The organism is Mesorhizobium sp. KR2-14 (assembly GCF_040049255.1).
GTDB lineage: Bacteria > Pseudomonadota > Alphaproteobacteria > Rhizobiales > Rhizobiaceae > Pseudaminobacter.
The window spans coordinates 1-57,433 of sequence record NZ_JBDZDR010000008.1 but is presented as its reverse complement, the minus strand read 5'-3'; the positions used below and the strand labels follow the sequence as shown (position 1 = coordinate 57,433).

At 63.8% G+C, this 57,433-nt stretch carries 50 protein-coding genes (1 of these 50 cut by a window edge); 26 read left to right on the top strand and 24 right to left on the bottom strand.

All coding sequences use genetic code 11. The features are described from left to right. On the top strand, positions 1-561 hold the 3' portion of the coding sequence (locus tag ABLE86_RS18725) for a Gfo/Idh/MocA family oxidoreductase (RefSeq protein ID WP_348780497.1). Its footprint begins 363 nt before the window's first position; 561 of the gene's 924 nt are visible here — the last part of the coding sequence; the start codon falls outside the window, past its left edge; the stop codon is at positions 559-561. Positions 562-586: 25 nt separating this feature from the next. On the opposite strand, the gene ABLE86_RS18720 is transcribed toward ABLE86_RS18725, so the two are convergent. Genes ABLE86_RS18720 through chvE form a run of 7 tightly spaced genes read right to left on the bottom strand, consistent with a single transcriptional unit; the run spans position 587 to position 8,711 of the window. After that, the gene (locus ABLE86_RS18720) at positions 587-1,192 is read right to left on the bottom strand and encodes a 2-dehydro-3-deoxy-6-phosphogalactonate aldolase (protein ID WP_348780496.1); all 606 of its coding nucleotides are present in this window, start codon (positions 1,190-1,192) and stop codon (positions 587-589) included. Next, positions 1,189-2,103, bottom strand: a complete 915-nt coding sequence (locus ABLE86_RS18715; protein ID WP_348780495.1) for a 2-dehydro-3-deoxygalactonokinase — start codon at positions 2,101-2,103, stop codon at positions 1,189-1,191. The genes ABLE86_RS18720 and ABLE86_RS18715 overlap by 4 nt, the downstream gene beginning before the upstream one ends. 8 nt (positions 2,104-2,111) lie before the next feature. Continuing rightward, positions 2,112-3,857, bottom strand: a complete 1,746-nt coding sequence (gene araD / locus ABLE86_RS18710; protein ID WP_348780494.1) for an L-arabinonate dehydratase — start codon at positions 3,855-3,857, stop codon at positions 2,112-2,114. 34 nt (positions 3,858-3,891) lie between these two features. Then, positions 3,892-4,863 carry an AraD1 family protein gene (gene araD1, locus ABLE86_RS18705; RefSeq protein WP_348780493.1) on the bottom strand — a complete coding sequence of 324 codons (972 nt, stop codon included), beginning with the start codon at positions 4,861-4,863 and terminating at the stop codon, positions 3,892-3,894. A 3-nt stretch (positions 4,864-4,866) separates the two neighbouring features. Continuing rightward, positions 4,867-5,994, bottom strand: coding sequence for a multiple monosaccharide ABC transporter permease (gene mmsB / locus ABLE86_RS18700; RefSeq protein WP_348780615.1), 1,128 nt, complete (start codon positions 5,992-5,994; stop codon positions 4,867-4,869). 56 nt (positions 5,995-6,050) lie between these two features. After that, the gene (mmsA, locus tag ABLE86_RS18695) at positions 6,051-7,589 is read right to left on the bottom strand and encodes a multiple monosaccharide ABC transporter ATP-binding protein (RefSeq protein WP_348780492.1); all 1,539 of its coding nucleotides are present in this window, start codon (positions 7,587-7,589) and stop codon (positions 6,051-6,053) included. Positions 7,590-7,646: 57 nt separating this feature from the next. Next, complete coding sequence (chvE, locus tag ABLE86_RS18690) at positions 7,647-8,711, bottom strand: multiple monosaccharide ABC transporter substrate-binding protein (RefSeq protein ID WP_348780491.1); 1,065 nt, start codon at positions 8,709-8,711, stop codon at positions 7,647-7,649. 123 nt (positions 8,712-8,834) lie between these two features. Here chvE and ABLE86_RS18685 point away from each other — a divergent pair, with 123 nt between their 5' ends. The 12 genes from ABLE86_RS18685 to ABLE86_RS18630 all read left to right on the top strand — a co-directional run bounded on the left by ABLE86_RS18685 (position 8,835) and on the right by ABLE86_RS18630 (position 20,675). Further along, positions 8,835-9,791: a LysR family transcriptional regulator gene (locus ABLE86_RS18685; RefSeq protein ID WP_348780490.1), complete on the top strand. Its 957-nt coding sequence runs from the start codon at positions 8,835-8,837 to the stop codon at positions 9,789-9,791. Positions 9,792-10,017: 226 nt separating this feature from the next. Beyond that, a complete protein-coding gene (locus ABLE86_RS18680; RefSeq protein WP_348780489.1) occupies positions 10,018-10,863 on the top strand; it encodes a cytochrome c oxidase subunit II in 846 nt (281 codons plus the stop codon). A 58-nt stretch (positions 10,864-10,921) separates the two neighbouring features. Beyond that, positions 10,922-12,694, top strand: a complete 1,773-nt coding sequence (locus ABLE86_RS18675) for a cbb3-type cytochrome c oxidase subunit I (RefSeq protein ID WP_348780488.1) — start codon at positions 10,922-10,924, stop codon at positions 12,692-12,694. Then, on the top strand, positions 12,691-13,395 hold the full coding sequence (locus tag ABLE86_RS18670; RefSeq protein ID WP_348780487.1) for a cytochrome c oxidase subunit 3: 705 nt from the start codon (positions 12,691-12,693) through the stop codon (positions 13,393-13,395). Before ABLE86_RS18675 ends, ABLE86_RS18670 begins: the two co-directional genes overlap by 4 nt. 13 nt (positions 13,396-13,408) lie before the next feature. Further along, a complete protein-coding gene (locus tag ABLE86_RS18665) occupies positions 13,409-14,131 on the top strand; it encodes a heme-copper oxidase subunit III family protein (RefSeq protein ID WP_348780486.1) in 723 nt (240 codons plus the stop codon). Positions 14,132-14,140: 9 nt separating this feature from the next. Next, positions 14,141-14,521: a cytochrome C oxidase subunit IV family protein gene (locus tag ABLE86_RS18660; protein ID WP_348780485.1), complete on the top strand. Its 381-nt coding sequence runs from the start codon at positions 14,141-14,143 to the stop codon at positions 14,519-14,521. A gap of 290 nt (positions 14,522-14,811) precedes the next feature. Continuing rightward, positions 14,812-16,353, top strand: coding sequence for an ABC transporter substrate-binding protein (locus ABLE86_RS18655; RefSeq protein WP_348780484.1), 1,542 nt, complete (start codon positions 14,812-14,814; stop codon positions 16,351-16,353). A gap of 128 nt (positions 16,354-16,481) precedes the next feature. Continuing rightward, positions 16,482-17,432, top strand: coding sequence for an ABC transporter permease (locus ABLE86_RS18650; RefSeq protein WP_348780614.1), 951 nt, complete (start codon positions 16,482-16,484; stop codon positions 17,430-17,432). Then, positions 17,429-18,295 carry an ABC transporter permease gene (locus ABLE86_RS18645; protein WP_348780483.1) on the top strand — a complete coding sequence of 289 codons (867 nt, stop codon included), beginning with the start codon at positions 17,429-17,431 and terminating at the stop codon, positions 18,293-18,295. Before ABLE86_RS18650 ends, ABLE86_RS18645 begins: the two co-directional genes overlap by 4 nt. After that, positions 18,292-19,101, top strand: a complete 810-nt coding sequence (locus ABLE86_RS18640) for an ABC transporter ATP-binding protein (RefSeq protein WP_348780482.1) — start codon at positions 18,292-18,294, stop codon at positions 19,099-19,101. The genes ABLE86_RS18645 and ABLE86_RS18640 overlap by 4 nt, the downstream gene beginning before the upstream one ends. Then, complete coding sequence (locus ABLE86_RS18635; RefSeq protein WP_348780481.1) at positions 19,098-19,844, top strand: ABC transporter ATP-binding protein; 747 nt, start codon at positions 19,098-19,100, stop codon at positions 19,842-19,844. The genes ABLE86_RS18640 and ABLE86_RS18635 overlap by 4 nt, the downstream gene beginning before the upstream one ends. A 36-nt stretch (positions 19,845-19,880) precedes the next feature. After that, complete coding sequence (locus ABLE86_RS18630; protein WP_348780480.1) at positions 19,881-20,675, top strand: DUF1684 domain-containing protein; 795 nt, start codon at positions 19,881-19,883, stop codon at positions 20,673-20,675. A gap of 108 nt (positions 20,676-20,783) precedes the next feature. Here the strand turns inward: ABLE86_RS18630 and ABLE86_RS18625 are convergent, their stop codons facing one another. The 5 genes from ABLE86_RS18625 to ABLE86_RS18605 form a co-directional block, all read right to left on the bottom strand. Further along, positions 20,784-21,878 carry an ABC transporter ATP-binding protein gene (locus ABLE86_RS18625; protein WP_348780479.1) on the bottom strand — a complete coding sequence of 365 codons (1,095 nt, stop codon included), beginning with the start codon at positions 21,876-21,878 and terminating at the stop codon, positions 20,784-20,786. A gap of 7 nt (positions 21,879-21,885) precedes the next feature. Next, the gene (locus ABLE86_RS18620; RefSeq protein WP_348780478.1) at positions 21,886-22,710 is read right to left on the bottom strand and encodes an ABC transporter permease; all 825 of its coding nucleotides are present in this window, start codon (positions 22,708-22,710) and stop codon (positions 21,886-21,888) included. Beyond that, on the bottom strand, positions 22,707-23,552 hold the full coding sequence (locus ABLE86_RS18615) for an ABC transporter permease (RefSeq protein WP_348780477.1): 846 nt from the start codon (positions 23,550-23,552) through the stop codon (positions 22,707-22,709). Before ABLE86_RS18615 ends, ABLE86_RS18620 begins: the two co-directional genes overlap by 4 nt. A gap of 93 nt (positions 23,553-23,645) precedes the next feature. Continuing rightward, entirely contained in the window at positions 23,646-24,782 is a 1,137-nt protein-coding gene (locus ABLE86_RS18610; protein WP_348780476.1) for a spermidine/putrescine ABC transporter substrate-binding protein, read from the bottom strand. 90 nt (positions 24,783-24,872) lie between these two features. Further along, positions 24,873-25,787 carry a LysR substrate-binding domain-containing protein gene (locus ABLE86_RS18605; RefSeq protein WP_348780475.1) on the bottom strand — a complete coding sequence of 305 codons (915 nt, stop codon included), beginning with the start codon at positions 25,785-25,787 and terminating at the stop codon, positions 24,873-24,875. Positions 25,788-25,890: 103 nt separating this feature from the next. On the opposite strand from ABLE86_RS18605, the gene ABLE86_RS18600 reads away from it, so the two are divergent. Then, entirely contained in the window at positions 25,891-26,667 is a 777-nt protein-coding gene (locus ABLE86_RS18600; RefSeq protein WP_348780474.1) for a creatininase, read from the top strand. A 314-nt stretch (positions 26,668-26,981) separates the two neighbouring features. Here the strand turns inward: ABLE86_RS18600 and ABLE86_RS18595 are convergent, their stop codons facing one another. The 3 genes from ABLE86_RS18595 to ABLE86_RS18585 all read right to left on the bottom strand — a co-directional run bounded on the left by ABLE86_RS18595 (position 26,982) and on the right by ABLE86_RS18585 (position 31,076). Then, a complete protein-coding gene (locus tag ABLE86_RS18595; RefSeq protein WP_348780473.1) occupies positions 26,982-28,196 on the bottom strand; it encodes a M24 family metallopeptidase in 1,215 nt (404 codons plus the stop codon). A 126-nt stretch (positions 28,197-28,322) separates the two neighbouring features. Then, positions 28,323-29,840 carry a peptidase S10 gene (locus ABLE86_RS18590; protein ID WP_348780472.1) on the bottom strand — a complete coding sequence of 506 codons (1,518 nt, stop codon included), beginning with the start codon at positions 29,838-29,840 and terminating at the stop codon, positions 28,323-28,325. A 132-nt stretch (positions 29,841-29,972) separates the two neighbouring features. Next, on the bottom strand, positions 29,973-31,076 hold the full coding sequence (locus tag ABLE86_RS18585) for an aminopeptidase P family protein (protein WP_348780471.1): 1,104 nt from the start codon (positions 31,074-31,076) through the stop codon (positions 29,973-29,975). A 19-nt stretch (positions 31,077-31,095) separates the two neighbouring features. Between ABLE86_RS18585 and ABLE86_RS18580 the strand changes: the two genes are divergently transcribed. Together ABLE86_RS18580 and ABLE86_RS18575 are read left to right on the top strand one after the other, a co-directional pair. Beyond that, positions 31,096-31,266: a hypothetical protein gene (locus ABLE86_RS18580; RefSeq protein ID WP_348780470.1), complete on the top strand. Its 171-nt coding sequence runs from the start codon at positions 31,096-31,098 to the stop codon at positions 31,264-31,266. A gap of 110 nt (positions 31,267-31,376) precedes the next feature. Next, on the top strand, positions 31,377-32,783 hold the full coding sequence (locus tag ABLE86_RS18575) for a mannose-1-phosphate guanylyltransferase/mannose-6-phosphate isomerase (RefSeq protein ID WP_348780469.1): 1,407 nt from the start codon (positions 31,377-31,379) through the stop codon (positions 32,781-32,783). Between the two features lie 27 nt (positions 32,784-32,810). On the opposite strand, the gene ABLE86_RS18570 is transcribed toward ABLE86_RS18575, so the two are convergent. Continuing rightward, on the bottom strand, positions 32,811-34,277 hold the full coding sequence (locus ABLE86_RS18570; RefSeq protein WP_348780468.1) for a phosphomannomutase: 1,467 nt from the start codon (positions 34,275-34,277) through the stop codon (positions 32,811-32,813). Between the two features lie 484 nt (positions 34,278-34,761). Here ABLE86_RS18570 and ABLE86_RS18565 point away from each other — a divergent pair, with 484 nt between their 5' ends. The 3 genes from ABLE86_RS18565 (at position 34,762) to ABLE86_RS18555 (ending at position 38,836) form a co-directional block, all read left to right on the top strand. Next, positions 34,762-36,198 carry a hypothetical protein gene (locus ABLE86_RS18565; RefSeq protein WP_348780467.1) on the top strand — a complete coding sequence of 479 codons (1,437 nt, stop codon included), beginning with the start codon at positions 34,762-34,764 and terminating at the stop codon, positions 36,196-36,198. A 237-nt stretch (positions 36,199-36,435) separates the two neighbouring features. Then, a complete protein-coding gene (locus ABLE86_RS18560; protein WP_348780466.1) occupies positions 36,436-37,494 on the top strand; it encodes an SDR family oxidoreductase in 1,059 nt (352 codons plus the stop codon). 4 nt (positions 37,495-37,498) lie between these two features. Further along, positions 37,499-38,836 carry a DUF4910 domain-containing protein gene (locus ABLE86_RS18555; protein ID WP_348780465.1) on the top strand — a complete coding sequence of 446 codons (1,338 nt, stop codon included), beginning with the start codon at positions 37,499-37,501 and terminating at the stop codon, positions 38,834-38,836. Positions 38,837-38,864: 28 nt separating this feature from the next. On the opposite strand, the gene rfbC is transcribed toward ABLE86_RS18555, so the two are convergent. Further along, positions 38,865-39,413, bottom strand: coding sequence for a dTDP-4-dehydrorhamnose 3,5-epimerase (gene rfbC / locus ABLE86_RS18550; RefSeq protein WP_348780464.1), 549 nt, complete (start codon positions 39,411-39,413; stop codon positions 38,865-38,867). A gap of 235 nt (positions 39,414-39,648) precedes the next feature. Between rfbC and ABLE86_RS18545 the strand changes: the two genes are divergently transcribed. From ABLE86_RS18545 to ABLE86_RS18535, 3 genes are read left to right on the top strand one after another with little or no spacing between them, the layout of a single operon-like run. Beyond that, the gene (locus ABLE86_RS18545; protein WP_348780463.1) at positions 39,649-40,944 is read left to right on the top strand and encodes a class I SAM-dependent methyltransferase; all 1,296 of its coding nucleotides are present in this window, start codon (positions 39,649-39,651) and stop codon (positions 40,942-40,944) included. After that, entirely contained in the window at positions 40,941-41,756 is an 816-nt protein-coding gene (locus tag ABLE86_RS18540; protein ID WP_348780462.1) for a glucose-1-phosphate cytidylyltransferase, read from the top strand. Before ABLE86_RS18545 ends, ABLE86_RS18540 begins: the two co-directional genes overlap by 4 nt. Beyond that, complete coding sequence (locus tag ABLE86_RS18535; protein WP_348780461.1) at positions 41,753-42,409, top strand: PIG-L deacetylase family protein; 657 nt, start codon at positions 41,753-41,755, stop codon at positions 42,407-42,409. Before ABLE86_RS18540 ends, ABLE86_RS18535 begins: the two co-directional genes overlap by 4 nt. An 82-nt stretch (positions 42,410-42,491) precedes the next feature. Here ABLE86_RS18535 and ABLE86_RS18530 read toward each other — a convergent pair whose 3' ends face one another. Then, complete coding sequence (locus ABLE86_RS18530) at positions 42,492-43,400, bottom strand: glycosyltransferase family 25 protein (RefSeq protein WP_348780460.1); 909 nt, start codon at positions 43,398-43,400, stop codon at positions 42,492-42,494. A gap of 218 nt (positions 43,401-43,618) precedes the next feature. Next, positions 43,619-45,037: a DUF4214 domain-containing protein gene (locus tag ABLE86_RS18525; protein WP_348780459.1), complete on the bottom strand. Its 1,419-nt coding sequence runs from the start codon at positions 45,035-45,037 to the stop codon at positions 43,619-43,621. A 236-nt stretch (positions 45,038-45,273) separates the two neighbouring features. Between ABLE86_RS18525 and ABLE86_RS18520 the strand changes: the two genes are divergently transcribed. Both ABLE86_RS18520 and ABLE86_RS18515 read left to right on the top strand, forming a co-directional pair. Beyond that, on the top strand, positions 45,274-47,367 hold the full coding sequence (locus ABLE86_RS18520) for a GNVR domain-containing protein (protein WP_348780458.1): 2,094 nt from the start codon (positions 45,274-45,276) through the stop codon (positions 47,365-47,367). 115 nt (positions 47,368-47,482) lie between these two features. Then, entirely contained in the window at positions 47,483-48,331 is an 849-nt protein-coding gene (locus ABLE86_RS18515; protein WP_348780457.1) for a sugar transferase, read from the top strand. Here ABLE86_RS18515 and ABLE86_RS18510 read toward each other — a convergent pair. From ABLE86_RS18510 to ABLE86_RS18500, 3 genes are all read right to left on the bottom strand, one after another. Then, entirely contained in the window at positions 48,260-48,604 is a 345-nt protein-coding gene (locus ABLE86_RS18510) for a hypothetical protein (protein ID WP_348780456.1), read from the bottom strand. The two genes, ABLE86_RS18515 and ABLE86_RS18510, sit on opposite strands and share 72 nt — an antisense overlap. A 207-nt stretch (positions 48,605-48,811) precedes the next feature. Next, entirely contained in the window at positions 48,812-50,203 is a 1,392-nt protein-coding gene (locus ABLE86_RS18505; RefSeq protein ID WP_348780455.1) for a polysaccharide biosynthesis/export family protein, read from the bottom strand. 5 nt (positions 50,204-50,208) lie between these two features. After that, the gene (locus ABLE86_RS18500) at positions 50,209-51,093 is read right to left on the bottom strand and encodes a glycosyltransferase (protein WP_348780454.1); all 885 of its coding nucleotides are present in this window, start codon (positions 51,091-51,093) and stop codon (positions 50,209-50,211) included. Positions 51,094-51,346: 253 nt separating this feature from the next. On the opposite strand from ABLE86_RS18500, the gene ABLE86_RS18495 reads away from it, so the two are divergent. Further along, on the top strand, positions 51,347-52,570 hold the full coding sequence (locus ABLE86_RS18495; RefSeq protein WP_348780453.1) for a glycosyltransferase: 1,224 nt from the start codon (positions 51,347-51,349) through the stop codon (positions 52,568-52,570). Here the strand turns inward: ABLE86_RS18495 and ABLE86_RS18490 are convergent. Next, a complete protein-coding gene (locus tag ABLE86_RS18490) occupies positions 52,563-53,690 on the bottom strand; it encodes a glycosyltransferase family 1 protein (RefSeq protein ID WP_348780452.1) in 1,128 nt (375 codons plus the stop codon). The two genes, ABLE86_RS18495 and ABLE86_RS18490, sit on opposite strands and share 8 nt — an antisense overlap. A 227-nt stretch (positions 53,691-53,917) precedes the next feature. On the opposite strand from ABLE86_RS18490, the gene ABLE86_RS18485 reads away from it, so the two are divergent. Continuing rightward, a complete protein-coding gene (locus ABLE86_RS18485; RefSeq protein WP_348780451.1) occupies positions 53,918-55,177 on the top strand; it encodes a glycosyltransferase family 1 protein in 1,260 nt (419 codons plus the stop codon). A gap of 32 nt (positions 55,178-55,209) precedes the next feature. Here ABLE86_RS18485 and ABLE86_RS18480 read toward each other — a convergent pair whose 3' ends face one another. Continuing rightward, entirely contained in the window at positions 55,210-56,778 is a 1,569-nt protein-coding gene (locus ABLE86_RS18480) for a methyl-accepting chemotaxis protein (RefSeq protein WP_348780450.1), read from the bottom strand. Positions 56,779-57,433 lie beyond the last annotated feature (655 nt).

The window sequence follows — 57,433 nt, the reverse complement described above, 5'->3', positions numbered from 1 at the left end:
GCGGGCGTCGAGCCCGCCCGCGCGTTCCTGGCCGACAAGACCGTCCGTTCCGTCTGCATCGACTGGAAGGAAAACGTTCGCCACTGGCACCCCGGCCAGCAATGGATCTGGGAGCCGGGCGGCCTCGGCGTGTTCGACCCGGGCATCAACGCGCTTTCGATCGTTACGCGCATCCTGCCGGAGCCGATGCGGCTCGTCTCCTCCACGCTGGATTTCCCGGAAAACCGCGACGCGCCGATTGCCGCCTTGCTGGGCTTCCGCACGGCTTCGGATGCACCGGTGGAGGCGGAATTCGACTGGCGCCAGACCGGCCCGCAGAGCTGGGACATCCGCGTCGAGACCGATGGCGGCGAACTGCACCTTTCGCAGGGCGGCAGCCGGCTTGCCATCGACGGCGTTCAGCGCATGGCCGAGCCCGATACGGAATACCGCAACCTCTATCGGCGCTTCGTCGAACTCGTAGGCTCCGGCCGGTCCGATTTCGACCTGTCGCCGCTGATCCACGTGGCCGATGCCTTCCTACTCGGGCGCAGGCGGGTTACGGCCGCATTTTACGACTGACCGAAGCCGCGTCACACGGCGCGTGTCATTGCAAGGCCGCGTCGTAGGCGGCAACGATTTTCCGCGCCGCGGATGCGGTGTCCTCGGGGCTCTGGCCGGGCCGGTAGAGCGCCGTGCCGATGCCGAAGCCGCTGGCGCCGGCCCTTATCCAGGCGTCGAAATTGTCCGCCCCGGCACCGCCAACCGCATAGAGAGGGGTATCCTTCGGCAGCACGGCCTTCATTGCCGCAAGCCCCGCCGGGCCGATCAGCGAGGCCGGAAAGAGTTTCAGGCCGGTCGCGCCGGCGGCGAGGGCGGAAAAACACTCCGTCGGCGTCATCACCCCAGGCAAGGACTGCATGCTCGCGGCACGCGTTGCCGCAATCACCGCCGGATCGCAATTGGGCGAGACGACGAGCCTGGCACCCAGGCCGGCCAAGCGCTCGACCTCCGCCACCGACAGCACCGTTCCTGCGCCGATCAGCGCCTGCCCTGCGAAACGGGCAAGCAGGCGGGCGATGCTGTCGAAAGGCTGCGGAGAATTGAGCGGCACTTCGATGATGGTGATGCCCGCATCGATCACGGCCTGGGCATGCGCCTCGACTTCCGGCGGCGTGATGCCGCGAAGAATGGCGATGATGTTGCGGCTCATGCTGTCTCCGCGCTGATCCGTTCGAAAGCCTGCACGAGGCCGAGCAGCACCATCTTCTCGCCGGAGATCGCGCGCGCCTGAGCGCCAAGACCGGCAAGCGCGCGCCGGTAGAGTTCCGTCAGCGCGCCGCTGCCGACGACGAGCACCTCGTTCTCCTGCCAGAACGGCCGCGCTGCTGCCAACTCGGCACCGACCAGCAGGCCGGAAAGGCGGCTGCGCGCGGCCGCGGCCGGCAGGTCGGCGAGCAGCCCCGCGGCGCGCAGACGGAACAGCTCGGCCGCAAGCCCTGCTGGCTGCGAAATGGCATCCGCGACACCCGCATCGAATGCGGCCTCGTCGCTCCCCTCGCTTGCCATGCCGTGGCGCAGCACCGATTGCGTGGCGAGCAGCGCGAAAAGCTCGCCGGTCATGAAGGTGGCGAAGCGCTCCACGCGCCCATCCTTCACCAGCGCCCATTTGCTGTGGGTGCCCGGCAGGCAGACGACACCGGCGAAGCCCGGACTGGCGGCGAGCACGCCTGCGATCTGCGTTTCCTCGCCGCGCATCACGTCGGCGGGTTCGGCCTGCGAAAGCCCCGGCACGATGAAGACCTCGATGAGCGGGCTGGCGACTCGTGGCCGGGCGAAAGGCCTGCCGACCGGCGTGCAGGGAACGCAACGGTAAGCCGCTTCCGTCCAGCCCTGGCGGGCGCCGGCCATGCCGCAGACGATGACAGGCGTGACGCGATTCGCGTCGAGCCAATCGCCGATCAGTTCCAGAAGCGCCGGTTCGTAGCCATCGGGGGTGAGCTTGCCCATTCCGGTGTCGCTAGATGCTTCCGCCAGCAGATTACTCGCCTCGCCGAGCGCGAAGACGCGTAGATTGCTGGTTCCCCAATCTGCAACGATGCGCGCTGCGGTAACCCGGCTCATGACGCGCCTCAGTGGCTGTCCCTGCCCACGGGCGCACCTCGGCAACCGCGCAGGAAGTCGAAATCCGCGCCCGTATCAGCGCCCTGCACATGGGCATGGAAAATCTGCGCATAGCCGCCCTGCGGCACGGGCACATTCGGCGTCTGCGCCGAAAGACGCGCCTGCAGCTCCTCGTCCGGAATGTCGAGATGGATGCGCCGCGCGGCCACGTCGATCTCGATCATGTCGCCATTCCTGACCACCGCGAGCGGCCCGCCAACCGCCGCCTCGGGGGCGGTATGCAGCACCACCGTGCCATAGGCGGTGCCGGACATGCGCGCGTCGGAAATACGCACCATGTCGGTGATGCCCTTCTTCAGCACCTTGGGCGGCAGGCCCATATTGCCGACCTCGGCCATGCCCGGATAACCCTTCGGGCCGCAGTTCTTCATGACCATGACGCAGGTCTCGTCAATGTCGAGCGCGTCGTCGTTGATCCTCGCCTTGTAGTCGTCGATGTCCTCGAAGACGACGGCGCGGCCGCGATGTTTCAGCAGATGCGGCGAGGCTGCCGAGGGCTTCAGCACCGCGCCGTTGGGCGCCAGATTGCCCTTGAGCACGGCGATGCCGCCATGCTGCGCCAGGGCTTTCTCGGTCGGCAGGATGACGTCCTCGTTATGGTTGACGACGTTCTTCACCTCGTCCCAGATCGTCTCGCCGGAGACGGTCAGCGCATCTTGGTGCAGCAGCCCGGCCTCGCCGAGCCTCTTGATGACGACGGGCAAGCCACCGGCATAGAAGAACTCTTCCATCAGATATTTACCGGACGGCATCAGGTTGACGATGGTCGGCACCTCGCGGCCGAGCCGGTCCCAATCATCGAGCGTGAGATCGATGCCGACGCGCCCGGCAATCGCCAGAAGGTGGATCACGGCGTTGGTCGAGCCGCCGATGGCGCCGTTGACGCGGATGGCGTTCTCGAACGCCTCGCGCGTCATGATGTCGGAGGGTTTCAGGTCGTCCTTGACCATCTGCACGATGCGGCGGCCGGTAAGTTGCGCCATCACGCGGCGACGTGAATCGACGGCCGGGATGGCGGCGTTGCCGGAAAGCGCCATGCCCAGCGCTTCGGCCATCGAAGCCATGGTGGAGGCCGTGCCCATGGTGTTGCAGGTGCCGGTCGAGCGGCTCATCGAGGCTTCGGCCTCGAGGAACTCGGCCTGGGTCATCTCGCCCGCCTTCACGGCCTCGGAGAATTTCCACAGATGCGTGCCCGAGCCGACGCGCTCGCCGCGGAACCAGCCATTGAGCATCGGCCCGCCGGTGACGACGATTGCAGGCAGGTCGCAGGAGGCAGCCGCCATCAGCAGCGAAGGCGTGGTCTTGTCGCAGCCCACCATCAGCACGCAGCCATCAAGCGGCTGGCCGCGGATCGCTTCCTCAGCCGCCATGGCGGCGAGGTTGCGGAACATCATCGCCGTGGGGCGGAAGGTGTTTTCCGAGGCCGAAAATACGGGCACCTCGACCGGAAAGCCGCCGGCTTCCCAGACGCCGGCCTTCACCTTTTCGGCGAGCTCGCGCAGATGGCCGTTGCAGGGGGTCAGGTCGGACCAGGTGTTGAGGATGCCGATCACCGGGCGACCGTCGAACAGGTCATGCGGATGGCCCTGGTTCTTCAACCAGCCCCGGTGATAGATCACGTCGCGGCTGGTGCCGCCGTACCATTCCTGCGAACGCAGCTTGCGCGGCCATGGCTTGGGCGTGAAACGGCTCATAGTCGGCCTCTCTTTCCTGGTCTGTCAGTCGCCGTCACAGGACCTTGATGGCGACGGCACGCTCGGCCGGCTCCTTCGCGAGCGCCAGCGGGTTGGCGAGCGGCAGGCCGAAATCGGGCGCGGAGATTTCAAAGACATCGCCTTCCTCCGGCTTGACGCCGTCGGCAAAGGAAAGCGTCGCCGTTCCGAACATGTGCACATGCAGGTCGCCCGGCTGGCGGAACAGGCCGTATTTGAAATGGTGATGTTCGAGATTGGCGATCGTATGGGACATGTTCGCCTCGCCCGAGAGGAACGGCTTTTCCCAGACAGCCTTGCCGCCGCGCAGGATGCGCGACGTGCCACGAATATCGTCGGGTAGATCACCGACGAGCAGTTCAGGCCCGAAGGCCGCCGGCCGAAGCTTGGAATGGGCGAGGAACAGATAGTTGATCCGCTCGGTCACGTGGTCGGAGAACTCGTTGGCCAGCGAGAAGCCGATGCGGCAGGGCGTGCCATCTGGCGCGACCAGGTAGAAGGCGGCGATTTCGGGCTCCTCGCCGCCATCGAGCGCGAAGGCTGGCGAGACCAGCGGATCGCCCGGCGCAACCGCACAAGCGCCCGTGCCCTTGTAGAACCATTCCGGCTGCACGCCGACGCTTCCCGCGGCCGGCTTACCGCCTTCGAGCCCCATGCGGAACATCTTCATGCTGTCGGAAAGCCCTTCGGCCGGCGCGTGCATGGCATCGCGCGCGGAGGCGGAGCCGGTATGGGTGAGCCCGGTGCCCGTCAGGAACATGCGCGACGGGTCAGGGTGGCGCAGCGGCACATCGAGCGCGCCCATGGACGCCAGCTGGGCGAGGTCCAGCGTCTCGCCGCCCTGCGGAACAAGGCTCGCAAGCGGCCGCCCCTGCGCAATCGCTTCCTGCGCGAGTTCGAAAATGGTGGCGCCGGGAACGAGCCTCGCCGATGCAGCAGCGCCTTCGCGTACCGCAACGCCACCGTGCCTGATCTGACTGAGAAGCATTGCCTACCCCTGCTTGTTCTTGTTGTAGACGTCGAAGATGACGGCGAGCAGCAACACCAGGCCCTTGATGACCTGCTGGTAGTCGATGCCGATGCCCATGATCGACATGCCGTTGTTCATGATGCCCATGATCAGCGCGCCGACGACCACGCCGACCACCTTGCCCGAACCGCCGGACATGGAAGCACCGCCGATGAACACCGCCGCGATGACGTCTAGTTCGAAGCCGACGCCGGCCTTCGGAGTCGCCGAATTGAGGCGGGCGGTGACGATCATGCCGGCGAGCGAGGCAAGGACGCCCATGTTGACGAAGGTGAGGAAGGCAAGCCGCTCGGTCTTGATGCCGGAGAGCCGCGCCGCCTTCTCGTTGCCGCCGACGGCATAGATGCGGCGGCCAGTGGTCGTCTGGTTGGTGAAGAAGCTGTAGGCGGCGATCAGCACCGACATGATGATGAGCACGTTGGGCAGGCCGCGGAAGCTTGCGAGCTTCCAGCCGACGAAGAGCAGCGCCACGGCAATGAGGCAGTTGCGCAGCCAGAACATTGCGGACGAGCCGACCTCCATGCCGAAGGCGAGATCCTGGTTGCGGCTCTTCAAGCTACGCCAGACGAGCGCCGCAATGGCGAGGACGACAATGAGAAGGGCCGTGACATTGGGCCGGTCGACGCCGAAGAAGTCGGGGATGAACCCGGTCGAGAGCGACTGGAAGGAGCGCGGAAAGGGGCCGATGTTCTGTCCGGCCAGCAGCCACAGGGTGAGGCCGCGGAACACGAGCATGGCGGCCAGCGTCACGATGAAGGACGGGATGCGCCAGAAGGCAATCCAGTAGCCCTGCGCGGCGCCTATCAGCGCGCCGACCACAAGCACCGCCGGGATCACGGCATAGACCGGCCAGCCGGCATAGACGGTCAGCGTGCCCGCCACAGCACCCGTGAAGGCGGCGACCGAACCGACCGACAGGTCGATATGGCCGGCGACGATGACCAGCAGCATGCCGAGCGCCATGATGATGACGTAGGAATTCTGCAGGAACAGGTTGGTGATGTTCTGCGCCGACAGGAAGTCCACGTCCTGCACGGCGCGCACCACCACGAGGAAGAAGACGACGATGGCGAGCAGCGCCAGCATCATCCCGTTTTCGCGGAGGTTGCCCCCAAGCTGCACCCGCAGGGTATCTATGGCGTTGGTCACGCAGCGTGCTCCCTGTTTACGTTTCCGTCCCTGATGATGAGGCCCATGATGCCTTCCTGGCTGGCCACTTCCCTCGGAAGCTCGCCGATGATGCGTCCCTCATTCATGACGTAGATGCGGTCGCACATGCCGAGCAGTTCCGGCATTTCCGACGAGATCATCACGATGCCGCGCCCCTGCGCCGCCAGGTCGTTCATGATGGCGTAGATCTCGTATTTCGCGCCGACATCGATGCCGCGTGTCGGCTCGTCGAGGATCAGCACCTGCGGATCGGTGAAGAGCCATTTCGACAGCACCACCTTCTGCTGGTTGCCGCCCGAGAGGTTGACCACGCGCTGGTGCACGCCCGGCGTGCGGATGCTGAGAGCGCGGCGATATTCCTCGGCGACCTTGTGCTCGCGACCCTTGCCGAGAACCCAGCCGCTGGCGACGCCGGCGAGATTGGCGAGCGAGATGTTGCGGGTCAGCGGCTCTTCAAGAATGAGGCCGAGGGCCTTGCGGTCTTCCGTGACATAGGCGAGGCCAGCGTCGATGGCGCGGCTGACGCTGGAGAGATCGGCCGGCCGGCCCTCTATTGCCGCCTCGCCGGAGAGGTAGCGGCCGTAGCTGCGGCCAAAGAGGCTCATGGCAAGTTCCGTGCGGCCGGAGCCCATCAGTCCGGCGATGCCGACGATTTCGCCGCGGCGGACGGTGAAGCTTGCGTCGCGGATCATCTGCCGCGGCTGGTCGGCGTGGCCGACGTTCCATCCCCTCACCTCCATCAGCACATTGCCGATCTGGGGCGTCCGTTCGGGATAGCGATGCGCCATGTCGCGGCCGACCATGTCGCGGATGATGCGCTCCTCGCTCACCTCGTCGCGCGAAAGCGTCGAGACGGTGGAACCGTCGCGCAGGACGGTGACGCGGTCGGCGATGCGGCGGATCTCATTGAGCTTGTGCGAAATGATGATGGCGGTGACGCCCTGGGCCTTGAGCTCGCGCAGGAGGTCGAGAAGCTTCTGGCTGTCGTTTTCCTGCAGGGCGGCCGTCGGTTCGTCGAGGATCAGCAGCTTCACGTCCTTGGCGAGCGCCTTGGCGATCTCGACCAGCTGCTGCTTGCCGACGCCGAGCTTTTCAACCGGCGTTGTCGGCGCCTCGTTGAGCCCGACCTTTTGCAAGAGCTGCTCGGTGCGGCGGAAGGCAAGCGGCCAGTTGATGACGCCGCGCGTCGCCACCTCGTTGCCGAGAAAGATGTTCTCGGCAATCGAGAGCAGCGGCACCAGCGCCAGTTCCTGGTGGATGATGATGATGCCTTCGGCCTCGCTGTCGCGAATGCCTCGAAAGGCCATGGGGCGGCCGTCATAGAAGATCTCGCCCTCGTAGGAGCCGTGCGGATAGACGCCGGAAAGCACCTTCATCAGGGTCGACTTGCCGGCGCCGTTCTCGCCGCAGATCGCGTGGATCTCGCCTTTCTCGACCCGAAGGTTGACGCGATTGAGCGCCCGCACGCCCGGAAAGGACTTGCCGATGCCCCGCATTTCAAGAAGCGCAGTCATGCCGTTCCTCCGCCGGCGCGAGGGGAGCGGCCAGCGCCCCCTCGCCCCGCCGAGACCTTACTTGAGCTGCTCGGCCTTGTAGTAGCCCGAGCCGACGAGCACGTCCTCGTAATTGGAGGCGTCGACCGAAACCGGCTCCAGAAGATAGGAGGGAACAACCTTCTTGCCGTTGTCGTAGGTTTCGGTGTCGTTGATTTCCGGCTGCGTGCCCTGAAGCACGGCATCGATCATCTTCACCGTGACGCCGGCAAGTGCGCGGGTGTCCTTGAAGATGGTCGAATACTGCTCGCCGGCGACGATCGACTTGACCGAGGGGATCTCGGCGTCCTGGCCGGTCACGATCGGCATCTTCAGGTCGCCCGAGCCGTAGCCCACGCCCTTGACCGAAGACAGGATGCCGATCGACAGGCCGTCATAGGGCGAAAGCACGCCGTGTAGCTGCTTCTGCGAATAGTTGGCGGAGAGAATGTTGTCCATGCGGGCCTGCGCCACCGCGCCGTCCCAGCGCAGGGTGCCGACCTTGTCCATGCCCATCTGCCCCGACGGAATGACGATGTCGCCGGAATCGATCAGCGGCTGCAGCACCGACATGCCGCCATTGTAGAAAAAGAAGGCGTTGTTGTCGTCCGGGGAACCGCCGAACAGCTCGACGTTCCAGGGCTTCTGGTCCGGGAAGCGCTCCTTCAAGCCCTTGACCAGCGAGGACGCCTGCTGCACGCCAACCTTGAAATTGTCGAAGGTGGCATAGTAGCTGACGGCGTCGCTTTCGCGGATCAGGCGGTCATAGGCGATCACCTTGATGCCGGCAGCCTCGGCGTTCTCCAGCGCGTTGGTCAGCGTCGTGCCGTCGATCGAAGCGATCACCAGCACCTTCACGCCCTTGGTGATCATGTTCTCGATCTGCGAGAGCTGGTTGGGAATGTCGTCCTCGGCATATTGCAGATCGGTGTCGTAGCCGGCTTCCGTCAGCTGCTTGACCATGTTGTTGCCGTCGTCGATCCAGCGCGCCGACGATTTGGTCGGCATGGCGATGCCCACCAGTCCCTTGCTGTCGGCCCAGGCCTGGGCAGCAAGCAGGCACGCGCCAAGTGCGGCTGTCGCCGCAAGAAACCTCATCTTCATGTTGTCCTCCCTTTGACGGGGTTCCTCCGACCCCGAAGCCTCCTCTGAAAGAGATAGAACCTATCGACATAACGGGCAAATCGAATTATTACCGGAATCCATATCAAAACTGGTATATCGGAAATGGCCTTCCTGCCGTCGTCTCTGCCCTTCCTGAAGCTGGCCCATCTGAGGCTGGTGGCCGCGATTGCCCAACACGGCCAGATCCAGGCTGCAGCCCAGGCCCTGGCGCTCACCCAGCCCGCCGCTTCGCGCACGCTTGCCGAGATCGAGCGATTGGTCGGGGCACCGTTGTTCGAGCGTCATCCGCGCGGCATGACGCCCACGCCGCTGGGCGACATCCTCGTCCGCCGCGCGCATACGATGCTGATGGGGATGCAGGACCTCGCCCGCGAACTGCAGGAGGAGCGCGAGGGGCGCAGCGGCCTCGTCCAGGCAGGCGCGGTTACCGGCCCTGCCGTCGGCTGCCTCGTGCCGGCCATTCGCAGGCTGAAGGCGCTCACTCCGCTTGTGGAACTGCGCATCGACGTCGGGCCGTCGATCCAGCTCATGCGCGGACTGGAAGAAGGCGACTATGACTTCATCATCGGCCGCCTGCTGCCGGAATCGGACGTGGACGCCTTCGACATCGTTCCCGGCGCGATCGAGACCGTGCGCTGCCTGGTGCGCAGCAGCCACCCGCTGGCAAGCAAGCGCAACGTGCCGCTTGCCGCCCTTGCCGAGCACCCATGGATCATCCAGGAACGGGGCATGCCGATCCGCCAGGCGGTGGAAGCCGCCTTCATCCACGCCGGCCTGCCGGGGCCTGCCGATGTCGTCGCCACGTCGTCGCTCGTGCTGATGATGGCGCTTCTGGTGGAGTCCGACATGATCGCGCCAATGTCGCTGGAGGTGGCCCGCCTGATGCAGGGGACCGGTGCGGGTTCGCTTGCCGTCATCGACCTCGCCGTTCCGATCGAGGTCTCTCCGTATCACATCATCACCTATCGCGGCCGCGGCCTTTCGCCTGCTGCCGGCCGCCTGCACGCACTGGTTCTGGAAGAGGTCGCACGGCTGCGAGGCGCCGCCGCCAGGAGATGACCGGAGCGCCAGCAATGCCGGTATTTCGCGCAGCAAACTCTGCTCCGTTGCGCCTGTTGCGCCTTGAGGGGGGCACCTACGCCGAATGGCTGCAGGAACCACCAATTTGCCTCGTCAGGGCGGCCGGTCCATGCCGTTCATTGCTCTAGTATTTTTCGTTGAGATCAAGCTATAATGCCGCCGGCTTTGACGGGGAGACAATGTCTTCTGGCCGGAGGAACCGAGGATGGCCGTTGCGCTCGTGCTCGTTCTGATCGTAGTTGGCTCAGTTCTTTTCCATGTTCTGAGCCCGTGGTGGTCTACGCCTATAGCTTCCAACTGGAGCTATATCGACGATACTCTTTCGATAACTTTCTGGATCACCGGCACTGTCTTTGCGGCTGTCGTGTTGTTCATGGCTTATTGCGTTTACCGCTTCCGCCACAAGGAGGGAGCAAAGGCTGCCTACGAGCCGGAACGCCGAAAGCTCGAATCCTGGCTGACGATCGCGACCGCCCTTGGCGTGACCGCGATGCTGGCGCCGGGCCTGGTCGTCTGGAGCCATTTCATCAACGTTCCCGACGATGCGTCGGAAGTCGAGGTCTTTGCCCAGCAATGGCAGTGGAGCTATCGCCTGCCGGGCAAGGACGGCAAGCTCGGCACTTCCAACGCGCGCCTGGTCAGTCCGGACAATCCGCTCGGCATCGATCCAAACGATCCGAACAGCAAGGATGACGTCATTGTCAATGCAGCCGACTTGCATCTGCCCATTGGCAAGCCGGTGAAGATGCTGCTGCGCTCGATAGACGTGTTGCACGATTTCTACGTGCCGGAATTCCGCGCCCGAATGGACATGGTGCCCGGCATGGTCACCTATTTCTGGTTCACGCCCACGCGGACCGGAACCTTCGAGGTGCTCTGCGCCGAGCTTTGCGGCGTCGGCCACGCCTTCATGCGTGGCGCGGTCCAGGTCGATACCGAGCAGGACTATGCCGCATGGCTGCAGCAGCAGTCGACTTTCGCCCAGTTGACCGCGCCGGCGAAGACGGGAGCGCTTGCTGAGCCTGCAACCAGAGCAGCGAAGGTGAACTAGCCGGGCGGCCGCAGCAAGGCCGGGCGGCAACAGGATCGCAGGAACGAAGAGGTGTCCGATGACCGATGTCACGCCTCAGGGAACGGAGTTCATTCCGCCCGCAGAAGTGGCCGAGATGGAGCTTTACCATCCGCACAGCTGGTGGACGAAATATGTTTTTTCGCAGGACGCCAAGGTCATCGCGATCCAGTATGCGAGCACGGCCATGGCCATCGGCTTCGTCGCGCTCGTGCTGTCCTGGCTGATGCGGCTCAAGCTCGGCTTTCCCGATACCTTCTCCTTCATCACCCCCGACACCTACTACCAGTTCATGACCATGCACGGCATGATCATGGTCATCTACCTGCTGACCGCGCTGTTCCTCGGCGGCTTCGGAAACTACCTGATCCCGCTGATGGTCGGCGCGCGCGACATGGTGTTTCCATATGCCAACATGCTGAGCTACTGGATCTACCTGCTCGCCGTCCTGGTGCTGGTGGCCAGCTTCTTCGCACCCGGCGGCCCGACGGGCGCGGGCTGGACGCTCTATCCGCCGCAGGTCATCACCTCGGGCACCCCCGGCTCAGAAAGCCTGGGCATCATACTGATGCTCGTGTCGCTGATCCTGTTCATCATCGGCTTCACCATGGGTGGGCTCAACTATGTGGTCACCGTGCTGCAGGCACGCACCCGCGGCATGACCCTGATGCGCCTGCCGCTGACCGTCTGGGGCATCTTCACCGCAACCGTGATGGCGCTGCTGGCGTTCCCCGCATTGTTCGTCGCCTGCGTCATGCTGTTGTTCGACCGTGTCGTCGGCTCGAGCTTCTTCATGCCGGCCATGGTGGACATGGGAACGCCGCTGCCGCATGACGGCGGAAGCCCCATCATGTTCCAGCACCTATTCTGGTTCTTCGGCCATCCGGAGGTCTATATCGTTGCGCTGCCGGCATTCGGCATCGTCTCCGATCTCATAGCCACCCACGCGCGCAAGAACATCTTCGGCTATCGCATGATGGTGTGGGCGATCGTGATCATCGGCGCGCTCAGCTTCGTCGTCTGGGCCCACCACATGTATGTTTCGGGCATGCACCCCTATTTCGGCTTCTTCTTCGCCACAACGACGCTGATCATCGCGGTGCCGACGGCAATCAAGGTCTATAACTGGATCCTGACCTTGTGGCGGGGCGACATTCACCTGACAGTGCCGATGCTGTTTGCGCTCGCCTTCATCGTCACCTTCATCAATGGCGGCTTGAGCGGCCTGTTCCTGGGCAATGTCGTGGTCGATGTGCCACTGTCCGACACGATGTTCGTGGTGGCGCATTTCCACATGGTGATGGGAGTGGCGCCGATCCTCGTCATCTTCGGCGCGATCTACCACTGGTATCCCAAGATCACCGGCCGGATGCTCGACGACACGCTGGGCCGGCTGCACTTCTGGGTCACCTTCCTCGGCACCTACCTGATCTTCTTCCCCATGCACTATATCGGGCTGGTCGGCATACCGCGCCGCTATCCCGAGCTTGGCGACACCGCATTCGTGCCGCCATCGGTGCATGTGCTGAACGAGTTCATCACCATCGCCGCGCTCGTGGTCGGGGCGGCCCAGCTTGTGTTCCTGTTCAACCTTTTCTGGAGCCTGCGCCACGGCAAGGAAGCGGGCGACAACCCGTGGCGGGCGACAACGCTTGAATGGCAGACGGCCGGCACGCCCCCGCCGCACGGCAATTTCGGCAAGGAACTGCCGTTGGTCTATCGCTGGGCCTATGACTACAGCGTGCCGGGCGCGCCCGAAGATTTCATCCCGCAGAACGTGCCTGGCCTGCCGACGGAAGGCAGCACGGCATGAGCGCGATACTGATATTCCTGGCAGGGCTACTGGCCGTCATCGGCTGGTGGCTGTCGCGCCAGAGGCTGATGTCCAAGCCGTGGCTGGAAGTGGGGCCGGCCACTGCCTTCCCCCAGACGGAGGCGCCCGCGACGCATCCGGCAAGGATCGGGCTCGGCGTGTTCATCGCCGTGGTCGGCGCGCTGTTTGCGCTATTCATCGGCGCCTACCTCATGCGCATGGCCTATGCCGACTGGCAGCCGGCACCCATGCCGCAAGTGCTGTGGCTCAACACGGGAATGCTGATTCTGGCCAGCGTGGCCATGCACTGCGCGGTGCTGTCTGCTCATCGCGGGCGCGTCGACAATCTGCGCCTTGCGCTTCTTGCGGCGGGCTTGACCTCGATTGCCTTCCTTGCCGGCCAGTTGCTGGCCTGGCAACAGCTCGCCGACGAAGGCTATTTCGTTACCGTGAACCCCGCCGTCAGCTTCTTCTACCTGCTGACGGCCATGCATGGCCTGCACGTGCTCGGCGGCCTGGTAGCGCTCGGCCGCACCAACATAAGGGCATGGCAGGGCGGCCGAACCGCCCGGATGGCCCTGTCCGCCGAACTGTGCGCAATCTACTGGCACGCCCTGCTCATCGTCTGGCTGGTCCTGTTTGTCGTGCTGATGGGCTGGGCCGCCAATTTCATCGACATCTGCCGCCGGCTGCTGAGCTAGGAGGAGACGCGGAATGGCCGACACAACGCCGGAACATGTCTCTCACACCGCGGCACGGCCGCAAGGCATGCGCGGGATAGCGGCCGATTGGGCCTCGGACCAGCGGGCGTTCAAGAACGTTTCCTGGGGGAAGGCCATGATGTGGATCTTCCTGCTCAGCGACACCTTCGTCTTCGGCTGCTTCCTGCTGGCCTACATGACCGCGCGCATGTCGACGACGGTGCCGTGGCCGAACACGGCCGAGGTTTTCGCGCTGCATATCGGCGGCCACGAGGTGCCGCTGCTCCTGATCGCCATCATGACCTTCGTGCTGATCTCATCGAGTGGCACGATGGCGATGGCGGTCAATTTCGGCTACCGCCGCGACCGCCGGAAAACAGCCGCGCTGATGCTGGCAACCGCAGCCCTTGGCGCTACCTTCGTCGGCATGCAGGCGTTCGAATGGACCAAGCTCATCATGGAAGGCGTGCGACCCTGGGGCAACCCATGGGGGGCGGCGCAGTTCGGCTCGTCCTTCTTCATGATCACCGGCTTTCACGGCACCCACGTGACCTTCGGCGTGATCTTCCTCTTGATCACCGCGCGCAAGGTGCTGCGCGGCGATTTCGACCGCGGTGCGCCCGGGTTCTTCACCAGCCGGCGCGGCCGCTATGAAAACGTCGAGATCATGGGCCTCTACTGGCACTTCGTCGATCTGGTTTGGGTGTTCATCTTCGCGTTCTTCTATCTTTGGTGAGGTGGTGCGATGGTACAGGCAGAAGCACAGGACCGGGGATTGCACGGCGACACCAGCCTGGCGCAGGCGGCACATGCGGAAGGCCAGCAGCACCCTATAAGGCTATACCTCGTCGTCTGGGGCTGGCTGTTCATCCTGAGCGCATGCTCCTACGCGGTCGATTATTTCAACCTGCACGGCTATCTGCGTTGGGGGCTGATCGTAACCCTGATGCTGCTGAAGGCGGGGCTGATCGTGGCGATCTTCATGCACATGGCCTGGGAGCGGCTGGCGCTTACCTATGCCATCCTGGTGCCGCCGCTGCTGATACTGGTGTTCCTGACCATCATGGCGCTGGAATCCGACTACACCTCGCTTACCCGCATGCTGTCGTTCAGCGCCGCGCAGTAGAGAGCTTTCCGTGCGGGCCCGGAATTATTGTCTCCGGGGCGGCGCCATTGCGCCTTTGGATTTTCAAACTTTGCTTGGGAGGAGCATAAAAATCCTCGGCAACGCGCCTGCCCCACGGCATATTCGGCACATCGACAGTTTGTGCGGCTGCGGGGATTCCACTTGGGCGCCGATGCCCTTATCTGAAGCAGCCGGAGCTTGTCCGCTGCCACGGATTGAAGGGATGGTCGACCGGTCGCGGTTCAAGGGCTCTCCGCCGCCCGGCAAAAGCTAATTCAGGAGCAGTTTGAATGATTGGTGCAACCGTCCTGCTGGACAAATATTCAAAGACGGGCAGGCGCAAGATTGCCGCCCTCGCGGTCACCGCGGCATTTGTCGGCCTGTTGTCGACCGGTTCCGCCCTGCAGGCGGCCGAGGGCTACGACGCCGATGCGTCGATCAAGATCGGCTCGCTCTACGAGCCGCAGAACCTCGACAACACCGCCGGCGCGGGCCAGGGCATCAACGAGGCCTTCAACAGCAACGTCTATGAGGCGCTGTTCCGCCTGACCGATGCGGGTGCGGTCGAAAACGTGCTGGTCAGCGACTACAAGGTCAGCGACGACGGCCTGACCTACACGATCACCCTGCTGCCGGGCGTAAAATTCCATTCCGGCGATCCGCTGACCGCCAAGGACGTCAAGTACAGCATCGAGCGCGTCGTCGCCCCCGATTCCAAGAGCTCGCGCAAGAAGAGCCTCGAGCCCATCAGCTCGATCGAAACGCCGGATGACAGCACGGTCGTCATCAAGCTTTCGTCGCGCTCGATCTCGCTGCCCTACAATCTGAGCTATGTGTGGATCGTCAACGACGCCGCCGCCGACATCACCGCCAAAGAAGATGGAACTGGCCCTTACACACTGGAAGACTGGCGCCGCGGCTCGACGATCTCCCTAAAACGCTTCGACGGGTATTGGGGCGAGAAGCCGACCAATGGGGAAGTCGTATTCAACTACTTCACCGACGCGACCGCGCTGAACAACGCGCTGCTCACGGGCGCGGTGGACATCATCACCAGCGTCCAGAGCCCGGATTCGCTTGCCCAGTTCAAGGACAATCCGGAGTTCAAGGTCAGCGAGGGCCAGTCCACCACCAAGGAACTGCTCGCCTTCAACGATCGTGTCGAGCCCTTCAGCAACGTCAAGGTGCGCAAGGCGATTGCCCGCGCCATCGACAAGAAGAAGCTGCTCAACTCGATCTGGGGCGAATATGGTACGCTGATCGGCTCCTTCGTGCCGCCGACGGACCCGTGGTATGTCGATCTCACCGGCGTCGATCCGTATGATGTGGAGAGCGCCAAGGCACTGCTGGCCGAGGCTGGCCACGCCGACGGCTTCACCTTCTCGCTCGACACGCCCAACTACGACCCGCACCCGATCGTCGCCCAGTTCGTCAAGAGCGAACTGGCCAAGGTCGGCATCACGGTCAACATCAACCTGATCACCGCCAATGAGTGGTACACGAAGATCTACAAGGCGCACGACTTCCAGGCGACGCTGCAGGAGCACGTGAACCACCGCGACATCGTGTTCTACGGCAATCCCGACTTCTACTGGGGCTACAACAACCCCGAGGTCGTGGACCTGATCAAGTCGGCCGAGACCAGCACCACGACCGACGAGCAGACCGCCAAGCTGACCGAAGCCAACCGCATCATCGCCGCGGACGCGGCCAGCAGCTGGCTTTATCTCTACCCGCAGATCGTGATATCGAAGGCCAATGTCAGCGGCTATCCGGTCAACGGGTTGAATTCGCAGTTCTTCGCCTACGGCATCAAGAAGAACGCGGACTGAGCCCGGCACAGTAAGGCCGTCGCCCATATCGGAAAGCGGCGGCCACTGGTTTGACTGAACATCGTGCGGAAGCAATTCCGCACGATGTTTCCGTTGGGGACGAAAGGAACCCGCTCATTCTCGCCTACATCCTCCGGCGGCTCGCCATTCTGGTCCTGTCGCTCTTCATCGCATCTCTGGTTCTTTTCGTGCTGCTGAGGCTGCTTCCCGGCGACCCGGCCAATGCGCTGCTGTCGGTGGGCGCCGACCCGCGGCAGATCGAGGCCGCGCGCGAGCAGGTCGGCTCCAACCTGCCGCTCGGACAACAGTTCCTGCGCTTTCTGAGCAGTCTCGCGCGTTTCGACCTCGGCAATTCCTTTATCAGCGGCGCTTCCGTCGCCGGCGAAATCGCCGCGCGCCTGACCGTTACGCTGCCGCTGACACTGATGGCCTTCGTGCTCGCCATACTCATCGCGGTGCCGCTCGGCATCGTCTCGGCGGTGAAGGCGGATCGCTGGTATGGCGCCCTGATCTCGACCATCTCGCAGCTCGGCATCGCCATCCCCGTCTTCTGGGTGGGCATATTGCTGGTCACTGCATTTGCCATCAATCTGCGCCTCTTCCCGTCCGGCGGCTTTCCGTCACGTGGCTGGCATGCGCCGGCCGAGGCGCTGCGGGCGCTTGCCCTGCCGGTGCTGACGATAGCCATCGTGATGTCCGCCTCGCTGCTGCGCTATGTGCGCTCGGCCACGCAGGACGTGCTGGGCAGCGACTATCTGCGCACGGCCCGCGCGCTCGGCGCCAGTTTTACGGAAGCGCTGGTGCGGCACGGCATCCGCAACGGCTCGGTGCCCGTCATCTCCATTCTCGGCATAGAGCTGGCGTCCACGCTGCTGGGCGCGGTCGTGGTCGAGCGCGTCTTCACCCTACCGGGCCTCGGTTCCATGCTGCTGCTCGGCATCGAGCAACGAGACTATCCGAATGTCCAGGGCGTGCTCTTCATTTCCACGCTTCTGGTGCTTCTGGTCGGCTTCACGGCCGACCTGGTGCAGCGGCTGATCGACCCGCGCTTGCGCGACAAGGCAGGAGCCGCGTCATGAGCGCCGCAGACGAATTCACGCCCGCCGCGGAAACGACTGCGCGGCGGCCGCGTTGGTCGCCGGCCCTCACCGTCGGCCTGATCCTGGTCGGCATCCATGTCGTCGTCGCCTTGTTGACGCTGTTCTGGACGCCTTACGACCCTGCCAGCACGACCGGCGGCCGGCTCGAGCCGCCATCCTTCGCGCATTGGGCGGGCACCGACCGGCTGGGCCGGGATTTCTTCACCCAGATCATGATCGGCTCGCGCATCGCCCTCATCGTCGGCGCAGGCGCGGTGGCCATCGGCGCGGCCATCGGCGTCACCATCGGGCTGCTGGCAGCCTTTGCGACACGCTTTCTCGACGATGCGCTGGCCGCCACGCTCGATATCCTCATCGCCTTTCCGACGCTCCTTCTGGCAATGCTGGTGGTGGCGGCAAGCGAAAGCGCAAGCCTCTGGACAGCGATACTGGCGCTCGGCATCGCCATGTCGGCCATTGTGGCGCGGCTGACGCGCATCCTCGCCAAGCGCGTGCTGCAGAACGACTACATCACCGCTTCTCGCACCTCCGGCACCTCGTGGCCGGGCGTAGTGGTCCGGCATGTGCTGCCCAACATCTGGCCGACGCTCAGCGTCAATTTCGCGCTGCAGTTCGGCATCGCGGTCATTGCCGAATCCTCGCTGTCCTATCTCGGGCTTGGCGCGCCGCCGCCCAATGCCTCGTGGGGCCGCCTGCTGCAGGAAGCGCAGGGCACGGTCTACACGGCCCCTATTGGCGCTATCGCGCCCGGCATCGCGCTGGTGATGCTGGTGATCGGCATCAACCTGCTGGCCGACGGCCTGCGCGACATTGGCGACCCGACGCGGAGGGTCTCGCGATGACGTCGCTGCTTTCCGTCGACGGGCTCACGCTGAAGACCGGCGACAAGACGCTGGTTTCCGACTTGTCGTTCTCCCTCGGCGCCGGCGAGCGCATGGGGCTGATCGGCGAATCCGGCTCGGGCAAGTCGCTGACCGCCATGGCGGTGACGGGCCTTCTGCCCAAATCGATCCTGCCCGCCGGCTCGATCCTGCTCGACGGCCGGCAGGTGGTTGGCACACCCGAACGCGTGCTGAATGGTCTGCGCGGCTCGTCGGTTGCGGTGGTGTTCCAGGAGCCGCTGACCGCGCTCGACCCGCTGATGAAGATCGGCAGGCAGGTGGCGGGGCCTTTGGCGCGGCGTCTGGCGCGCGAAGGCAAGTCGTCCTCACGCCGCGAGGTCGAGCGCGAGGTGCTGCAGTCTCTCGACCATGTCGCGCTGCCGCAGCCGGAGCGTATCGCCAATTCCTATCCGCACGAGATTTCGGGCGGCCAGCGCCAGCGCGTCGCCATTGCCATGGCGCTCGCCTGCAAGCCGAAGCTGCTCATCGCGGACGAGCCGACCACCGCGCTCGACGTGACTACACAGGCGGAAATCCTGAAGCTGCTCGACAGCCTGGTGCGCGAGCTTGGCATGGCGCTGCTGTTCATCAGCCACGACCTGCCGGTCGTTGCCACGGTGGTGGACCGGGTGACGGTGCTGCGCAACGGCCGCGCGGTGGAGGAAGGGCCGGTAAGAACCGTCTTCGACCAGCCGCGCCACGACTACACCAAGACCCTCGTCGAGGCGGCCCGCTCCTTCGACAACGCGCTTGAGGGAACGGCATGACCTTGCTCGATGTGCGCGATGTGACCTTCGGCTACGGCCGGCAGCGGCAGGTTCTGCACGGCGTTTCCTTTGCGGTGAAGAAGGGCGTGAGCGTCGGCCTTGTCGGCGAATCCGGCTCGGGCAAGACCACGATCCTGCGCCTGCTTCTGGGGCTGACCAAGCCGACCGGCGGCACGATCAACTTCGGCGGTTCCGCCCTCGATCCGTCCGACCGCGGCTTCATGCGCGACTATCGCCGGTCGGTGCAGGCGGTGTTCCAGGACCCGTATTCCTCGCTCGACCCGCGACAGAAAGTGCGCGACATCATCTCCGAGCCGCTGCAGTCGCTGCGCATTCCAGGCTCGCACGGTGAAGCCGTGGCGGCCGCGCTCGATGCGGTCGGCCTGCCGGCCGATGCCATCAACCGCTATCCGCACGAATTCTCGGGCGGCCAGCGACAGCGCATCGCAATAGCGCGCGCCATCGTCGCACGCCCGCAGCTTGTGCTCGCCGACGAGGCGGTCAGCGCGCTCGACCTGTCGACGCGCATCCGCATTGTCGACCTGTTCAAGCGCCTGTCGGAAAACATGACGCTGGTGTTCGTCTCGCACGACCTGGGCGTAGTGGCTTCGCTGTGCGAGGAAATCATCATTCTCGAGCGCGGCCACATCGTGGAAAGCGGAAAAACCCGCGAAATCCTGGACGCCCCGCAGCATCCCTACACGCAAAAGCTCCTGCAGAGCGTTCCGCGCATGCCGCGATAGGACAGGCGCAGCAATTTCAGACCAAAGGCAAGCAGCATGACCACCGATCAGGACTATATCCGCAGCATCGAAGACTGGCGCGCCAGGCGATTGGCCAATCTCAAGGCCGATGGCGGCTGGCTCAACATCATCGGCCGCTGGTCGCTGGAACCGGGTTCAGTGACGGTCGGCTCGGCCGAGGACAACGACGTCGTGCTTTCGGCGGGCCCGGCGCGCGTCGGCACGCTGACGCAAGACCCTGACGGCGGCGTCACCTTCACGCCGGCGAATGGCAGCGATCCCATCCGCCTGAAGCTCGACAAGAAGAACCCGCCGCGTTTTTCGGTTGGCCAGTTGCTGCTCGAAGTGACAACGCTCAACGGCCAGAACGCGCTACGCGTGCGCGATACACAGGCGACCGAACGCGATAATTTTCCGGGCATCGAGTCGTTCGCGATCGATCCGAGCTGGCGCATCGTCGCAGACTGGATCCCGCTGGAGACCCCGATCCAGACGACGGTCGACACCGTCATCGGCATTCCGACCGAGGTGACGATCACGCACAAGGCCGCCTTCACGCGCGACGGCGTGCGCTATGAGCTGCTGCCGACCCACGGCACGCCGCAGATGCCGCAATTCGTGCTGCGCGACCAGACCGCGCGCGACAAGACCTATCCCGCCTCGCGCTTCCTCTATGGCGAGGACATCACCGCCGACACCATCGTGCTGGACTTCAACAAGGCGATCAATCCGCCCTGTGCCTTCACGCACCATGCCGTGTGCCCGCTGCCGCCTGCCGAAAACGTGCTGCCGATCCGCATCGAGGCCGGCGAACTCAAGATGCCCGATTAAAGCGCTCGGCTCCCGAGCCCGCAGTCGCCGGGGACACGGGCTCGGCCCATCCATTTCTGGAGACCGGAAGTCGCCTACGCCTCGTCTGTTTCCTGATGGCGCCCCGCCTCATTCCCCCGGGAGAATGTGGCCGGCATCCTCGCGCCAGGAAACCCAGACCCCCGCGCCCGGCGAAAGGTTGAGCGGCTCCAGCTCGTCGTGGCTCTTCTGCGCCTTGAGCTCGGTTCCGTCCGAGGCTTCCAGGTGCACGACCGCGGTTGCGCCCACGAATTCTTCGCCCACCACCACGGCCTGCAAGCCATTGAGCCCGGCAGCCGGGGGCTGAATGGAAAGATGTATCCGGTCGTCCGAGACGACGAAGGTTGCCTTGTCTCCCTTGGCCAAGGGCTTGGCCGGGTTGGGCACCACTTCGAACTCGCCGACCGCGGTGGCGATCCTCACGGCGCCATCTGCCAGTGCCGAAACATGGCCCGCGAAAATGTTCGACGAGCCGAGGAACTCGGCCACGAAGCGGGTTCGCGGTGCCCGGTAGATCTCCTGCGGGTCGCCGATCTGCTCCACCCTGCCCCGGCTCATGATGACAACGCGGTCGGCCATGGAGAAGGCTTCCGACTGGCTGTGGGTGACGTAGACGAAGGTGATGCCGAGTTCCTTCTGGAGGTTCGACAGCACCGTCTGCATGCGCACCTTGAGATGGGCGTCGAGCGCCGAAAGCGGCTCGTCGAGCAGCAGGATCTCCGGCTCGGTGACCAGCGAGCGCGCGAGCGCCACGCGCTGCCGTTGGCCTCCCGACAGATGCGCGACGTTGCGGTCGGCGAACTCGGTGATCTGCATGCGCTCCAGCCAGGTGTCGACGCGGCGGCGCCGCTCGGCCTTGTCCACGCCGCGCATGCGGAGGCTGAACTCGACGTTCTCGCGCACGGTCAGGAAGGGAAACAGCGCCAGGCTCTGCCACACCATCGGCGTGTCGCGCTGCCAGGTTGGCAGGTCGTTGATGCGCTTGCCGGCAAGGCGGATCTCGCCCTGGCTGGGGGCTTCGAGCCCCGCCAGCATGCGCAGCGTCGTGGTCTTGCCGCAGCCGCTGGAGCCCATGATGGCAAGGAATTCGCCCTTGCGGATGTCGAGGTCCATGCGCTCCACGGCGACGAAGCTGCCGAACTGCTTGACGACGCCATCGAAGACGACGAGGGCTTGATCTGTCATTGCGCTATCACTCCGGCGCCTTGGCGCCGACCTTGGGCGCAGCGCTGCGTTTCATGAGAAGGATTTGGGCCAGCACCACCAGTGTCATCGAGGCGATGAAGACGAAGGTTCCGATGACGTTGATGCGCGGGCTGACCTGGCCTTGCAGGAAGCCGAGAACCTTGACCGGCAGCGTTTCATGCAGGCCGGACACGAACCAAGCCACCGCGAATTCGTCGAATGACACCGCCATGGTAATGAACAGCGCGGCAAAGATCGCCGGCTTGCAGAAGGGTATGATGACATACCGCATCGCCTTCCATTCGGAAGCGCCAAGGTTCCAGGCGGCCGCTTCCAGCGAAGGGTCCATCTGCGACAGCCGCAGGCGGCAGATGGCCATGGCGAAGGGCGCGCACATCACCACATGGGCGATGATGACCGAATGGATCTGGCCCGAAAGGCTGACATTCGACAAGAAGGCCAGCATGGCAAGGCCGAGGATGACCACCGGAATGGTCGGCGGCAGCAGCGCCAGTGCAAGATAGAACTGCTTGCCGAAGAACTTGTAGCGAAAGTCGGTATAGGCGGCACCGAAGCCGAGTGCCGTCGCCAGGACAGAGACGACAACGCCGGCAATGAGCGTGTTGCGCAGGCCTTCCCAGACCAGCGGATCGGCCCTGACGGCTTCGTACCAGACGGTGGAAAAGCCCCCGAGCGGCAGCGACGGGAAACGGTCGACGTTGAAGGAAAAGACGAAGCTGGCGGCGATCGGCGCGAAGATGAAGGCAAAGCCCAGCAGAATGTAGAGCTTCAGCGCCCAGTCGATCCAGGGGTTCCGGTTGAAGTCGCTCATCGTCCGCGCTCCCGATAGGCATAGCTGACCGCTGCAAAAGCCATTGCGAGCAGTGTGCCGACCATGGTGAGGGCGATGACCGCCGCACGCGGCCATTGCTGGCCCGACTTGGTGGTGTCGGTGATCAGGATCGACAGGGTCGGAGGGTCGCCGCCGCCCAGATAGAGCGGGCTCACGAAATCGCCGAAGGTCAGGATGAAGCAGAACAGCGCTGCGATGACGAGGCCGACCCTGGCCGAGGGCACGACGACCTCGAATACGGTGCGCAGGCGTCCGCAGCGCAGGTTATGCGCCGCCTCGATCAACGTGCGGTCGACGAATATTAGGCTGAACAGCTGCAACAACACGACCAGCGGGAAGCTCAGGGTGAGATAGCCCACCATCATGCCAAACACCGAGTTCAGCATGCCGAACGGCCCCAGGCCAACCATGGAAAACAGCGCGTTGATGATGCCGTTGTCGGACAGGAACACCTGCCACGAATAGACGCGCACCAGATAGCTGGTGAAGAAGGGGATGACCATCAGGAACACCGCCCAGCGGCGTGCCGTCTCCCCCAGCTTGAAGGCGATGCCGTAGGCACAGGGGAATGCCAGCGCGCTGGTGATGACCGACGCCGACAGCGCCAGAAGCAGGGTCCTGAAATAGGCGTCCCAGAAAACGCCGCGGCCAAGCATCCGCACCCAGTTGACGGTGTCGAAATCCGGCATCATCCGGAAGTTCTTGACCGTCCAGAAGCTGAGCGCGATCAGGAAGACCAGCGGCGCGAGGAAGAAAGCAAGCTGCCACACCAGCATGGGCAGCGAGAAGGTCAGTCCATATAGGGTAATCGATTTCCGCATTTGCAGCAGCCCAGGCCCAAAGGGCATCACATGCCGCAGTCGCAAGCGGCCTTCCGGGATGAAAGGGGCGGGCAAGCGCCCGCCCCGGAGATCTTACGATCCCTTGTATTCCGACCAGAAGTCGTTCCAGTCTTCAAGGCTCTGCTGCACCGGCAGCTGCCGGTACTTGATGCGGCCGTTGCGGATCAGGTCCATCGCGTTGCTCTCGTTGAGCAGCATGCCCTGGCGCTTGGCCTCCTCCGGCGTTTCCTTGGCCAGCAGTTCCCAGCCCTTCTTGTTGGGGATGAGGCACGGATAGGCCGCCATGTTGGCCGACTTCACCTGGCCCTTTGCCGAGGTGATGTACTGGATCCACTTCTTGGCCAGATCGGCCTTCTTCGAGCCCTTGCCGATGCAGAAGGACTCGGTGAACTGCAGGCCGCCTTCCTCCGGAATGATGCTGCGCACCTTGGCGCCACCGCGTTCCAGCGCGCCGGTGATCCAGTCGCCAATGCCTGCCATGGCCAGCATCTGCCCATTCTGGAGCGACGAGAAGGTGCCGCCATAGTCGAAGAAGCCGCCGATCTGCGGGCGCAGCGTCTTCATCTTCTCCTGCAGCTTGCCCCAGGCGGCGTCGTCGATGTCATAGGGAGAGGCGTTGCCGTTCAGCAGGCTGATCTGGCCGAGATTGGGCAGATGCCAGTCGAAATGCCCGACCTTGCCCTTGAGCTTCTCGGCCCAATAAACATTGTAGGTCGAAGCCTCCTTCTCGGTGATCGCCTCGGTGTTGTAGGCAACGCCCAGGAAGCCGAAACGGGTGATCACCGAATAGAGGTCGTCGCCCTCCCAGTGGCCGGGGAAGTGCTGGAACTCGGGAAAGAATTCGTCGAACGCATAGTCGGCAGGATCGAGCTTCTCGATATAGCCGGCCGCGTTCAGCTGCTGCACATATTCAGCATCCGAAAGGATGACGTCGAAGGTTCCCGCCGGCGACTGGGAGATGAGACCCAGCATGTTGTCGCCGCCAGTGTAGTATTTCGGCTTGAACTTGACGTTGTTCTCGGCCTCAAACTCAGCCACAACGTCGGGCTCTGCATGGCCATACCAGGCGAGCATGGTCAACTCGACCGGTTCTGCGAAGGCAAGTCGGCTGAGGAAAGGCATGGCAAGTGCGCCGCCCCCCAGAACGCTTGCACCCTTCAAGATGTCGCGCCGCGTCCGCGCCGCCGTCAAAGTCTTCTCGAGCGTCATTTCGTTCCCCTTAGCTTGTTGTTTTCTCGACGGTAGGAGCGACTTATGTATTTGGAAAATTAATTATGATAATAAACGGATTTGCGTCGCTTATTGTCTGTGCAGTTCGACATTGGCGCGCCCCGGAACGCTGGAAATGCCTGCCTCGTCGAGCCTCGCGACGATGTGGTTGACCAGCCGGATTCCGGCGTCGGAAAGGCGGGGATGCTTGTAGAAGAGGCCGACGCGGATCTCGGCCAGAGGGGGAAAACCTTCCGCCGGATCCAGCACCCGCATGCCGGGCAGCATGGTGTAGCGGGTCAGCGCGCTGACGCCGAGGCCGTTCATGACCGCGTTCTGCAAGCCCGAAATGCCCGGCCCCGTATAGGAAACCCGCCATCGGATACGGGCCGTGTCCAGCGCCTGGATCATGCGCGCGCGATAGGCACAGCCTTCCGGGTGCGCGGCGAGCGGGACGCTGATGGTCGGATCGAAGACGGCGGTTTCCGCGGCGGCCCAAACCGGCCGCTCTATCCAGGAGCGTGACAGATATTGCGCGCGCTCATGGTCGGTCATGGCGACCGCCAGGTCGAGCTCGTCGGCACGCAGCCGGTCGAGGATCTCCCCACTCCAGCCGCAATAGAGCTCGAGCGCGATGTCGGGATGCTCGCGCGTATACTCGGTGATCACGCCCTGCAGGAAGGCGACGGCGTAGTCGTTGGGAAGGCCGACGCGCAGCACGCCGGCGATCTTCGACCGGTTGAAATAGGAAGCCGCCTCGTCGTTGAGCCGAAGGATTTCGCGCGCATAGCTGAGCAGCATCTCGCCCTCGCTGGTGAGCAGCAGCGAGCGCCCGACCTGCTTGATGATCGGTGCCCCCACAAGCTCTTCAAGCCTTTTCATCTGGAGCGAAATGGCGGGTTGAGTGCGCCCCAGAGCGTCGCCTGCCTTGGTAAAGGCACCGAGATCGACCACCGAAACGAAGGTCCGCAAAAGATCGGTCTGGTAGTTGACAACGCTCCGCATGGATTTGAATTCCTCATGAGCGAATGACAATTATAAATTTCTCATATCATTAAAGCCGCCTCTAATCATCATTCCAACATCAAAATGGGAGATGATGAAAAAAATGCGCGATACAGTTTTTGCTGCCGAATTGACCTGGCCGGACTATCACAGCCGTGTCCAGGACGGTTCGGTTCCGATCCTGCTGCCGGTCGGATCGATGGAGCAGCACGGCCATCACATGCCGATGCATGTCGACGTCCTGCTGCCGGTGGAATTCGCGCGCCGTGTTGCCGGCGAGGTCGGCGCTCTCGTCGCGCCGCCCTTCACCTATGGCTACAAATCGCACCAGAAGTCCGGCGGCGGCAACCACCTGCCCGGCACCACCAGCCTGGATGGCGCCACGCTGGTGGCGGCACTGCGCGACGTGATCAAGGAATTCGCCCGCCACGGCGTGCGGCGCATGTGCCTGGTCAATGGCCATTTCGAGAACTCCTGGTTCATCATCGAGGGCATCGACCTGGCGCTGCGCGAGCTGCGCTGGGACGGCATCGACAACATGAAGATCGTGGTGCTGTCCTATTGGGACTTCGTGGACAAGGAGACGATCGCGCGCCTTTATCCCAATGGCTTCACCGGCTGGGACCTCGAACATGGCGGCGTGCTGGAAACCTCGCTGATGCTGGCGCTCTATCCGCATCTGGTAAGCCTCGACCGCGCCGTCCACCACGAGCCCGCTTCCTTCCCGCCTTATGACGTCTATCCGCCCAAGCCCGAATGGACGCCGGCCAGCGGCACGCTCTCCTCGCCCAAGGAAGCCTCCGAGGAGAAGGGCGAGATCCTGCTGGAAGTCTGCGTCAACGGCATCGTCAACGCGCTGAAGACCGAATTCCCGCGCTGAGCGAATTCGCCGGCGCACAAAAAAAGCCGCGGTGCGAAACCGCGGCTTTTTCCTTGTCCGGTCAAAAGGGGCGTAGTGGCAGTGAAAGCCCGCGTCGACGCTCGGCTTCCTGGCCTTCCGGCGCAGGCGCGGCGGACCAATGGGGAGCCCGCTTCCGCATCACGGCAATGATGCGAGCAACGAGGCGCACAAGCTCTGCCATGCCGGACACCGCGGACGGCTTTGGATAGCGGATCGACCGATCCTTTCCGTCGATCCACCAGTGCGGCCAGTCGTGGGGAACATGTAAAGCCACGGCCAGCCTCGCCATGCCGTCAGTTGCGGATGATGTTGTGTTCCGGACCGAACGGGAAGCCGGTGATGTTCTCGGCACCGTCCTCCCCGACGATCAGGATGTCGTGCTCGCGATAGCCGCCGGCACCGGGCATGCCCTCCGGCAGCATCACCATCGGCTCCATGGAGACCACCATGCCGGGCTTCAGCTCGGTGTCGATGTCCTCGCGCAGCTCCACGCCGGCCTCGCGACCGTAGTAGTGGCACAGCACGCCGAAGGAGTGGCCATAGCCGAAGGAGCGGTACTTCAGCAGGTCCCACTCGCGGTACATCTCGTTGAGCTCGATGGCGATGTCCTTGCAGCGCGCGCCCGGCTTGATCAGCTCGAGCCCGCGGCGATGCACGGCCACGTTCTTCTCCCAGATGTCGAGGCTGGCGTCATCGACATGGTCGCAGAACAGCGTGCGCTCCAGCGCGGTGTAGTAGCCGAAGATCATCGGGAAGGTGTTGAGCGAAAGGATGTCGCCGGATTGCACGATGCGGTTGGTGACCGGATTGTGCGCGCCGTCGGTGTTGATGCCCGACTGGAACCAGGTCCAGGTGTCCATCAGCTCCACGAAGGGGAACGAGTTGGCGATCTCGCGGATCATCGCATTGGTGGTGGCGATCGCCACTTCATGCTCGGGCACGCCGGCCTTGATGGCCGCCGCGCAGGCCGCGCCGCCGACGTCACACACGCGGGCGCCTTCGCGGATCAGCTTCTGCTCTTCGAGCGACTTGATGGTGCGCATCCACATCGACGGCTGGCTGATGTCGACGAACTCGACGCCCGGCAGGGCTTCCTCGAGCTGGCGGCGGAAGTCGAGCGAGACCTGGTCGAACTCGATGCCGATGCGCTTGGCGCCCGTGGTCAGCTGGCGCACTGCGCGGTAGAAATTGTCGCGGCGCCAGTCGGTGTAGGTGATGTTGTCGCCGAAGCTGCGGCGCCAGGGCTGGCCGCCGTCGATGCCGGCCGAAATCGTCGTGGCGTTGTTGTGGTCGATGACCATGCCGTACTTGCGACCGAAATAGCAGTACAGCCAGCCGGAATAGTAGTTGATGCAGTGATAAGAGGTGAACAGCGCCGCATCGACATTGTTCTTGGCCATCCAGCCGCGAACGTCGTTTTGGCGGCGGGTCATCTCGGCATCCGAAAACGGCGAATAATCTTTCTCGCCGTTGTGCCATTTCATCACGTGCAACATGTCGTCAGTCATTGTCGGCTGCTCCTCTCCAGGTAGGTTGGTGCAGCCAAGTTATGCTCTGGCGATTTATTTCCGAAATTTATTCAACTGATGCGGGCATTACGCATGCTTATGGAGACGATGCACCTCCATCGCCCCTCACCGCGCCGCCCCGTACAGTTCGGACACGAGCTTCTTCAGCGCGCTGCGGCTCTCCGGCCTGAAGTACATCATGTGCCCGCCTTCCAGCGCCTCGACGCGGATGGGCCTTGCGCCGGGCACGGTAGGCAGCTGGCTGACGAGATAGGCCGAGGTCATGTAGGGCGTCACCAGATCGGTGTATCCGTTGACGATAAGCACGTCGAGCTCGGGATTGAGCGAGCGCGCCTGCTGAAGGTCGGACATGACGCCGACATAGCCCTGGTGGGTTGGACTTGTGCCGTAGTCCCAATTGCCGCTGACTTCATGATTGAGCATCCGATAGCTCAGATCCGTGCGGAATTTCAGCTCGTCGCGCACATAGTTGACGAAGGCCGATGTGAGCACCGGCACGCTGCGGTCGAGCACCGGGTCCGGGCCGCCCAACCTGAAACTGTCAGGGGCGATGTCGCCTGTTTCAATCGCACCGTCGTAGAAGCTGAGCACATTGCCCCTGGCGCGCGCAAACTCCTTGGCGAAGAGCATGGTTGGAATGCGCGCGAAATTGCGCTGGACGAGTTCGAGCGGCAGGCCTGTGATTTCCGCCACGCGCCGGCTCGCCGCCCGCCCGCCCTGCTCAAGTCCGCTCACAAGCGCCACGAGATAGTCGCCCAATGCGTAGCGCTCTATGTCGGCCAGCCGCTCTCGCAGTTCGGGACCGGCGACGCCCTCGCCGTTCAGGCGCACGGCCGCAAGCGAGGGCAGCTCGAGCGCCCAATGCAGCGGCTGGAATTCGTCGGGGCGAACAAGCGCGAATTCGAGTGCCGGTGAAATGAGCACGACGCCGCTGGGACTCAAGCCGACGTCTTCCTGCAGCGTCTTGGCAAGCAGTGCCGCACGAAACCCGCCATAGCTTTCGCCGGCAAGGAACACCGGCGATGCGGTGCGGCCTTCCTGGGCCAGATAGAGGCGGATGAAGGCGCCCATCCACATGGCGTCCTGCTTGACGCCCCAGAAATTGCGCGTCTCCTGGCCCGGCGCCTCGCGGCTGTAGCCGGTGCCGACCGGGTCGACGAAGACCAGGTCCGTCATGTCGAGCCAGGTGCTCGGATTGTCCTCGAGCCTCTGCGGCGGCGGCAGGAAATTGCCGTCGGCGGCAGTCGTCACGATGCGCGGGCCAAGCCCCCCGAGATGAAGATAGGCCGAAGCCGCTCCCGGCCCGCCATTGAACACGAACGTGATCGGGCGGGTGGGATCAGGCGCCCGGCGCCCTTGCGGGAGTACTGAATAGTCGACATAGAAAATCTTGGCGGTGACTTCCCCCTCGCCCGACAGCAGCGAAAGGGTGCCGGCTTTCGCCCGGTATTCAAGCGCGCGCCCGCCAATGTCGATGGAATGATCCGTTGTCTGTCCGGGCGGAAGAAGCGCAATTGCCCCCGCCGCTTGCGCCGGTCTCTCGGCAGACTTTGCCTGCGCCGGCCACATGCCGCCGATCAGCAGCAGCAGGGCGAGCACGACTTCTCCCAGCTTGATACGCATGATCCCTCCGAAGCGGAACGGACTGCTTTCAAGACCACAATACCAGCCGCGCCGCCGAAGTCACCTCAGGCGAAAGCGAGCGGAGTCCTCTCCGCCACCCTTGATGACCCCACTTAGGGCTTCACGCTTCAATCAGACGGAAACGTAATGCGCGTCGCGCGGAAGTTCCGACAGGATTTCCGGACCGTCCTCGCGCAGGATCACGATGTCTTCGAGGCGGATGCCGAAGCGGCCGGGCAGGTAGATGCCCGGCTCGATCGAGAACACCATGCCTTCCTCGAGCACGGTTTCCGAGGTCGCGGTGATGTAGGGCGGCTCGTGGCCGTCGATACCCATGCCATGGCCGGTGCGGTGCACGAAGTATTCGCCATAGCCGGCATCCGCGATGACCTTGCGCGCCGCGGCGTCGACTTCCCTGGCCAGCACGCCGGGGCGGGCGGCCTTGAGCGCGGCCTGCACCGCCTTCTCGACGATCGCATGGATTTCGCCATAGCCTTCCGGCGGCTGGCCGATCACCGCCATGCGCGTGATGTCGGAAGGAAAGCCGTCCTTGCGCCCGCCAATATCGATGACCACCGCGTCGCCTTCCTGCACGACCTTCTCGCTTGCCGAATGGTGCGGGAACGCGCCGTTGCCGCCGGCGCCGACGATCCAGAACTGCGGCGCGGCGCCTTCCGAAGAGAAGTGCGCGCGAATTTCTGCCGCGACCTGCTTCTCGGTCATGCCGGGCCTGATGCTGCCGAAGGCCGTCTGCATGGCGCGGTCGGCTATGCCGGCATTCATCTTGAGCTTCTGGTATTCGGTGCCGTCCTTGCGCATGCGCAGGCCGCCGAGCGTATTGGGCGTGAAATCGCGCCTCGTGTCGGCGGGCAGCGCGTCGAGCAGCAGCAGCGCAAAGTCCGCGCGCATCGTCTCGTCAAGCGCGACGAGTCCGGGGGCTGTGGCGCCGATGGCGGCCAGCGCGCCTTCGAGCGCGGCGACCGGACCCACATCGTCGGCCCAGTTGAAGAATTCGATATCGGTGAATTCGCGCGTGCCTTCGGCATTCAGCGCCGGCATCAGGAATGCCTCCTTCTCCGGCGCGATCAACAGCAGGCAGGGCCGCTCGTCGGGATGCGGGTGGAAGCCCAGCACCCAGTCCATATGCGAGCCTGGCGCGATGGCAACCAGCCCGGTGCCGGTCTCGGCCATGCGCTTGCGAAGTGCCTTGAGGCGTTTTTCGGTCTGTTCGTTCACGTGGGGAATCCTCGTTCCATTGGCGGCACTGATCTTTAGCATGGCGGCATCTTCCGCACGCCGCAACGCCGCGACAGAAAAATGGCGCTCGATTTCTTTGAGTGCCGGGCCGCTCGCATTTCCACGGCTCGACGAGCAGGGCGCCGCGGCGCAAAAAATTCGATTGGCCATCCCGGCCAAGTTTGAATAAGTATTGTAAATGTTGGAAGGACGCTGCCGAGGCGGTGCGCGACCCGCCTGCCTCCGCGTCCGAGCAGAGCCATTTAGCGCCGCACATTCGATATTCCCGAGGGGGTTTTCATGTTCCTGCCCGTGATCATGGCCGGCGGCTCCGGCACTCGTCTCTGGCCACTTTCCCGACAGCACTACCCCAAGCAGTTCCACGCGCTGACCGGCGAACGCAGCCTGCTTCAGGAAACGGTCATGCGGCTGGAAGGAATGGAGGCGGCGACCCCGCTGCTGATCTGCAACGAGGAGCACAGGTTTCTCGTGGCCGAGCAGCTGCGCCAGATCGGGCAGGAAGACCTGACGATCCTGCTGGAGCCGGTCGCCCGCAATACCGCGCCCGCCATCGCGCTTGCCGCCCTCTATGCCCGGAGCGAGGGCGACGACCCTCTTATGCTGGTTCTGGCCGCCGACCACTTCATACGCGACGTGGCGCAGTTCCAGGAGGCGATTGCCGCTGGCGTGCCGCTGGCGCAGGAAGGCAGGCTCGTCACCTTCGGCGTCGTGCCGGAGCGGCCCGAGACGGGCTATGGCTATATCAAGCGCGGCGCGGCGCTTGCCCAGGGCGGCTTTGCCGTAGACAGCTTCGCGGAGAAGCCGGACGCGCAAACCGCCGCGCGCTACCTGGCGTCGGGCGACTATTACTGGAACAGCGGCATCTTCCTGTTCAGGGCCAGCCGCTTCCTGGAAGAGCTCGAGCGATTCCGCCCGGATATCCTTCTCGCCTGCCAGAAGGCGACCGGGGCCTTGAAGCCGGATATGCAGTTCGTGCGGGTCGATGCACGCGCCTTCGAGGCCTGCCCTTCGGAATCCGTCGACTATGCCGTGATGGAAAAGACGGCGCATGCCGCCGTCGTTCCGCTGAAGGCGCGCTGGAGCGACATCGGCTCGTGGTCCGCGCTGTGGGAAGTGCAGGACCGTGACGAAAGCGGCAATGCATTGGGCGGTGACGTGCTCTCGCTCGACAGCGCCAACAATCTGGTGCGGGCGGAATCAAGGCTCGTGGCGCTGGTGGGCATCGAGGACCTGGTGGTCGTCGAAACCAAGGACGCCGTTCTCATCGCCCGCAAGGACAAGGTCCAGGACGTCAAGTCGATCGTCGATCTGATCAAGAAGAACGGCCGGAACGAGCACCTGAACCATCGCGAGGTCTACCGGCCCTGGGGCCACTACGACTCGATCGATTTCGGCGAGCGCGACCAGGTCAAGCGCATCACCGTGAAGCCGGGGGCGAAGCTGTCGGTGCAGATGCACCACCACCGCGCCGAACACTGGATCGTGGTTCGCGGAACCGCCAGGGTCTACAAGGGCGACGAGGTGCTGCTCCTGACCGAGAACCAGTCCACCTACATTCCACTGGGCGAGGTCCACGCGCTGGAAAACCCGGGCAAGATCCCGCTCGAGCTGATCGAGGTTCAGTCCGGTTCCTATCTCGGCGAAGACGACATCGTCCGCTTCGAGGACCGCTACGGCCGCTCCTGAAACTGGAACACCGGGCCAGCGTCGAAATCAGGCGCGCAGCGGTCCGCTTGGCGGAGCAGCGCCACGGCCGTCGGCCCAGGCGCGAATTCGCTCCAGCCCCGCTTTCAGCAGGGCTTCGGCCTTCGCGTCGGTTTCCGCCTCCACATAGCACCGCATCTCCGGCGCGTTGCCGGACGGGCGCAGGTGGATGATGCGGCCGTCTGCCAGCGTAACGCGCAGGCCGTCGATATCGCTGCTCGAACGCACTTGCCCGATGGGGGCGAGGAAGGCCGATAGATTGCTGTCGGACGCGCGAAGATGCGCCATCAGCGCGGCACTGATTTCGACGGCAAAATTCTCGATCCGATCCGCAGCCGCAGCCGGCAGGCGATAGCTGGCGGCTATGTGCGAAAGCGGCCTTTTTTGCCTTGCGACCAGCGAAAGCACTGCCAGTATGGGCAAGAAGCTGTCACGCGTCGGGAGAGCACGAAGTGTCCGGCCGTTGACCTCGAAATCGGTAGCCGTCAGCACGCCGCCATTGGCTTCGAACCCGATCACCCGCGACCTGCCGGCGGCGACCGCCTCGTCCATGCCGGCGATGACGAATGGCGATCCCACCCGGGTGCGGACGACCTCGAAGTCGCCCGCCGCTTCGATGCCGGAGTTCGAGGTCACCGGCGTCACGACCGTCTCCGCCTTCAGGAATTCCGCCGCCACCAGCCCCAGCAAGTCTCCCCGCAAGGGGCTGCCGGTCTCATCGGCTACGAGCGGCCGGTCGCCGTCGCCATCGGCCGACACGATCGCATCGAGCGCATGGGCCTGCGCCCACCCCCTCAGCGAGGCGAGCGTTTCCGGCGACACCGCCTCAGTGTCGACAGGCACGAAGCTATCCACTCGCCCCAGCGGGTGCACATCGGCGCCGTAGTGAGCAAGCACCTCGACCAGCAGATCACGCGCGACGGTGCTGTGCTGATAGACCCCGAGCTTCAGCCCCGCCAGCGCTCGCGCCGGCAGAAGCGACTTGTTGCGCTCCAGGAAAGGCGCGCGACACTGAGACGCTTCATCAATCAGCGCAGACACCCCGGCCCGCATGCCGCCTTCCAGCTCGCCGGAAACTCGCATGGCTTCCGCAAGCGCGCCGATCGCGCTTTCGTCGGCCTTGTCGATCTCGCCGTCCGGCCGATAGAACTTGATGCCGTTGCGGTCTGCCGGGATGTGCGAGCCGGTCACCATCAGCGACGCGGCATTCCTGCTCAGGCCTTGGAGGGCTAGCGCGGGTGTTGGCACTGCTCCGCAATCGGCGACCGCAAACCCGATCCGCGCAAGTGCGTCGGCGCAGTTGCCGGCGATTTCCGGGCTGGAGGCGCGCAGATCCCGACCCAGCAGGATGACATCTCCCGTCGAAGCCATGCCGCTCTGCAGCAGGTGTCGGGCAAAGGCCGCTGCATAGCGCCGGGCTGCGGGCCCCTTCAGATCCTGCGCAAGACCTCTCAAACCGCTTGTGCCAAACTTCATGGGCGATACTCGAAGCCAGTATTGAAAACGCGAGTTGGACTGTGGGGCTTTCTGTCTGACCTGTCGAGCCTCGGCCCGGTCTGCAGGCGCGCGGGCCACGAACAGGATGCGGGGAGCCGCCCTGGTTGGGGCGGGGGTGGAGGCGGCTCCCCAACCTGTCGCACATCGGCGGACAGGCCGCGTGGAGTGGGTGGATACACGCGAGCCATGCCATGTTCGACGCTCTGCCGTCCGACCGTCAACGAGCCAAGGGAGGTATTTGCCTCCTTGCTATGAGGCGGCCCGGACTGGCGTTCCCGCCAATTTGGCCAACAGGCCGTTCCCCCGAGGGGATAAGCTACGCCTATTGGCCTGCTTGTGCCGCATGCCCGCTTCCCAAATGGTGGCTACCGAACTCCAGGGACCTTCGGCGGCCTGCATGAGAGAAGCTGCAAAACAGATCGCGATCATTTCGCCCTGGCGCGAAGCCGGAGACTGACCCCGAATGGAGCCCTCGCCGGCCGGACTGCTCGTATGCGCTGGGGTGCTCGTTCTTGCTTACTTCAGCCGCGGCTTCCTTATCGTCGGGCTCCTGGCCTCGCCGGCTTTCGGCTCCACGGCCATGATGACGCTCACCTCGCTGGGCAACTCCTCCCCACTGATCTACACGATGTTTGCAGCCCTTCTGGTGGCAGCGGTTGCCATGAGACGGCATATCTGGCGCGATCTGGGCGGGGTGCTCGGCAGCGTCGGCCCAATCTGGGTGCTGGCCGCCCTGATGCTCTATGCCGTGGTCGGTGCCTGGCTTCTTCCGCGCTTCTTTGCCGGCCAAACCATCGTTTTCGTGCAGTCGAAGACGCGGAGCGGCGTGGTGGAGGCCTCGCTCGCCCCCGTCTCCGCCAATATCTCGCAGACGGGCTATTTCGTCCTTGGCGGTTTCACCGCCATAGCCCTTTGCGTGCTGCTGGTGAAAGGCGACAGGATAGCCCAGGTGCGCCGCGGCTTCTTCGTCTGGTCCACGCTGCACGCGGCAATGGGGCTGATCGACCTTCTGGGCAAGCTCGCGGGGGCCGGAGACCTGCTGAAGCCGATCCGCACCGCCAGCTACGCGATGCTCACGGAGACCAGCGAAGCCGGATTCTCGCGTATTGCGGGCGCCTATTCGGAAGCATCGGCTTTCGGCGCGGTGTCGCTTGCCTGCCTTGCATTCTGCTACACCTACTGGCGCCGCACCAAGGACCGCTTCGCGAAGTGGCTTTCCCTGCTGCTGCTTCTGCTCCTGGTGCTTTCCACCTCTTCGACGGCCTATGTCGGCTTGATGCTGCTCGGCCTGGTTGTGGCTTTCCACATCATGCGCTCCATGCTGGCCGACCGCGTCGAGGCCGCCGAGCTGCAGATCATCGCCCTGCTGGTCTTGGCCTTCTTGGCAATTCTGGCCGTGTTCCTCTACCGGCCGGGAACTCTGGCCCCGTTCCTCGACCTTATCGACAAGACCTTGATCAACAAGGCGAGCTCCTCCTCCGGGCAGGAGCGCGCCTATTGGAATTTGCAGAGCCTGCAATCTTTCGGCGACACCAGCGGGCTGGGCGTCGGCATGGGCAGTTCCCGGGCCTCGAGCTGGCTGATCGCCGTGCTTTCGCAGTTGGGTCTGGTGGGCAGCGTTCTGATGGCAGCGCTGGTGGCGGCCACTGCACGCGGGCTTGGAAGGCTCGGCAAGTGGGTGCCCCCCGAAACCGATGCCGTGGTGGCAAGCGCAAGAAACAGCGCCTTGGCGGGGCTGGTGGCCGGCTCGCTGGCCAGCGGCAGCGCCGACCCGGGCATAGGCTTCTTCGTGGCATTTGCAGTGGTCGCGGCAGCCAGGGTTCAGGCGCGCCGCACCAGGGACGCCGCCGAGCACTGGCGGCAGGCGCCGCCCTCCTTGCTGCTGCCGTTGCGCATCTAGCGCGGGCCAGGCAAGTCTTGCCGACCTGTGAATGCGGTACCCGGGCCGCCTACCTCCTATGGATTAGACTGTCGAACCTGCGCCCCCCTTTGGGCGTGCCGCGCTCCAACGGCGTATCGAAAACGGAGCGTTCCTACCGCCATTCGTCGTTCTCGCCTGCCGCGTTCACTGCGGGCTAGCGTCGCGGGGAGCTCGGCCTTGAGCCGGGATTTCGCTCTCACGCAGAAGAGGCAATCAATGAAAGTTCTGGTGACAGGCCATCTCGGCTACATCGGCTCAATTATGGTGCGCATGCTCTTGAAGGCAGGCCACGCTGTGGTCGGCTACGACAGCGACCTTTATCAGCGCTGCACCTTCGAAGCAGGCGGCAGCTTGGTCGCGGTTCCCGCTATCCGCAAGGACATTCGCGACGTGACCCCGCAAGACCTTCGCGGCTTCGACGCGGTGATCCATCTGGCAGCGCTCTCCAACGATCCGCTCTCAAACCTCGATCCTGAATTGACTTACGAGATAAACCACAAGGCAAGCGTGCGGTTCGCACAGGCGGCAAGGGACGCCGGCGTCAGCCGGTTCCTCTATGCATCGTCGTGCAGCAACTACGGAGCGGCCGGCGACAGCCTGGTCGATGAAACGGCTGAGCTGAGCCCGGTGACGCCCTATGGATGGTCGAAGGTGCTGGCCGAACGCGACATCTCCAGGTTGGCCGACGGCGACTTTTCGCCGACCTACTTTCGTCCGGCGACCGCCTACGGCCTGTCGCCTCGGCTACGGTGCGACATCGTCCTGAACAATCTGGTTGCCTGGGCCATCACCGAGGGCGTCATCCTGCTCAAGTCCGACGGCAGCCCATGGCGGCCGATCGTTCACATAGAGGACATATCGCGCGCCTTCATCGCAGGCCTGGAGGCGCCGCGCGAAAAAGTCCACAACGAAGCGTTCAACGTCGGCCGGACCGAGCACAATTACAGGATTCGCGACATCGCCAGGATCGTGGCCGAGGTCGTGCCCGGCTGCCGCTTGCAGTTCGCCGCCGACGCCGGGCCGGACAAGCGTTCCTACCGGGTCAGTTTCGAAAAGATCGCCAGGGTCCTGCCGGCTTTCCGGGCAGAATGGGACGCGCGCGCGGGCGCGGAGGAGCTCCACGCTGCCTACATGGCCTCCAACCTGACGCTCGAGGAATTCGAAGGCCCACACTTCCAGCGCATCGCCCAAATCAGGCGACTGATGTCCGACGGCATCATCGATCGCTCCTTGCGGGCCCGGGAGCCGGCCGCGCTGGCACCGCTGGCAGGATAGGCGGATGGAACAGGCAAGTCCCGGTCCATATCCGGCGCAGCCTGCGGCCGGCGACGATATCGGCCGCGACATCTACGCCCTGGCGGAGAAGATCTTTCCGATCAGCCGCAGCATCACCGGCGACGGCGTGCGCAAGACGCTGGACATACTGGCGGAGCATATCGAGCTTGAACGCCATGAGGTGCCATCCGGGGCGCAGGTGTTCGACTGGACGGTGCCCAGGGAATGGAACATTCGGGCTGCCAGCATAAGGGACATGCAAGGGCGCACAATTGTCGACTTCGCAGATTCAAACCTCCACGTCCTGAACTACAGCGTTCCGTTCAAGGGCGTTCTGCCCCTCAGCGAACTCAGGAAGCACATTCACACGCTCCCGGAACAACCGCAGGCGATCCCCTATCGCACGTCCTACTACGCGGAAGACTGGGGCTTCTGCATGGCCCATGAACGGCTGGAGGAGATGCCGGATGCCGAGTATTCGGTGGAGATAGATTCAGAGCTCAAGCAAGGCAGCCTGACTTACGGCGAGTGCCTTCTGCCCGGCGAGACGGATCGGGAAGTCCTTCTGTCAGCGCACATCTGCCACCCATCGATGGCCAACGACAATTGCTCCGGCCTGGCCATGCTGGCCTTTCTGGCGGCCGGTCTCAAGAAACGGCCGAGGCGCTACAGCTACCGGTTCCTTTTTGCCCCTGGAACCATCGGAGCGCTTGCCTGGCTGGCCCGGAACGAACAGCGGCTGGGGCAGATCGACCACGGGCTCGCCCTTTCCTGCGTGGGCGATGGCGGCGGCCCGACCTACAAGCGCAGCCGCCGGGGCGATGCCTTCATCGACCGCGCCATGGCGCTGGTGGTCGGTCGCCGTGGCGATGGGGCGAAGCTGCTCGACTTCTCACCCTATGGCTACGACGAACGGCAGTTCTGCTCGCCGGGCTTCAACCTTCCCGTCGGCCTGTTCCAGCGCAGCGCCTTCGCCACCTTTCCGGAATACCACAGCTCGGCCGACGACCTGAGCTTCATCAGGCCAGAGCACCTCGCGGCCTCCTACCGCATGATCATGGAAGCCATTGAGATCATCGAGGGCGATTGGACGCCAATCAATCTCTGTCCCAAGGGCGAGCCGCAGCTCGGACGGCGCGGGCTCTATTCGGCCCGGGGCGGCAACAGGTCCACCGCCTCCAGCACCATGGCCATGCTGTGGGTGCTCAACCTGGCGGACGGAGACCACTCCCTGCTTGCGATGGCGGAACGGTCGGGGTTGCCATTCGGCGAACTGGCCGGCGCAGCCGCGCTGCTGCGTGAGCACGGCCTGCTGGCCGATGCGCCCGCGCGCCGCCCCTAGCATCCGGTTGACCGCCGCCGCTGCGCGCCTACTGGTTTCGCCGGCTTTGCTCTTCGAGCAGCGGCCATGAGCGGTCCTTGTCCGAAATCACCGACACTCGTATCGGCCAATCGATGGCGAGGGCCGGATCGTCATAGCGGACCCCGGCCGAGGCAGTCGGCGTATAGAACTGGGAAATGAGGTAGGAGACTTCGGCGTTTTCGGTAAGCGTCTGGAAACCGTGCGCGAACCCGACCGGGATATAGACCTGGCGGCCGTTTTCAGGCGTGAGTTCGAATGCCACCCAATGATAGCGGGTGGAAGACGCCGGCCGCAGATCGACGGCCACGTCGTAGACGGCCCCTTTCAGGCAGGACACGATCTTCACTTCGCCATGCGGGGGCGATTGAAAATGCAAGCCCCGCAGCGTGCCCTTGCGCAGGTTGGTGGACCGGCTGTGCTGCACGAACCGCGTCGCAAGGCCATGATCGGCCATCTCCTTCTCGCAGAAAGTTCTGGCGAAGGAGCCGCGCTCGTCGACTATCGGCGTCGGCTCGACAAGCCAGACCCCGCTCAATTTCGTCTCCGTGAATCGCACTGTCGCCTCGCAATCAAGCCGGATTGGGAATGAGCCAGTCCTGAAACTTGTCGCATTCGCGCCCGAGACCGGAAGAGCCTCCTAAGCATGAGCGACCTTCAACCTAAAGGGTAGAACCGGCCCGATTTTTCCTCCCCATTCGTATGGCGGGTGCCATCGGATTGGCAGAGTGAAGGAGAGATTCCACCCTCCTAGACTGTTCCGGCCAACAAGCCTCGCGCGACCGGAGTTCAGGATGAACATACAGACATTCGACAAGGTTCGTTCCCGCGACACTGCTGCCCCGGAGGCCGGCTGCCGGCTGTGCGGCGCGCGGCTGAAGCACACCTTCGTCGATCTCGGCATGTCGCCGCCCTGCGAGAATTTCCTTCAAGCCCACCAGATCGACCAGATGGAGGAATACTACCCGCTCCACGCCCTGGTCTGCGATACGTGCTTCCTGGTGCAGCTCAAGGAGTATGTCAGCCCATCGGCGATCTTTTCCGAATACGCTTATTTCTCGTCCTATTCGGCAAGCTGGGTCGCGCACGCCAAAGCCTACTGCGCCTCGATCACCGAGCGGTTGAAACTGGGCCCGGACAGCCTGGCGGTGGAGCTTGCAAGCAACGACGGCTATCTGCTCCAGCATTTCCTGCCGCTGGGAGTGCAGGTGCTCGGCATAGAGCCGGCGGCGAATGTCGCACGCGTGGCGATCGACAAGGGCATACCGACGCGGGTGGAGTTCTTCGGCGTGCCGCTTGCGAACCGGCTGGTTGCGGAAGGCGTCAGGGCCGATCTCATCATCGGCAACAATGTGCTGGCGCAGGTGCCGGACCTCAACAGCTTCGTCGCCGGCATGAAGATCCTGCTGAAGCCGGAAGGGGTCATCACTCTCGAATTCCCGCACACCGAAAAGCTCATCGCCGAAGGCCAGTTCGACACCATCTATCACGAGCACTTTTCCTACTTCTCGCTTCTGACCATCGACAGGATGGCGAAGCGGCACGGGCTCAAGCTGATCGATGTCGAGGAACTGCCCACCCATGGCGGCTCGCTGCGCGTCTATCTCGTTCACGACGGCAACGGCGTCGCGCCGGCCCCCCGGGTGAGCCAGCTTATCGAGCGCGAGAAACGGCATGGCCTGACCGACATCGCCACCTACGCCTCCTTCGGCTACAAGGCGCAGCGCGCCAAGCGCGACCTGCTGGCATTCCTGATCGCCGCGAAGAACGAGGGCAAGCGGATTTGCGGCTATGGCGCGCCAGGCAAGGGCAACACGCTGCTGAACTACTGCGCGATCGGGACCGATTTTCTCGACTTCACCGTCGATCGCAATCCCTACAAGCACGGCCGCTTCACACCGGGAATGCACATTCCCATCCGCCCCGTCGAAGCCATCGACGAGGCGAAGCCGGACTACATTCTCATCCTGCCGTGGAACATCCAGGACGAGATCATCAGGCAGATGCGCCATGCATCCGCGTGGGGTGCCAGGTTCATCGTGCCGATTCCATTCGTCACCATCATCGATCCAGCGGAGGTAGCCAGATGAAGGTCGTCCTTTTCTGCGGCGGGAAAGGAACCCGTATACGCGAATATTCCGAGAGCGTGCCCAAGCCGATGATCCCGCTCGGGCAACAGCCGATAATGCGGCATGTCATGCAGTGGTACAGCGACTACGGGCACGACGACTTCGTGCTGTGCCTTGGCTACAAGGGCAATGTGATCAAGGACTTCTTCCTGAACACCAAGCCGCAGACATTTGCCGATTGCGTGGTTTCCGGCGGCGGGAAGGATGTCCAGCTTCTAGGCGACCCGGGGAAGGACTGGCGCGTGACGCTGCTCGACACCGGCATCTGGCGCAACATCGGCGAGCGCCTCTGGGCCGCGCGGGACCACGTGAAGAACGAACGGATGTTCCTCGCCAATTACAGCGACGGCCTTACCGATGTGAATTTGGACGAGATGATCGCAAGGTTCGAGGCCAGCGGAAAGACTGCCTGCTTCCTCGCGGTGCGGGCGCCGCTCTCCTATCACATCGCCGATATCGACCAGGACGGCCGCGTGCGCCAGTTCCGCACCACCGAAACATCCGAAATCTGGATCAATGGCGGTTACTTCATCTTCCGACCGCAGGTGTTCGATTACATGCGCGAAGGCGAGGAACTGGTGCTCGAGCCGTTCAACCGCCTGATCGCCGACAACCAGTTGATGGCCTACAAGCACGAGGGTTTCTGGCGCTCGATGGACACGTTGCGTGACTGGCAGGCGCTGGAGGACATGGTGGAAAACGGCGACATGCCATGGAACGCCACGGTCAGCGCCGAAAGGGCGCGGCGCGACATTCTGAAGGCTGCGTCGTGAAGGGACTTGGCCTTGCGCGCCCGGGAGAGACGCTTTCCGTCCTTTGTCTCGGCGCCCATTCCGACGACATCGAAATCGGCGCCGGGGGCACGATCATCAAGCTGATCGCCTCCGGCGTCCGGCTGAACGCACATTGGTGCGTGCTGAGCGCCGATCCCCGGCGCGCGGACGAAGCGCGCTCGTCAGCGGCCGCCTTCCTGGAAGGCGCGCATGAGGCCTGCGTCGAGGTCGCGGAGTTCGAGGACAGCCATTTCCCCGACCAGCGGCGCGGGATCAAGGAATGGCTGCTCGACCTGCGCAGGCGCGTCGCGCCTGATATCGTGTTCACGCATGCGAGGCACGACGCGCACCAGGACCATCGCGAGGTCAATCAGCTCACCTGGAATGTCTTTCGCGACCATCTCGTGTTCGAATACGAGATCCCCAAATGGGACGGGGATTTTGGCCGCCCCAATATGTACGTTCCCCTGCCCAAGGCCGCGCTCGAGCGAAAGGTGGAACTGCTGCACGCGCATTTCGCTTCCCAGCAAGGCACAAAGGACTGGTTCGACCCGGAAACGTTCACGGGGCTGGCTCGCCTGCGGGGGATGGAATGCAGGGCTGCGGAATCCTACGCCGAAGCGTTCGTCGTCAGGAAGGGCATGCTGCTGTAGCGCGCCACCCGACCCGATGGCCCCGCTTCGTTCACAAGCCGACAGGCCCCGGAAAGCGCGATCCAGCCGGCCCGCCTTGCAACTAGCGTTCGACGCCACCCACGATCTGATGGAAGCAAGGCACTGCCGACCTCATGCGGGCGTCGGCGCGCACCAACTTGCTGTTTGCGCGGATCTTGCGGACTTTGTTGATAGAGCGCCGAAAGTTGTAATCCCATTGTTCGCCCTTGGACAGTGGGACGCCTGCATCTGGTATGGGAATTTGCGTCGGCACGAACCGTTCGATCACCGGATACGGAAAGATCGAATAGAGCGGCAGACCCGTGTCCCAGAAGCGATCCATGGCCAGGTCAATTGCCATGTTCAGCGATCGGCAGCTTTCTACGAGACGTCGCGCACCCTCGACGGAGAGCAGATAAGCCTGCGTTCCGGCAGGGCTGGTGGTGAAGCGCACCAACGAGCGGTCGAAAAAGAAGCCGAGGCGCGCCGCCGGTGCAAAATGCTTCCCAAAAAGGCGAACGTAGTCGATGCCAAACACGCGGCAGAAGGCTACGAACCGCGGCAGTGGAAAGTCCAGGTCGATGATGAGGTCGTCTTCAAGGACCAGGAGGTAGTCGCTCTGGCCCTGCTCGAGGAAAGCCTTCCAGACGGCATAGTGGCTGGAATAGCACGCTTTTTCCGGCATCGTCAGGGCGCGGCCAAAGCATCGCCTGGCAATGCCTTCATCATAGTGCAATCCCTCGCAATCGACCGAAGTGTGCGCGTCGAAAAAGGACCATGCCAGGCCCTGCCCTTTCAACATGGCTGACGTGGTCGATCTGCGTTCGGATGCCGACGAAAGGCTGATTACGCTCACGGCAATCCTCATCTCGCCATCGTCCGGCAACCTGTAGCGCATTGCATCTTGAAAATTCATACGACGCACCTTCCGGGGAGTTAATGGGAATCCGGGGTGCGCGCCAAGGCGTACCTGGCTGTCGCCGGAAGCCAAGCTGTTGCTTCCGTGCGAGAACCTTGATGACCGCAGCTAGCCCTCACAACCCCACACGCTGCCATGTTCTTTCAATTGATTGCGCCTGGATGAATTGCCTTCAACTTGAACATGAGACCGATGCCGCTAATGCAAACGGCTTATCTGTATGCGCCCGTCATACCGAGGGAGATATTCGCTCAACTGGGCCGAGCCTCCCTGATATCGACAGCCAAGACCTAGCCATCCTCGAAGATCTGGCCGTGCCTCTCGCGGAACTCGCTGGATCGCACGATTGCATTTGCCACGGCTTCCCGCGTCATGGAGCCATTCCTTAACTGTCTGGCGTAGGCTTCGAGACCATCGCCGTCGGCTTCGCGCTCGAGAAGCAGGCGGAACAGAAATTGGACATAGGCGCGGTCCGTCAGTGCGTAGACCGGGTAAAGACCGGTGAACTCTTCGGATCTCAACATCGATACCAGCATGTCGGGCAAGTCGGCCTCGCCCTTGCTGGCCGCGGCCGACCATCTTTCGATGCCGTCCGCATCAGCGTTACGGCCCAGAAGAAGGCAATAGGCGAAGGCAGCCTGGCGCGCCGTACCGGAAGCAGCGGCTCCGATTTCGGCAAGGTCGCAGTCGCGGCGCGGCGAAAGCGGCGGGCGCGGTCCGAGGATCAACTCCCTTACTGTGTCATAGGCCGGCTTCGGCTCGCCCACGGCCCAGCCACCCTCGCCTGTCGGCAGCAGCCGGACCAGCCCCATCTCGGCCTCGAAGCTGGGAGCCCAGTATGTCTCGTCGAGAAGTTCATAGATGAAAGCCGCTTCAACGCGATATTTGCCCTGCAGCTGCCGAAGGCGCTGCATGTCGCGGCGCAATCCCTCTGATTGCTGCTGTTCGCCGTTCTGGCTGCCGTAGGGATTGTTGAACTCGGTGACCCAGATGGGATGGCCGTATCGGGACAACTCCTTGAATGCCCATTCAGGGTCTTCGCCATACATGTGCCAGACCGAGATATCCCATTTGATGCCGTCATCCTTCATGCGTTCGAAGGCGCCGAGGTGCCCCCATCCGGCCGTGCCCATCGCCTTGCGCAGCGTCGGATCCACTTCGGTCATGCCATCCGAGAGACCCTTGAGGACGGCACTTGCCTTGCGCCAGCGCGGCCCGAAATAATCGAGCGGAGAAGTGCCTCCCGCGGGGCCCCACTCGCAAGGATACTGCGTGCCGTCATCGCGCGTTTCGCACGGGTTGATGATGGCGTAGTTCTCCATCTCGTTCCCGAGTTCCCATACGCGAATGTCGTTCTTGAAGCGGGAGCCCAGCGAAACCGCGAGCTTCTTTGCCCTGTCGTACAGTTCCTCAGGGCTTTGCTTGTCCAGGTCTATCCCGCCCGGCGTAATGACCGGCAGGATGGCGACACCCCGCTTTTTTCCTTCTTCCACGAGAGAGGCCAGCACGCTCGCGCCCTCCTCATAGGAGATGTTGACCCGGTAGGATCGCGCGCCGAGGTCCTTGAGATAGTCGAGCTGGAGGCCGATCCGGACGCCGTCATAGGCGTTGATCGGATGGCCGTTGACGCCCCATAGCAGGTCGGAGGATGCAACCGAGGTCATGGCCAGAAGGAAGAGTGCCGTACCGAATGCCGGGCGAATGAACATGCGGTTAGTCTCGTTGCTTTGCTGCGACGCGTACATTTCGGGCAGCTGCCACACGCGAGACAACCCATCCGTTCAGGGGAGCCGACCGCTACCCCTTTCGGCGGCCGCTCTGGCCTATTGGCGTGCATGATCGCGCGCCGGAGCGTGACCGCGACACCTGCGCCATTTCGGCGGGATCAAGATGGCCGTGCACCGGCCCGACACAGCTGTTGCCCGTCCCGCTGGCGCATCCCGCCGTGGAAATCTTCCACCGAACTCGTCCGGGTGAGGCGGCGTCATCCTTTCGAGCAAAGACGCATTCAAAAGGCTGGCTCATATTCGCCTGCGCAATTTTCTATCATCGGCGCGATTTGGCAGCCCGTCCAGAACAATCGAAGGCGCTCGGCACATGCCGTCCTCGCATTCACCAGTGTCCGAACGTCCCCCAATCCAACAAGCGGATGAAATGGAAACGCCGGGTTTCTGGTGCGCGGATCGCCAGCGTCAACACGGGCACAAGGGTTGGAGGCTCAATGGAGCGCTTTACGGATCGCTGGTCGCATGTCGGCAAACACAGCTCGGATGAACACGAATTCATCGGCCTCGCCGACATCATCTATTTCCTGAAGCTGTACTGGCGGTCCATCTCGGCATTTGTGGCTGCGGGGCTGCTGCTTGCGTGGCTTTATAATGTGACGTCGCCTTCCCGCTTCACCGCAACCGCGCAAATCCTCATCGAACCGCGGGTTCCCCACATTCTGCAGCAGCCTGCGGAGGTGAACCTCTCGTTGGACACGGCGCGGATCGAAAGCCAGATAGCCGTCATGCAATCGGAAAAGATTGCGGCAATGGTCATCGATGAGCTCAAGCTGACAGGAGAGCTCGAATTCAACCGCTCAAGCAGCCCCTCACTGCGGGAACGCCTTCTCGACATTGCTGCCTTTGTCGACTCGGCCGCGGGCATCGGCCGTTTCTATACGGAGGCTCCGCAGGATCCCTTCAAGGACAGTTGGAACGAAATGACGGACTTCGAGCGTAGCCGGCTCACCATGACCCGGTTCCTGGAAGGTCTAGACGTCCGCAGGGTCGGCGTTTCCTACGTCATCAGTCTCGCCTTCACCTCGCTCGATCCCGACACCGCGTCCAGGGTTGCGAACTCCATTGCCAGCGCGTTCGTCCGCGAACAGATCGAGACCAAGGCAGCGGCTGCGAGGGAAGGCGGCGCGTGGCTGGAACGACGGCTGCAGGAGCTTCGGACCCGGATGAACTCGGCAATGAAGATCGCGCAGGAATTCCGGTCCAGGCATGACTACAGCGTCGAATTCCAGCGTGATGATCGGCAGGGCGTTGGGGATTACGTTCCGGGCACCACGCTCGAGGAGCTGGAAGTCACCGCAGACACCTACAGGAAAATGTATGAGAGCTTTCTGCAGGCCTATACGAATTCGGAGAGCCAGCAATCCTATCCGGTTGCAGATGCGCGGGTCATTACGCCGGCGACGCCGCCGCTCAACCCAAGTGCGCCGCGGCCGAAGCTTACCCTGTTTCTGGGAGCGCTCGCCGGCATCGCGGCGGGGGTTATGCTGGCCTTCGGGCGCTATTCGCTTGACCGGACCGTCAGGACACCGCGCCAGATCAGGGAAGAGCTGGGCGTGGACTGCGTCGTCGAGCTTCCGGCGCTTGGCGGCAAGCAAAGCGATGCCCAATTCAGGGAGGTCACCAGGTCTCCTCGATCCCGCTTCACCCAGGGGCTGAAAAGGATAAAGCATTCCGTCAGCCTCGCCGATACCGCGCATCCGGTAAGGCTTCTGGGGGTTGCTTCCACGGCGCAGAGCAGGACTTCAAGCGTCATCGTGGCTAATCTTGCAGCACTTTATTCGCTGGGAGGGATGCGTACGCTGGTGCTCGATGCCGACATCCACGGCAGGGAACCCACGGGCCTGGCCGCATTCGCCGCCGAGCGGCCGATCAGGCAGGTCACTGTCGCTCCGGACATTTCCTTCGACGTCATGCCGGGCCTTGCCGCCGAATTCGGCAAGCCAGCGGGCACGAGGTGGCAACTCCCACCGGCAGTGCACGCCTACGACATCGTCATCGCAAACCAGCGGGCGTTCGCATCGGGTTCCCGCAGGGGCGCAAACAGCCTGTCGCTCGATGGGATCATACTGGTCGCGGAATGGGGCAAGACACACATGGATTCGCTGCGTGAACTGGCCCGATCCATGCACGCCAGCAAGACACCGATCATCGGCGTCCTGCTCACTAACGTGCGCGTGCGCTCCGCCAGCGGGCCCGCCAGCTACGATTCTGCGAGGGCAACGCATACGGCGGGGATCGGCCCATGGGCGTGACCTCGCAATGCGGCAAGCCGGCTAATGCCTAAGGATTAGAGGGACGATCCCGCTCTTCGCCCTTACCTCCTTTGCCTTTCTTGCTGGCTAGCGCCGGACGCTGGGAAACTGGCGGATGACAACAAAAACCCATTCCGGCGCAACCACGATGAATGCTCTCGAAAAAGGCTCTTTTTCGCGTCACACGGCCGCTTCCTGGCTCAGCCCGCCGCCCCCCATCGAAATGGGATGGCCTGCCAGCGTTCCGTTCGACGATTATCTTCTGACGGTCGGGCCCGGCGCCGGCGGCTTGGTGGCCGAGAGCTATGGTATCTCCGCCGAAGACGTGGCGGTGATCTGCCCGCAGGAGCCGCTCGGTGGGCTGTCCAAGCGCGTCCTGGATGTGATCGTCGCCGCGGCAGCGCTGATGCTGGCATCACCGGTCATGCTGGCGGCCGTCCTGCTGATCAGGCTGACGACGGGGCAGCCGGCGCTGTTCCGCCACAGCCGGGTCGGCTTCGGCGGCAAGCAATTCGAGTGCTTCAAGTTCCGATCCATGGTGGCCAACGCGGACGAAGCGCTTCGCCAACATCTCGCGCGCAATCCCGAGGCCGCAGAAGAATGGAAACGCAGCAGAAAGCTCAGGCGCGACCCGCGCGTGACCCTGCTGGGGCAGATGCTGCGGAAATCCAGCATCGACGAACTGCCGCAGCTGTTCAACATCCTTCGCGGCGAGATGAGCTGCGTGGGTCCCCGGCCGGTGGTGGCCGACGAATTGGCGCGCTATGGGGAGCATGTGGGAGATTACCTGCAGACCAGGCCGGGACTCACCGGTCTGTGGCAGGTAACCGCGAGGGATAGCGCCGACTACGAGTTCCGCGTCGCGCTCGACAGCCAATACGTCCGCAACTGGTCATTGTGGAGCGATCTGGTCATTCTGGCACGCACCGTCTTTGCGGTCATGAGGTTCGATCGGGCATCCTGAACTTGCGTGCCCGCGCCCGGAACCGCCCGACGAACGCTGGTCGGCGGAACGCCTGATGGCGAGGATCAGCCAGAGGCCGGCCAGATAGCCTGCCTGGAGAACCAGCACCAGAGCCACGATCATCCCGCCGGACAGGGCGTTCTCACGACTGAGCATGTTCCAGGCAAGGGCGCCGATGACGACGAGGGCCGTGGCAGCCAGCAGGGCCGGCGCCTTGTAGTACAGTCCCAGAAGGATGCCTGCTGCCAGCAGGGCGAAAACGGCCAGGAGCATGAAGATCTCCCTTTGCTGTCTCGCTCACCTTTACAACAACTGGCCTTTGGCGGCTTCCCCCTCCCTCTCGATTAGCTGTGCAAAAGGATAGTCGGCGCTGCCGGCCGGGTCGGCGACTGTGCTCACGGGAAGGGGCAATCGCAAACGCGGTTCGCGGGCTGGCAGGCCTTTCCGCCACCGCGCCGGCATTCCCGGCAAGGACCCGGATCAGTTCGTTCCTGACTGTTCCTTGGGCAGGTTTTCTTCGGACGAGGTAAGCGCCGACCATCCGCTGCGTGAGATATCCGTATCCTCCAGCGACGTCGGCAACGGCATCTCGACCTTTATCGTGTCGCCCGGCTCCACTTCCGTGGTTTCGGTGGCGGCAATCTGTCTTGTCTCGCCGCCTTCCGATCTGCGAATGATGCTGTAGGTCGGCTGGGCCCTCGCGGCGGCGGCGCGCGATGCCAGCAACCGCGGCGCCGAGATTTCGGATTCATGCAGCAGTTGCACAGCGGTGTCGCCCTTGCTGGCGATCTCGTTGAGTAGTCCCTGGGTCTCGCGCAACGCCTCGGCCACCTCATTGTCGTAATGGTTGCGAAGCTCGAGGGCAGATATTTCCGTGCGGCTTATTTCCTGTCTGGCGCGCAGAAGCGAGGTCTCGGTGCTCAACCTCTCGCTCTGGATCTGGGCCAGCGTGCGCTCCAGCAACATTTCGCGCGGAGCGGCCGCCAGCCCTTCCTTGACCAGTGTTGACACGCCCCGCAGCTCCTTCTGGACAAGCTCTATCTGCTTGTCGCTGAATGCCAGCTGCGCCTGCAGTGTGACGATCTCCTTCTCGAGGAAATCCCTCAGCTGCGCCAGGGAACGCAGTTGGGTGTCCCGCCCCTGGCGGCGTGCCTTGAAGACGGCCTGCTCCTGCTCCATCATCAGTTTTACGGTGCCGTCGGCGCTGCGCCCGCTCAGGGCTGGCGGGAAAGTGATGCTGTCCTCCCCCTTGGCTTCGGCCTCGAGCCGCGCCTTGCGAACCTGGAGGCTGATATTGGTGAGGGCGAGCACACTGACCTCGCCACGGCCGGCGATCACCTCGCGCTCGAGCCTGGCTATGCTTTCCTCTCGCGTCCTCAGCCCGCCGGCAATTCCGACAGCCTGCAGCACTGTCATTCCCGGCCGGTAGGGAAACTCGCCCGACTGCGTGACGTGGCCGACAATATAGAAAGGGCGAAACTGGACCACCTCCACCGCCACGTCCGGCTGCCGCCCCAGCCCCATGTGCCGCATCAGGCGTTCGCCGATCTCCCTGGCGAGGTCGCCAGGGGCTACGCCCTCGGCCCGCACTTCGCCGATGAACGGAAGGAACAGGGAGCCATTTGCCCCGACCACGAACTGGTCGTTAAGCGCGGTCCATTCGAAGATGACGTCCCGCGACGCGCGCCATTCGTAGATCTTGAGGCGCAGCTTGTCTTGCGGGCCGAGAAGGTATTCTGCTGCCGTCGCGCTGCGCAGGTCGGCTGCGGCAGAAGCCAGCAACAATGCGCCCGCCAAGGCGTAACGAAACGCATGGAAATGGCCGGTGAAGCTCCGGGAGAACCGGATCGAAGGCTGCGACTTGCTCGTCATCTCGTCTACCCACTCTGGATTTCAAGAACGTATTCCGGCTCGACCCGTCCCTTCAGCAGGTGGGCGATCGCCAGCAGGTTGCCGCGCAGCCGGCCGCGCCGGTCGACATAGGGTTCGGGCCAGAGACTGCGCGCGAGGTTGGCGGCGATGTTGCGTCCCATCAGCGAAAGCGCGAAGCCGGCCGGAACGGTCCCCTTGCGGATCAGGTAGATCGGGTTGGCTATCTGCGAATAGCCGAGTCGCTCGCCGCTCACCCGCCCCGACTTGAGCCCGAGATGGACGCCTCGGATACCGGAGACGCACACGACACGGCCGCGCGCCCGCAACTGGCTGGTAAAATCTATGTCCTCTTGCCAGCCATAGAGCACTAGCCGCTCGTCGAAGCGAAGGTCGCCGATGAGACGCGTGCGGATCGACATGTTGCAGCCATAGGCCCCGACATGGTCGACGACCTCGGGACCCGGATACCTATCGATGGCAGAGGCGGAGAGTGCTGCTTCGGCATCCTGCCACGTAAGTCCGGCATTGGTGGCGCCGTCGCCCACCACGCGCCCCATCACCACCGCCCAGTCGTCGTTGCGCGCGAAGGCGTGTTCGATGCGGCGAAGGTAGTCATCGGCGGGAACAAAATCGTCATCGAAGAAGGTCACGACATCGAACCGGTCGAGGGCGGATTCCAGCGCGTGGTTGCGCTGCGCCGTCAGGCCCTTCTTCCCGAGTGCCAGCGAAACAGGGAAGCGGCATTTTTCCGGCAGTTCGACATGCGTGGCGTCGGGGGCTGCCACGATCGCCTCGTCGGGAAGCCGCTGCTGGTGTCCCAGATAGTCGAGCAGACGGGCGACCTGTCCGCTGCGACCGAGCGTGGGAATGATGACCGCGAGTTTCTGCACGCGCCCGCCTCGTCGCACAGCCCCTTACTCTGGAGCGCTGGCGGGCATGCTACAGCAAGCGCAAGGGGCGGTCGTTTCCCCGGCCACGCACGCTTTTGGCCATTGTTCCATCGGGGTAGCCCCGTCACCCATAAGCTTAGACGACCGCTCGCGGCACCGGTGCCGCCGCCCTTAGGAGAGCTTGCAAGCACAATGAGCGCAAACCGAGACTGTCCGGCACGTCGACACGTCGCTGCCGCAACCAGGACCCATCATGCGTCATGCAAACCCCGCCGTGATCGGTACAGTTCACGAGATCGGCGACCTGCCGCAAGCGCGGCAGGCCGAGCCCGCCGACCGCAGCAGCAGGATAGCCGTCGTCCATGACTGGTGCCCCACCTTCCGCGGCGGTGAGCGTGTGCTGGCGCGGATCTGTGGGCAATTCGAGAATGCGGAAATCTTCACCCTGTTCGACTTCCTGCCTGCCGAGGTGAAGCAGGAATATTTCCGCGGCGTCGAGTTTCATACGTCGGCGGCCAACGCCCTGCCGTTGGTGCAAAAATACTATCGTTCGCTGTTCTTCCTGTGCCCGTTCCTGATCGAGCAGTTCGACGTGACCGGCTATGACGCGGTCATATCCTCTTCGGCGGCATTCGCTCGCGGGGTCATCACCCGGCCCGACCAGCCGCATCTCTGCTATGTGCACAGCCCCGTGCGCTACGCCTGGGACGAGCAATTCTCCTATTTGGAACAGGGTCGGCTCGGCTTCGGGCCGATAGGGCTTCTGTACCGCTACTTCATTCATCAGCTGAGGATGTGGGACACGCGCACGGCGCACGGCCCCGACCTGATGCTGGCGAATTCAAATTACGTCCGGGCGAGGATCAGGCGCATCTACGGCCGCGACGCGCAGGTCGTGTTTCCTCCGGTGCCGGTGGGTGAGCTGACCTGCGTCGAGGAAAAGGACGACTATTATGTCTCCGCCTCCTTCCTCGCGCCCTACAAGCGAACCGACCTTGTCATCCAGGCCTTCAACCAGATGCCGTCGCGGCGTCTGGTGGTGGTGGGCGAAGGCCAGCAGTCGTCACGGCTGCGCGCGCTCGCGGGGCCAAACGTAACCTTCGCCGGCTACCTTCCCCGCAAGGACTATGTGGAGACCGTGGCGCGATCGAAAGCGATGGTCTTTGCCGGTTGCGAGGATTTCGGCATCGCGCTGGCGGAGGCGCAAGCCTGCGGCACGCCGCTGATTGCCTTCGGGCGCGGAGGCGCTGCCGATATAGTGCGGCAACTCGGCGTCGCCGCCCGCCCGACGGGGATTCTCTTCGGCCGGCAGACGCCCGAGGCCCTCAAGGATGCCGTGGATCATTTCGAGGCACACCAGGCGGCTATCGCCCCGCTTGCCTGCCGGGAGAACGCCACACGGTTCTCGGAAGAGCGTTTCGACCGCGAAATCCTGGATGCCGTGCGGCGGGTGCAGGCCGCCCACGCGATCATGTAACCGCTTCGGGTGCCCTGTCGGCATGTTCCGGCAAAACGCCATCCGAGCGTGCCATCGCCGCCAGGTAGATTTCGGCCGAAGTCCGCCAGCTGTAGCGGGAAGCCCTCGTTGTGCCAGTCGCGATCATGGCCGAGCGCAAGGCGGGCGAAGCGCGGAGGCGAATGAAATGCGCAAGCCACGCATCAGCGTTGTCCGGCGCGGCATAGAGGGCCGCGTCCGAGCAGATCTCCGGAAGGCTGGCCCGGTCGGAAACCACGACGGGACAGCCCAGCGCCATCGCCTCCAGCGGAGGCAAGCCGAAGCCCTCCTCAAAGGAGGGGAAGGCAAGACAAAGACAATCCTGCAGGAGCGCCGCGATTTCCTCGTCCGAAAGCCGGCCCAGCCAGTGAAGGTTCGCGGCAGCCTTGCGTGCCACGGAGCCGTTGAACACGCGCGGATCTGCCATTCCGACGACGGCAACGTCGAAGCCGCAGGCGGCGAGTTCGTCGGCCATGCCGACGATCAGTTCCAGGTTCTTGTGCGGCGCAGAGCTGCCCATCACGACAATGGTGTCCCGGCCGGCCAGCATCCGGGTTGCCGGCGAATGCTCGGGCTTCCATTGCAGCGCATGTTCATGCCCATTGGGCGCCACGAAGATCTTGTCGAGCCGGCAGATGCCGTGCCGCTGCAATTCTTGAGCGGAATAGTGCGACACGGTCGAAACCCTTTCGGCAACACGGCCGAGTGTGGGCGCCAGACCCCTGTAGAGCGCCCGAAACGCGGGCGAATAGCTCTGCGGAAAATTGCGGGTATTGGCATCGTGGATGCAGACGATCTGCTTGCGGAGCGCCACAGGGCCCGTATTGCAGAGGCTGAGCAGGCCACCCCGGACATTGGCGGGCAGGACCGCCTGTTCCCAGGCATGCCCGCCAAAACGCCCGATGCTGCGGACGCCGATGGCCGACAGCGGCAGGAAAACGTCCGTACCGGGCGGCACCAGCAGCTCGACCTCGAGATCGCCCTCGTGCCGCCCCGAAGCGAGAAGCCCGTCCAGCCCGCGCACGATCTGGCTCGCATAGCGCTGGACCCCCGTCACGGGCTGTGTGAGGAAGCGGCCGTTAATGGCCCAGTGCCGTCCCATCGCTTGCTCGTCGTTTCGTTGCGGCCGACTTCGAGCGCCCAATCTGCCTCTCGGCGTCCGCCGGGTCATTTCGACAATTGGGACAGGCGACCCGCGGACGCGTCTCCGTCCGCCACGCCAAAGCAGTACACGCCTACGCCCAACGGGCGAGGCTCCGCCCGATTACCCGGAATGCTAGGATTCGCCGAACACAAGGGCCGGCAAGCGGTCTGCTCCGAGGAGTTGCAATGGGCATTGGACCGATCGACGTTCCGGCGATGGAAACGCTGCTTCGCGATGCTGGGCCGGAGCATCCCGCGCCGGGCCCGGCCACAGCGCAGGAAGAAACCACGGCACACCGCAAGCGGTGCTGGACGATCAATGGCGACTTCGTGACCCTGAACCCCAACGGCGTGGCGCGCTACGCCCGCGAGGTCACGCTTGCGCTGGATGCCCTGATTGCCGAAGGCCATCCGCTCGCGCGCGGCCTGTTGCTCGATCTGGTCGCGCCGCGCAACGACGAGTCGTTGCCGCTCAGGGCCATAGGCACGCGCGTGGTGCCGGAGTTCAGGACGCCGCGGCTACCGCAATTCTGGGTGCAGGCGCAGCTTCCGCGCCACGTGCCGGGGGGACTGCTCAGCTTCTGCAACCTCGCCCCCATCGCGCTTTCCCGGCATATCGTCTGCGTCCATGACATGCACACCAGATTGATGCCGGAGAGCTACGGCCGGCTGTTCCGGTGGGCCCACCGCCTGATATTGCCCGTCCTCGGCCGCCGTGCCGCCCGCATCACCACGGTCTCGGAACTCTCAAGGCTGCATCTCGTAAAATATGGCATCGCGCGCAGCGACAAGATCACCGTCACCTACAACGGCAGCGACCATGCCGCGCGCTGGGATGCTGCCCGCTCGACCCTGGCGGCGTCGCCGGAACGCTCTTACGTGCTCTGCCTTGGGCGCAGCCAGAAATATAAGAATGTCGATCTTCTCCTGCGCCTGGCACCGCTGCTCGATGACATGGGCCTGGATTTGTGGATGGCCGGCGAGGTCGATCCGGCGGCGATTGCCGCCGTCACCCAGCCGGCACCACCCAACCTTCGCCTGTTGGGGCGCATCAGCGACGACGATTTCAAGCAGGCGCTGACCGGCGCGCTGTGCTTCCTGTTTCCTTCACGGATCGAGGGCTTCGGCTTGCCGGCGGTTGAAGCCATGGTGGCAGGATGCCCGGTGGTTGCGTCGACGTCCCCGTGCCTGCCGGAAGTGTGCGGCGAGGCTGCGCTGTACGCCGATCCCGACGACGTCGAGGAATGGGCGGAAGCGGTGGCCCTCATCCGGTCGGATGCGGGCATGCGCCGGCGCCTGATCGAGGCCGGCAAGGCCCGGGCGCAGCGCTACACCTGGCGCAGCATCGCCGAGAGCTACCTCAAGCTGATGATGCAGGTGGACATCGCTTTCGCGCAGCGTGCGGCGCGAGGCAGACGCGCCGCCGCCTCCTCAGGAGCGAATTGAAAAGGTGCTGGCGAGCAGGGCCAAGCCGTGCATCAGCCCGGAACCGCCCCCACAGGCGCGTGCCGGCCCATCTGCCTGAAGGCATGGGGGGCGACCTTCTTCAGCTCGCGGCGAAGATGATCGCTGCCGGACCGGCCGACATGGAACTGCCCGACCAGTTCGGCGAGTTGCTCGGTCTCCTGCGACAGGGAATGGGTCGCGGCCGTCGTTTCCTCCACCATTGCCGCATTCTGCTGCGTCGCCTGGTCCATGTGGTTGATCGCCGTGTTGACCTGGTCGAGCCCAGCCGCCTGTTCCTGCGCGCCGGCGGCTATCTGGGTGACGACGTTGTTGATGTCGGCCACCTGCGCAAGAATCCTCTCCAGCGACTTGCCGGTTTCCACCACCAGCTTGCCCCCGCTTTCGACCCGGGTGGTTGAGTCCGAGATCAGGCTCTTGATCTCCTTGGCCGCGTCCGCCGAACGCTGGGCCAGCGCACGCACCTCGGAGGCAACCACCGCAAAGCCGCGGCCGGCATCGCCGGCCCGCGCCGCCTCGACGCCGGCGTTGAGGGCAAGCAGGTTGGTCTGGAAGGCGATCTCGTCGATGACGCCGATGATCTGGCTGATCTGCCGCGCCGATGTCGTGATCTCGTCCATGGCCTCCACCGCCTGGCGCACGATGAGGGCGCTCTGCTTGGCATCCTCGTCGGCAGCCGTCACGACCTTGCGCGCATGCGTCGCCCCTTCGGCCGATAGCTTGACGGTCGCCGTGATCTCGTCCAGCGCGGCGGCCGTCTCTTCGAGGCTTGCAGCCTGCTGCTCGGTGCGGCGCGACAGGTCATCCGCCGCCGCCTGCATTTCCCGCGTTCCCGACTGGATTGCATTGGTGCTGCCGGAGACACTCTGCATCGCGGCTTCGAGCTGTTCGATGGCCGCGTTGAAATCGCCCTGCAGCTGGCTATAGGCCTCGGGCATCTCCGCTTCCATCCGGTAAGTCAGGTCCTTGGCTGCAAGCCTGGCCAGGCCGACACCGATCGAGTTGGCGACCATGGCCCGCTCCTGTTCGATGGCCGCGTGCCCGGCTTCCTCCGCCTTGCGGCGCTGTTCGTCAAGGGTTTCCAGGTAGACGGAGATGGCCAGGTCCATGTCCAGCATGGCCGCCTTCACCAGGCACGACAATGCCTCCGCGACGTTTTCGGATCGCGACTTTCCGATCGGCAGAAGGTTCGGCCACTGCTCCTTCACGATGGCGTGGATCAGTTGCTCTATCACCAGCGCGTAGCCGCCGATATACCATCGCGGTTCAAGGCCGATCCGCGCGTGGGTCTGCCCGATCTTGAGCACGGCGTTAACATAGTCGTCGTCGTAATCGGCCTCGGCGATAATCTGCCAATGCTGTTCCTGACGGCTCTTGGCGCCCGCCATATGCTCATCGTTGCCGAAGAATTTTCTAGTTTCGGCAGTGGCCTTCACCTTTTCATAGAAAGACGCCAGAGCTGGCCCGAGCGACTGCTTGAGAATCGGCTGCAACCTGGTCAGTGCTGCGCGCGCTTTGTGATCCATCCCGATAAAGTCGAGACGCTCGTTCAAAGAGCTTTGGCGTCGTATCGAATCCGTCATCAAATTTCCCCTTCAGAGCGCCCGCCAATCTGACGCCGAGGCGTCCCCCCTCCAGCGGGCAATTGCGTGTATTGATGCGATGTTACGTAGTTGCCTGGCGAGGCTGCTCGTACCGCATATGCTTAGACATGCTGTTCCCGCCCTTCGCGGGCCGCAGTCCCCCCCAGCACACATTCGCAGCCGCGCGTGCGAGACGACGCGGGCGGAGCCTCGCGCGCAAGCTCGCCTGCGCAGGCGCCGTCACGGTTCAGCATCTCCTCCCGCCTGAACCTGTCAGTCGTTGTATGTACGGTAACGAATGAACTATACCGTACACAACAAATAGTTAAACGGTAATTAATGTCTTGCCGGGACATGCAAGTTCTGCATGACCGCGCCAGCAACTCTTAGCCGTCTTACATCTCCGCTAATAACGCTTGGCCAATCGAGGCGCCAATCCGCGCCGAAGCAAGGATAGACTAAGAGGGCACCCCGTATTCGGGCCGATATCCCCCGACCATTGCTTTCAGAACAATTCGCAGTCGCCAGGTGTGGGGTTTGGGAGTGTGGCGTTGCCGGCGAGGCGGGCGGCGAGGTCGGCGAGGGTGACGGTGGCGAGTGCGGGGCCGGCGTCGAGGGTCTGGCCGGCGGGCATGGCCGGGGCGAGCGCGGCGAG

Bases quoted from the DNA above. Each gene is read 5' to 3' on its own strand.
- ABLE86_RS18720 (WP_348780496.1), bottom strand. From the start codon at position 1,192: ATGAGCCGCAACATCATCGCCATTCTTCGCGGCATCACGCCGCCGGAA.
- ABLE86_RS18715 (WP_348780495.1), bottom strand. From the start codon at position 2,103: ATGAGCCGGGTTACCGCAGCGCGCATCGTTGCAGATTGGGGAACCAGC.
- araD (WP_348780494.1), bottom strand. From the start codon at position 3,857: ATGAGCCGTTTCACGCCCAAGCCATGGCCGCGCAAGCTGCGTTCGCAG.
- araD1 (WP_348780493.1), bottom strand. From the start codon at position 4,863: ATGCTTCTCAGTCAGATCAGGCACGGTGGCGTTGCGGTACGCGAAGGC.
- mmsB (WP_348780615.1), bottom strand. From the start codon at position 5,994: ATGATGCTGGCGCTGCTCGCCATCGTCGTCTTCTTCCTCGTGGTGGTG.
- mmsA (WP_348780492.1), bottom strand. From the start codon at position 7,589: ATGACTGCGCTTCTTGAAATGCGGGGCATCGGCAAGTCCTTTCCGGGC.
- chvE (WP_348780491.1), bottom strand. From the start codon at position 8,711: ATGAAGATGAGGTTTCTTGCGGCGACAGCCGCACTTGGCGCGTGCCTG.
- ABLE86_RS18685 (WP_348780490.1), top strand. From the start codon at position 8,835: ATGGCCTTCCTGCCGTCGTCTCTGCCCTTCCTGAAGCTGGCCCATCTG.
- ABLE86_RS18680 (WP_348780489.1), top strand. From the start codon at position 10,018: ATGGCCGTTGCGCTCGTGCTCGTTCTGATCGTAGTTGGCTCAGTTCTT.
- ABLE86_RS18675 (WP_348780488.1), top strand. From the start codon at position 10,922: ATGACCGATGTCACGCCTCAGGGAACGGAGTTCATTCCGCCCGCAGAA.
- ABLE86_RS18670 (WP_348780487.1), top strand. From the start codon at position 12,691: ATGAGCGCGATACTGATATTCCTGGCAGGGCTACTGGCCGTCATCGGC.
- ABLE86_RS18665 (WP_348780486.1), top strand. From the start codon at position 13,409: ATGGCCGACACAACGCCGGAACATGTCTCTCACACCGCGGCACGGCCG.
- ABLE86_RS18660 (WP_348780485.1), top strand. From the start codon at position 14,141: ATGGTACAGGCAGAAGCACAGGACCGGGGATTGCACGGCGACACCAGC.
- ABLE86_RS18655 (WP_348780484.1), top strand. From the start codon at position 14,812: ATGATTGGTGCAACCGTCCTGCTGGACAAATATTCAAAGACGGGCAGG.
- ABLE86_RS18645 (WP_348780483.1), top strand. From the start codon at position 17,429: ATGAGCGCCGCAGACGAATTCACGCCCGCCGCGGAAACGACTGCGCGG.
- ABLE86_RS18640 (WP_348780482.1), top strand. From the start codon at position 18,292: ATGACGTCGCTGCTTTCCGTCGACGGGCTCACGCTGAAGACCGGCGAC.
- ABLE86_RS18635 (WP_348780481.1), top strand. From the start codon at position 19,098: ATGACCTTGCTCGATGTGCGCGATGTGACCTTCGGCTACGGCCGGCAG.
- ABLE86_RS18630 (WP_348780480.1), top strand. From the start codon at position 19,881: ATGACCACCGATCAGGACTATATCCGCAGCATCGAAGACTGGCGCGCC.
- ABLE86_RS18625 (WP_348780479.1), bottom strand. From the start codon at position 21,878: ATGACAGATCAAGCCCTCGTCGTCTTCGATGGCGTCGTCAAGCAGTTC.
- ABLE86_RS18620 (WP_348780478.1), bottom strand. From the start codon at position 22,710: ATGAGCGACTTCAACCGGAACCCCTGGATCGACTGGGCGCTGAAGCTC.
- ABLE86_RS18615 (WP_348780477.1), bottom strand. From the start codon at position 23,552: ATGCGGAAATCGATTACCCTATATGGACTGACCTTCTCGCTGCCCATG.
- ABLE86_RS18610 (WP_348780476.1), bottom strand. From the start codon at position 24,782: ATGACGCTCGAGAAGACTTTGACGGCGGCGCGGACGCGGCGCGACATC.
- ABLE86_RS18605 (WP_348780475.1), bottom strand. From the start codon at position 25,787: ATGCGGAGCGTTGTCAACTACCAGACCGATCTTTTGCGGACCTTCGTT.
- ABLE86_RS18600 (WP_348780474.1), top strand. From the start codon at position 25,891: ATGCGCGATACAGTTTTTGCTGCCGAATTGACCTGGCCGGACTATCAC.
- ABLE86_RS18595 (WP_348780473.1), bottom strand. From the start codon at position 28,196: ATGACTGACGACATGTTGCACGTGATGAAATGGCACAACGGCGAGAAA.
- ABLE86_RS18590 (WP_348780472.1), bottom strand. From the start codon at position 29,840: ATGCGTATCAAGCTGGGAGAAGTCGTGCTCGCCCTGCTGCTGCTGATC.
- ABLE86_RS18575 (WP_348780469.1), top strand. From the start codon at position 31,377: ATGTTCCTGCCCGTGATCATGGCCGGCGGCTCCGGCACTCGTCTCTGG.
- ABLE86_RS18570 (WP_348780468.1), bottom strand. From the start codon at position 34,277: ATGAAGTTTGGCACAAGCGGTTTGAGAGGTCTTGCGCAGGATCTGAAG.
- ABLE86_RS18565 (WP_348780467.1), top strand. From the start codon at position 34,762: ATGGAGCCCTCGCCGGCCGGACTGCTCGTATGCGCTGGGGTGCTCGTT.
- ABLE86_RS18560 (WP_348780466.1), top strand. From the start codon at position 36,436: ATGAAAGTTCTGGTGACAGGCCATCTCGGCTACATCGGCTCAATTATG.
- ABLE86_RS18555 (WP_348780465.1), top strand. From the start codon at position 37,499: ATGGAACAGGCAAGTCCCGGTCCATATCCGGCGCAGCCTGCGGCCGGC.
- ABLE86_RS18545 (WP_348780463.1), top strand. From the start codon at position 39,649: ATGAACATACAGACATTCGACAAGGTTCGTTCCCGCGACACTGCTGCC.
- ABLE86_RS18540 (WP_348780462.1), top strand. From the start codon at position 40,941: ATGAAGGTCGTCCTTTTCTGCGGCGGGAAAGGAACCCGTATACGCGAA.
- ABLE86_RS18525 (WP_348780459.1), bottom strand. From the start codon at position 45,037: ATGTTCATTCGCCCGGCATTCGGTACGGCACTCTTCCTTCTGGCCATG.
- ABLE86_RS18515 (WP_348780457.1), top strand. From the start codon at position 47,483: ATGACAACAAAAACCCATTCCGGCGCAACCACGATGAATGCTCTCGAA.
- ABLE86_RS18510 (WP_348780456.1), bottom strand. From the start codon at position 48,604: ATGCTCCTGGCCGTTTTCGCCCTGCTGGCAGCAGGCATCCTTCTGGGA.
- ABLE86_RS18505 (WP_348780455.1), bottom strand. From the start codon at position 50,203: ATGACGAGCAAGTCGCAGCCTTCGATCCGGTTCTCCCGGAGCTTCACC.
- ABLE86_RS18495 (WP_348780453.1), top strand. From the start codon at position 51,347: ATGCGTCATGCAAACCCCGCCGTGATCGGTACAGTTCACGAGATCGGC.
- ABLE86_RS18490 (WP_348780452.1), bottom strand. From the start codon at position 53,690: ATGGGACGGCACTGGGCCATTAACGGCCGCTTCCTCACACAGCCCGTG.
- ABLE86_RS18485 (WP_348780451.1), top strand. From the start codon at position 53,918: ATGGGCATTGGACCGATCGACGTTCCGGCGATGGAAACGCTGCTTCGC.
- ABLE86_RS18480 (WP_348780450.1), bottom strand. From the start codon at position 56,778: ATGACGGATTCGATACGACGCCAAAGCTCTTTGAACGAGCGTCTCGAC.